The 56872-nt window shown below is 64.5% G+C and carries 55 protein-coding genes and 3 tRNA genes (2 of these 58 running past the window's edge); 27 read left to right on the top strand and 31 right to left on the bottom strand.

Annotated elements, in window-relative coordinates:
• On the top strand, positions 1 to 360 hold the 3' end of the coding sequence (locus FG91_RS01680) for a Xaa-Pro dipeptidase (protein ID WP_037510950.1). The gene continues 963 nt to the left of window position 1, outside the view; only the last 360 of its 1323 coding nucleotides appear in the window; the start codon falls outside the window, past its left edge; its stop codon occupies positions 358 to 360.
• A gap of 3 nt (positions 361 to 363) precedes the next feature.
• Here the strand turns inward: FG91_RS01680 and FG91_RS01675 are convergent, their stop codons facing one another.
• A complete protein-coding gene (locus tag FG91_RS01675) occupies positions 364 to 1146 on the bottom strand; it encodes a tyrosine-protein phosphatase (RefSeq protein ID WP_235211902.1) in 783 nt (260 codons plus the stop codon).
• Positions 1146 to 1949, bottom strand: coding sequence for a crotonase/enoyl-CoA hydratase family protein (locus FG91_RS01670; protein ID WP_037510948.1), 804 nt, complete (start codon positions 1947 to 1949; stop codon positions 1146 to 1148). The genes FG91_RS01675 and FG91_RS01670 overlap by 1 nt, the downstream gene beginning before the upstream one ends.
• A 51-nt stretch (positions 1950 to 2000) precedes the next feature.
• On the opposite strand from FG91_RS01670, the gene FG91_RS01665 reads away from it, so the two are divergent.
• A complete protein-coding gene (locus tag FG91_RS01665; RefSeq protein WP_037510946.1) occupies positions 2001 to 3140 on the top strand; it encodes an acyl-CoA dehydrogenase family protein in 1140 nt (379 codons plus the stop codon).
• Positions 3137 to 3838: an acyl-CoA dehydrogenase family protein gene (locus FG91_RS01660; RefSeq protein WP_052187198.1), complete on the top strand. Its 702-nt coding sequence runs from the start codon at positions 3137 to 3139 to the stop codon at positions 3836 to 3838. Before FG91_RS01665 ends, FG91_RS01660 begins: the two co-directional genes overlap by 4 nt.
• A 3-nt stretch (positions 3839 to 3841) precedes the next feature.
• Here the strand turns inward: FG91_RS01660 and FG91_RS01655 are convergent, their stop codons facing one another.
• The 6 genes from FG91_RS01655 to FG91_RS01630 all read right to left on the bottom strand — a co-directional run bounded on the left by FG91_RS01655 (position 3842) and on the right by FG91_RS01630 (position 10646).
• Positions 3842 to 4972, bottom strand: a complete 1131-nt coding sequence (locus FG91_RS01655; RefSeq protein WP_037510945.1) for a CaiB/BaiF CoA transferase family protein — start codon at positions 4970 to 4972, stop codon at positions 3842 to 3844.
• 13 nt (positions 4973 to 4985) lie between these two features.
• A complete protein-coding gene (locus FG91_RS01650) occupies positions 4986 to 6236 on the bottom strand; it encodes an acetyl-CoA C-acetyltransferase (protein ID WP_037510943.1) in 1251 nt (416 codons plus the stop codon).
• A gap of 26 nt (positions 6237 to 6262) precedes the next feature.
• Positions 6263 to 7045, bottom strand: a complete 783-nt coding sequence (locus FG91_RS01645) for an SDR family NAD(P)-dependent oxidoreductase (RefSeq protein ID WP_037510940.1) — start codon at positions 7043 to 7045, stop codon at positions 6263 to 6265.
• Between the two features lie 12 nt (positions 7046 to 7057).
• Positions 7058 to 8263 carry an acyl-CoA dehydrogenase family protein gene (locus FG91_RS01640; RefSeq protein ID WP_037510937.1) on the bottom strand — a complete coding sequence of 402 codons (1206 nt, stop codon included), beginning with the start codon at positions 8261 to 8263 and terminating at the stop codon, positions 7058 to 7060.
• Positions 8260 to 9354 carry an acyl-CoA dehydrogenase family protein gene (locus FG91_RS01635; protein ID WP_037510935.1) on the bottom strand — a complete coding sequence of 365 codons (1095 nt, stop codon included), beginning with the start codon at positions 9352 to 9354 and terminating at the stop codon, positions 8260 to 8262. Before FG91_RS01635 ends, FG91_RS01640 begins: the two co-directional genes overlap by 4 nt.
• Before the next feature lie 110 nt (positions 9355 to 9464).
• A complete protein-coding gene (locus FG91_RS01630) occupies positions 9465 to 10646 on the bottom strand; it encodes an acyl-CoA dehydrogenase family protein (RefSeq protein ID WP_037510933.1) in 1182 nt (393 codons plus the stop codon).
• 121 nt (positions 10647 to 10767) lie between these two features.
• Here FG91_RS01630 and FG91_RS01625 point away from each other — a divergent pair, with 121 nt between their 5' ends.
• Together FG91_RS01625 and FG91_RS01620 are read left to right on the top strand one after the other, a co-directional pair.
• Positions 10768 to 11748 (top strand): NAD(P)H-dependent flavin oxidoreductase, encoded by a 981-nt coding sequence (locus tag FG91_RS01625; protein ID WP_037510931.1) that lies wholly within the window; start codon positions 10768 to 10770, stop codon positions 11746 to 11748.
• 114 nt (positions 11749 to 11862) lie between these two features.
• Entirely contained in the window at positions 11863 to 12954 is a 1092-nt protein-coding gene (locus tag FG91_RS01620; RefSeq protein ID WP_037510928.1) for a flavin reductase, read from the top strand.
• Between the two features lie 4 nt (positions 12955 to 12958).
• On the opposite strand, the gene FG91_RS01615 is transcribed toward FG91_RS01620, so the two are convergent.
• Positions 12959 to 13048 (bottom strand) — tRNA-Ser (locus FG91_RS01615).
• A 212-nt stretch (positions 13049 to 13260) separates the two neighbouring features.
• Here FG91_RS01615 and FG91_RS01610 point away from each other — a divergent pair.
• The 11 genes from FG91_RS01610 (at position 13261) to mazG (ending at position 23133) form a co-directional block, all read left to right on the top strand.
• Positions 13261 to 14256 (top strand): lytic murein transglycosylase, encoded by a 996-nt coding sequence (locus FG91_RS01610; RefSeq protein ID WP_037510926.1) that lies wholly within the window; start codon positions 13261 to 13263, stop codon positions 14254 to 14256.
• Between the two features lie 13 nt (positions 14257 to 14269).
• Positions 14270 to 15232, top strand: coding sequence for a septal ring lytic transglycosylase RlpA family protein (locus FG91_RS01605; protein WP_235211901.1), 963 nt, complete (start codon positions 14270 to 14272; stop codon positions 15230 to 15232).
• 11 nt (positions 15233 to 15243) lie between these two features.
• Positions 15244 to 16482, top strand: a complete 1239-nt coding sequence (locus FG91_RS01600) for a D-alanyl-D-alanine carboxypeptidase family protein (protein ID WP_152567955.1) — start codon at positions 15244 to 15246, stop codon at positions 16480 to 16482.
• Positions 16479 to 17096, top strand: coding sequence for a dTMP kinase (tmk, locus tag FG91_RS01595; RefSeq protein ID WP_037510920.1), 618 nt, complete (start codon positions 16479 to 16481; stop codon positions 17094 to 17096). Before FG91_RS01600 ends, tmk begins: the two co-directional genes overlap by 4 nt.
• A complete protein-coding gene (locus FG91_RS01590) occupies positions 17087 to 18076 on the top strand; it encodes a DNA polymerase III subunit delta' (RefSeq protein ID WP_037510918.1) in 990 nt (329 codons plus the stop codon). The genes tmk and FG91_RS01590 overlap by 10 nt, the downstream gene beginning before the upstream one ends.
• 38 nt (positions 18077 to 18114) lie before the next feature.
• Positions 18115 to 19692 (top strand): methionine--tRNA ligase, encoded by a 1578-nt coding sequence (gene metG / locus FG91_RS01585; RefSeq protein WP_037510915.1) that lies wholly within the window; start codon positions 18115 to 18117, stop codon positions 19690 to 19692.
• Complete coding sequence (locus FG91_RS01580) at positions 19692 to 20468, top strand: TatD family hydrolase (protein ID WP_037510913.1); 777 nt, start codon at positions 19692 to 19694, stop codon at positions 20466 to 20468. Before metG ends, FG91_RS01580 begins: the two co-directional genes overlap by 1 nt.
• Positions 20469 to 20481: 13 nt before the next feature.
• On the top strand, positions 20482 to 21246 hold the full coding sequence (locus tag FG91_RS01575) for an MBL fold metallo-hydrolase (protein ID WP_037510910.1): 765 nt from the start codon (positions 20482 to 20484) through the stop codon (positions 21244 to 21246).
• Positions 21243 to 21419 (top strand): hypothetical protein, encoded by a 177-nt coding sequence (locus FG91_RS22155; RefSeq protein WP_162835106.1) that lies wholly within the window; start codon positions 21243 to 21245, stop codon positions 21417 to 21419. Before FG91_RS01575 ends, FG91_RS22155 begins: the two co-directional genes overlap by 4 nt.
• A 108-nt stretch (positions 21420 to 21527) precedes the next feature.
• Positions 21528 to 22202, top strand: a complete 675-nt coding sequence (locus FG91_RS01570) for a dihydrofolate reductase family protein (RefSeq protein ID WP_081940357.1) — start codon at positions 21528 to 21530, stop codon at positions 22200 to 22202.
• Between the two features lie 157 nt (positions 22203 to 22359).
• Positions 22360 to 23133 carry a nucleoside triphosphate pyrophosphohydrolase gene (gene mazG / locus FG91_RS01565; RefSeq protein WP_037510904.1) on the top strand — a complete coding sequence of 258 codons (774 nt, stop codon included), beginning with the start codon at positions 22360 to 22362 and terminating at the stop codon, positions 23131 to 23133.
• Here the strand turns inward: mazG and hflX are convergent.
• The 7 genes from hflX to dusB all read right to left on the bottom strand — a co-directional run bounded on the left by hflX (position 23111) and on the right by dusB (position 32324).
• A complete protein-coding gene (gene hflX, locus FG91_RS01560) occupies positions 23111 to 24400 on the bottom strand; it encodes an HflX GTPase family protein (RefSeq protein ID WP_443027725.1) in 1290 nt (429 codons plus the stop codon). The genes mazG and hflX overlap by 23 nt on opposite strands.
• Positions 24401 to 24459: 59 nt before the next feature.
• Positions 24460 to 24960 (bottom strand): RNA chaperone Hfq, encoded by a 501-nt coding sequence (hfq, locus tag FG91_RS01555; RefSeq protein ID WP_037510898.1) that lies wholly within the window; start codon positions 24958 to 24960, stop codon positions 24460 to 24462.
• 117 nt (positions 24961 to 25077) lie between these two features.
• Complete coding sequence (gene ntrX, locus FG91_RS01550) at positions 25078 to 26457, bottom strand: nitrogen assimilation response regulator NtrX (RefSeq protein ID WP_037510896.1); 1380 nt, start codon at positions 26455 to 26457, stop codon at positions 25078 to 25080.
• On the bottom strand, positions 26447 to 28708 hold the full coding sequence (locus tag FG91_RS01545) for a sensor histidine kinase (RefSeq protein WP_235211900.1): 2262 nt from the start codon (positions 28706 to 28708) through the stop codon (positions 26447 to 26449). The genes ntrX and FG91_RS01545 overlap by 11 nt, the downstream gene beginning before the upstream one ends.
• A 123-nt stretch (positions 28709 to 28831) precedes the next feature.
• Positions 28832 to 30241 carry a sigma-54-dependent transcriptional regulator gene (locus tag FG91_RS01540; protein WP_037510893.1) on the bottom strand — a complete coding sequence of 470 codons (1410 nt, stop codon included), beginning with the start codon at positions 30239 to 30241 and terminating at the stop codon, positions 28832 to 28834.
• Positions 30238 to 31329: a two-component system sensor histidine kinase NtrB gene (locus FG91_RS01535; RefSeq protein WP_052187195.1), complete on the bottom strand. Its 1092-nt coding sequence runs from the start codon at positions 31327 to 31329 to the stop codon at positions 30238 to 30240. Before FG91_RS01535 ends, FG91_RS01540 begins: the two co-directional genes overlap by 4 nt.
• Positions 31326 to 32324: a tRNA dihydrouridine synthase DusB gene (gene dusB, locus FG91_RS01530; RefSeq protein WP_037510891.1), complete on the bottom strand. Its 999-nt coding sequence runs from the start codon at positions 32322 to 32324 to the stop codon at positions 31326 to 31328. The genes FG91_RS01535 and dusB overlap by 4 nt, the downstream gene beginning before the upstream one ends.
• Before the next feature lie 98 nt (positions 32325 to 32422).
• On the opposite strand from dusB, the gene FG91_RS01525 reads away from it, so the two are divergent.
• On the top strand, positions 32423 to 33601 hold the full coding sequence (locus FG91_RS01525; protein WP_052187194.1) for a bifunctional 2-C-methyl-D-erythritol 4-phosphate cytidylyltransferase/2-C-methyl-D-erythritol 2,4-cyclodiphosphate synthase: 1179 nt from the start codon (positions 32423 to 32425) through the stop codon (positions 33599 to 33601).
• Between the two features lie 4 nt (positions 33602 to 33605).
• Positions 33606 to 34163 (top strand): CinA family protein, encoded by a 558-nt coding sequence (locus FG91_RS01520; protein WP_152567954.1) that lies wholly within the window; start codon positions 33606 to 33608, stop codon positions 34161 to 34163.
• Here the strand turns inward: FG91_RS01520 and FG91_RS01515 are convergent.
• Both FG91_RS01515 and lipA read right to left on the bottom strand, forming a co-directional pair.
• Complete coding sequence (locus FG91_RS01515; protein ID WP_037511113.1) at positions 34106 to 34585, bottom strand: type II toxin-antitoxin system RatA family toxin; 480 nt, start codon at positions 34583 to 34585, stop codon at positions 34106 to 34108. The genes FG91_RS01520 and FG91_RS01515 overlap by 58 nt on opposite strands.
• Before the next feature lie 7 nt (positions 34586 to 34592).
• Complete coding sequence (gene lipA / locus FG91_RS01510; RefSeq protein WP_037511111.1) at positions 34593 to 35528, bottom strand: lipoyl synthase; 936 nt, start codon at positions 35526 to 35528, stop codon at positions 34593 to 34595.
• 62 nt (positions 35529 to 35590) lie between these two features.
• Between lipA and FG91_RS01505 the strand changes: the two genes are divergently transcribed.
• Complete coding sequence (locus tag FG91_RS01505) at positions 35591 to 36229, top strand: carbonic anhydrase (protein ID WP_037510889.1); 639 nt, start codon at positions 35591 to 35593, stop codon at positions 36227 to 36229.
• 96 nt (positions 36230 to 36325) lie between these two features.
• Positions 36326 to 37027: a DUF899 family protein gene (locus FG91_RS01500; RefSeq protein WP_037510887.1), complete on the top strand. Its 702-nt coding sequence runs from the start codon at positions 36326 to 36328 to the stop codon at positions 37025 to 37027.
• Between the two features lie 113 nt (positions 37028 to 37140).
• Here FG91_RS01500 and FG91_RS01495 read toward each other — a convergent pair whose 3' ends face one another.
• Together FG91_RS01495 and ettA are read right to left on the bottom strand one after the other, a co-directional pair.
• Positions 37141 to 37590, bottom strand: a complete 450-nt coding sequence (locus FG91_RS01495; RefSeq protein ID WP_052187193.1) for a PaaI family thioesterase — start codon at positions 37588 to 37590, stop codon at positions 37141 to 37143.
• 5 nt (positions 37591 to 37595) lie between these two features.
• A complete protein-coding gene (gene ettA / locus FG91_RS01490; RefSeq protein ID WP_037510885.1) occupies positions 37596 to 39275 on the bottom strand; it encodes an energy-dependent translational throttle protein EttA in 1680 nt (559 codons plus the stop codon).
• A gap of 130 nt (positions 39276 to 39405) precedes the next feature.
• Between ettA and FG91_RS01485 the strand changes: the two genes are divergently transcribed.
• The 4 genes from FG91_RS01485 (at position 39406) to FG91_RS01470 (ending at position 41932) form a co-directional block, all read left to right on the top strand.
• Positions 39406 to 40797, top strand: a complete 1392-nt coding sequence (locus tag FG91_RS01485; RefSeq protein WP_052187217.1) for a M28 family peptidase — start codon at positions 39406 to 39408, stop codon at positions 40795 to 40797.
• 204 nt (positions 40798 to 41001) lie between these two features.
• A complete protein-coding gene (locus FG91_RS01480; RefSeq protein WP_161785606.1) occupies positions 41002 to 41325 on the top strand; it encodes a hypothetical protein in 324 nt (107 codons plus the stop codon).
• A gap of 59 nt (positions 41326 to 41384) precedes the next feature.
• Positions 41385 to 41816: a VOC family protein gene (locus tag FG91_RS01475; protein ID WP_037510880.1), complete on the top strand. Its 432-nt coding sequence runs from the start codon at positions 41385 to 41387 to the stop codon at positions 41814 to 41816.
• Positions 41817 to 41855: 39 nt separating this feature from the next.
• A tRNA-Pro gene (locus FG91_RS01470) sits at positions 41856 to 41932 on the top strand.
• A gap of 17 nt (positions 41933 to 41949) precedes the next feature.
• Here the strand turns inward: FG91_RS01470 and FG91_RS01465 are convergent.
• From FG91_RS01465 to FG91_RS01450, 4 genes are all read right to left on the bottom strand, one after another.
• On the bottom strand, positions 41950 to 43425 hold the full coding sequence (locus FG91_RS01465) for a M20 family peptidase (RefSeq protein ID WP_037510876.1): 1476 nt from the start codon (positions 43423 to 43425) through the stop codon (positions 41950 to 41952).
• A gap of 68 nt (positions 43426 to 43493) precedes the next feature.
• Positions 43494 to 43569 (bottom strand) — tRNA-Ile (locus FG91_RS01460).
• A 68-nt stretch (positions 43570 to 43637) separates the two neighbouring features.
• Positions 43638 to 44675 (bottom strand): polysaccharide deacetylase family protein, encoded by a 1038-nt coding sequence (locus FG91_RS01455; RefSeq protein WP_037510873.1) that lies wholly within the window; start codon positions 44673 to 44675, stop codon positions 43638 to 43640.
• Positions 44676 to 44707: 32 nt separating this feature from the next.
• Positions 44708 to 46318 (bottom strand): histidine kinase dimerization/phospho-acceptor domain-containing protein, encoded by a 1611-nt coding sequence (locus FG91_RS01450; protein WP_235211899.1) that lies wholly within the window; start codon positions 46316 to 46318, stop codon positions 44708 to 44710.
• 199 nt (positions 46319 to 46517) lie between these two features.
• On the opposite strand from FG91_RS01450, the gene FG91_RS01445 reads away from it, so the two are divergent.
• Positions 46518 to 46991 carry an Lrp/AsnC family transcriptional regulator gene (locus tag FG91_RS01445; protein ID WP_037510868.1) on the top strand — a complete coding sequence of 158 codons (474 nt, stop codon included), beginning with the start codon at positions 46518 to 46520 and terminating at the stop codon, positions 46989 to 46991.
• Between the two features lie 75 nt (positions 46992 to 47066).
• Here FG91_RS01445 and FG91_RS01440 read toward each other — a convergent pair whose 3' ends face one another.
• Entirely contained in the window at positions 47067 to 48392 is a 1326-nt protein-coding gene (locus FG91_RS01440; RefSeq protein ID WP_037510865.1) for a hypothetical protein, read from the bottom strand.
• 199 nt (positions 48393 to 48591) lie between these two features.
• Positions 48592 to 48888 (bottom strand): hypothetical protein, encoded by a 297-nt coding sequence (locus FG91_RS01435; protein ID WP_037510864.1) that lies wholly within the window; start codon positions 48886 to 48888, stop codon positions 48592 to 48594.
• 149 nt (positions 48889 to 49037) lie between these two features.
• Here FG91_RS01435 and FG91_RS01430 point away from each other — a divergent pair, with 149 nt between their 5' ends.
• Entirely contained in the window at positions 49038 to 51317 is a 2280-nt protein-coding gene (locus FG91_RS01430; protein WP_235211898.1) for a hypothetical protein, read from the top strand.
• Between the two features lie 79 nt (positions 51318 to 51396).
• Positions 51397 to 51972, top strand: coding sequence for a hypothetical protein (locus FG91_RS01425; RefSeq protein ID WP_037510858.1), 576 nt, complete (start codon positions 51397 to 51399; stop codon positions 51970 to 51972).
• A gap of 99 nt (positions 51973 to 52071) precedes the next feature.
• Here the strand turns inward: FG91_RS01425 and FG91_RS01420 are convergent, their stop codons facing one another.
• The 5 genes in view from FG91_RS01420 to nuoN are tightly spaced (at most 17 nt apart) and all read right to left on the bottom strand, a layout consistent with a single transcriptional unit that may run on beyond the window.
• On the bottom strand, positions 52072 to 52332 hold the full coding sequence (locus FG91_RS01420) for a DUF1467 family protein (RefSeq protein WP_037510855.1): 261 nt from the start codon (positions 52330 to 52332) through the stop codon (positions 52072 to 52074).
• 17 nt (positions 52333 to 52349) lie between these two features.
• Positions 52350 to 53984 (bottom strand): ribonuclease J, encoded by a 1635-nt coding sequence (locus FG91_RS01415; RefSeq protein WP_037510852.1) that lies wholly within the window; start codon positions 53982 to 53984, stop codon positions 52350 to 52352.
• Positions 53981 to 54766, bottom strand: coding sequence for a type III pantothenate kinase (locus FG91_RS01410; protein WP_037510850.1), 786 nt, complete (start codon positions 54764 to 54766; stop codon positions 53981 to 53983). The genes FG91_RS01415 and FG91_RS01410 overlap by 4 nt, the downstream gene beginning before the upstream one ends.
• 1 nt (position 54767) lies before the next feature.
• Positions 54768 to 55472: a biotin--[acetyl-CoA-carboxylase] ligase gene (locus tag FG91_RS01405; protein WP_327195774.1), complete on the bottom strand. Its 705-nt coding sequence runs from the start codon at positions 55470 to 55472 to the stop codon at positions 54768 to 54770.
• Between the two features lie 17 nt (positions 55473 to 55489).
• Positions 55490 to 56872: the 3' portion of an NADH-quinone oxidoreductase subunit NuoN gene (gene nuoN / locus FG91_RS01400; RefSeq protein WP_037510844.1), read on the bottom strand. Its footprint extends 51 nt past the window's final position; only the last 1383 of its 1434 coding nucleotides appear in the window; its start codon lies off the right edge, out of view; its stop codon occupies positions 55490 to 55492.

The raw sequence follows: 56872 nt of genomic DNA, 5'->3' as shown, positions 1-56872 counted from the left end.
CTCGAGGATAATCTGCGCAAGGACCGCGAAGTCGCCCAGATCCAGCGCGACAATTTCCGCAAAGCGGTGAAGGCCGGGGTGCGCATGGTGTTCGGCTCCGACGCGGGCGTGATGCCGCACGGGCAGGTCGGCGGCCAGTTCCGCGTCATGGTCGAATATGGGATGACCCCGCTGCAGGCGATCCAGGCCGCGACGAAAAACGCCGCCGAGGCGCTCGGCCGTGAGAAGGACGTCGGCGCGATCGCGGTCGGGCGCTACGCCGACATCGTTGCGGTCGACGGCAATCCGCTGACCGACGTGCGCCAGCTCGAAAGCGTCGACGCAGTGGTGAAGGGCGGGGTGCTCGTCAGGGGCAAATAGCCCCTACAGCACCAGCCGGTCGACCAATGCTTCGCGCATTTCGGGCGTGAAGTTCAGCACCGCCTCGGCATAGGTCGGGATATCGCCGTGATCGCGCCGCACGGTGGCGAGCGCGGCGTCGAGATAGGCGGGGTTGACCGACATCAGCGCGCGGATCGCATCGTCGTGGATTTCGGCGCCGTAACGCGAGCGGATATGCGCCGCGCCCTGAGCGATGCGTTCCTCGATCTTGCCCGCAGTGTTGGTGAGGAGATAGTCCTGCATCAGGTCGTCCTCATGCACCCCGAGCAACCGGTGGACGATCGCGACCGCGAACCCGGTGCGGTCCTTGCCCGCCACACAGTGGACCAGGCTGGGCGCATCATATTCGGAGAGCGCCGACAGATAGAGCCGCAGCGTCGCGACGAGCGCGGGGCGATAGGGCATGCCGGCATAGGTATCGATCATCCGCTCGCGCGCCGTCTCGACGTCGATCGTCCCGCCCGCCGCCTGCAAATGCGGCGCGAGCCCGGCGGTAATGCCCCCCGCAAACAGCACGCGCGCCGAAAAATTGTCCGAGCGCCGGCACGGATGCAGCTCGCGCTCGTCGTCACCGCGCAGGTCGATCACCGTCTCGAGCCCCAGCGTATCGAGTGCGTCCAGATCATCGTCGGTCGCCGCCTCATGGTGCGCCGAGCGCCAGAGCGTCCCGTCGCGCAGCCGCCCGCCACCCTCGACCGCGTAACCGCCATAGTCCCGGAAATTGTGGACGCCGGCCAGTGGCAGGACACGCTCGGCAATCATCATCATTCTCCTGTAAACACCGGCGGACGCTTTTCGACGAACGCGTTGATCGCCTCGCGGTTGTCCGCGGTTTCATGGACGATCGCCTGATAGGCTGCACTAAGTTCCAAAATATCGCTCATCCGGCTGTGCTGCGCCTCGCGCAGCAAACGCTTCGTCAGACGCAGCGCGCGCGGCGGGTTGCAGACGATCCGCTCGGCAATGGCGATTGCACGGTCGAGCAGTTCCGCATCGGGCACGACGTCCGTGACCAGACCATATTCCTTTGCCTGCACCGCGTCAAAGCGGTCCCCGGTCAGGAACAGTTCGGCGGCACGCGGATAGCCGAGCACCTTCTGGAGCAGCCACGCCCCGCCGTCGCCCGGGACGATGCCGACCTTAATAAAGCTGCACGCGAATTTCGCGCTCTCGGCGGCAATGCGGATATCGCACGTGCAGGCAAGGTCGCAGCCAAGCCCGATCGCATGGCCGTTGACCGCGGCGATCATCGGCACTTCGCAGTCCATCAGCGCGCGGATCACCGCCTGCACGCCCTTGCGATAATTGGCGCGGGTGGAATCGGGTTGGTCGAGCACGCCGATGCCTTGGCGATCCTGCATACCCTTGAGGTTACCGCCCGCGCTGAACGCCTTGCCGCTGCCGGTCAGGATGATCGCGCTAACGCTGCGGTCGTCGCCGAGGGTACGGAGCGTATCGATGATGTCCTGACAATCTTCGTGAGTGCCGATCGCATTCATGCTCTCGGGCTTGATCATCGTCAGGATCGCGATCTTGCCCCGCCGCTCGACACTCAGAAATTCGCCCATCTTCAATTATCCTTTGCTGACTAACCAAAGCTATTGCATGGCTGGTGCGACATGCAAGGCTTTGCGCTCTATCCTTTCGATCCGCCCGGCGACATTGCCGCACTGCGCGCCGATTTGCGGGCATGGCTTGCGTCGAACCAGCCGCAGGACGACGTGGTTTCTCGGGCGAACTGCTGGGCAAGTTTCGATCCCGATTTCAGCCGCGCATTGGGTGCGGCGGGGTACATCGGCATGACATTGCCGGCGCGATATGGCGGCCGCGACCGGCATCCGCTCGAACGCTATGTCGTGATCGAGGAACTGCTCGCGGCTGGCGCCCCGGTCGGCGCGCACTGGATCGCCGATCGCCAGACCGGCCCGCTGATCCTGCGTTACGGCAGCGAAGAACAGCGGCAGCGCTACTTGCCGGGCATCGCGAAGGGCGAGCTTTACGCCTGCATCGGCCTGTCCGAACCCAGCGCCGGCTCCGATCTCGCCGCTGTTCGCACGAGCGCGCGCGAAACGGCAGAGGGCTGGCGAGTCAATGGCCAGAAGATATGGACCACCGGCGCGCACCTGTCGCACGTCATGCTGACGCTGGTGCGGACCGAGGAAGGCAGCGAGCGCAACGCCGGGCTCAGCCAGTTGCTGATCGACCTCGATACCGCCGGCATCACGATCCGGCCGATCATCGATATGGCGGGCAACCATGACTTCAACGAAGTCTTTTTCGACGATGTGCTCGTACCGCACGGCGCGCTCGTCGGCGAACGGGGGCAGGGATGGAAGCAGGTCACCGCCGAACTCGGGCTCGAGCGCTCGGGTCCCGAACGCTATCTGTCGAGCCACGCGCTGCTCGTCGCGCTGATTGACGCAACGGGTCCCGATCCTGACCCGGCGCTCGCGACTTTGATCGGTGAACTCACCGCCGAGATGTGGACGCTGCGCCAACTCTCGATGTCGACCGCGGCGAAGCTTGCCGCCGGCGAGGATCCGATGGTCGAAGCGTCGGTCGTCAAGGAACTCGGCAATGCCTTTGAACAGGATATGCCGCGCCGGGTGCAGGCGATTGTGACAAGCGGCTGGGACGATGAAAATGATCTCGCGAAACTGCTCCGCGCCCTCCTCATCGCATCGCCCAGCTTCTCGCTGCGCGGCGGAACGCGCGAGGTGATCCGCGGGATCATCGCACGCGGGTTGGGCCTCCGATGAGCGCGGCACGCGACATGCTCTGCGATACGGCACGCGCGGTCTTCGCTGAAGCCGTGACGGCGGGGATTGCGCCGGTCGAGGAGGCGGGTTTCGGATTGTTGCTGGTTCCCGAGGAAGAAAATGGTTTCGGCGGCGACTGGGGCGACGTGAACGCGGTGCTGCAAATCGCCGGTGTGGTCGTTCCCGACCTCCCGGTCGCCGAGTTGATCGCAGGTGAAGCGTATCAGCCTGCGGCAACGGTGAGTCTGATGGCGGGCGCGATGGGGCAGGCGCTCACACTCTCGATCGACCATGTGAACACCCGCCAGCAATTCGGCCGGCCGCTCGGCAAGTTCCAGGCGGTACAGCAATCGCTGGCCGTGATGGCATGCGAAGTCCGCGCGGTCGAGGCGGCGGCTGCGGCGCTGGCGTTGCGGCTCGATGCAGTGGGGCTCGACGCGTCCGCCGCCGATTTCGAAATCGCCGCGGCGAAGCTCCGCGCCAATCGCGCCGTCGGCGTCGTGACCTCGATTGCGCATCAGGTGCACGGTGCGATCGGCTTTACCGAGGAATATCACCTCCACCGCGTGACCGTCCCGCTGATGCGCTGGCGCGGGGCGCACGGAAATGATGCCTTTTGGGCGGCGCGGCTGGGCCGTCAGGTTGCCGCGCTTGGCGGGCACGGTCTCTGGGAAGCGATGACCGCGCGCGGGGCTTAGGCGTTAGCGCAGCGCGCCGCCTTCGCGGAGGGCGATGATCTTTTCGGCATCATAACCCAGCCTCGCCAACACCGCGTCACCATCGGCGCCGACCGCCGGCGCCGGGCGCGGCGTGTCGTTGACCGTCGCCGAATAGCGCGGGGCAGGTGCGGGCTGCACCGCGCCGCCGACCGTCAGAAAGGTCTCGCGCTCGACATTGTGCGGATGCTGTGGCGCTTCCCTCAGCGACAGGATCGGCGCGAAGCAGACGTCGGTCATCTCCATGATCGCGCACCATTCGTCGCGCGTCTTCGTCTTGAACAGCGCGGTCAGCTTTTCCTTCAGCACACCCCATTTCGACGGGTCCAGCTGCGCATCGAAATCGGGATCGTCGACCAGCCCGGTCTTCTCACGCAGCAGCGCATAGAATTGCGGCTCGATCGACCCGATCGAGATATATTTGTCATCGGAACAGGCATAGCTGTCGTAAAAATGCGCCGCGCCGTCGAGCATGTTGACGCCGGCTTCGTCCTTGAGCCGGCCTGCGGCGTGGAAGCCCCACGTCATGCCCGCGAGCAGCGCCGAGCCGTCGGTCATCGCGCAATCGATCACCTGACCCTCGCCGGTCTTGGCGGCGTGGACAAGTGCGTTCGACATGCCGAAGGCGAGCATCATCCCGCCGCCGCCAAAATCGCCGACATAATTGACCGGCGGGACGGGCTTTTCACCCGCGCGCCCGATGCCGTGGAGGACGCCCGACAGCGAGATATAGTTGATGTCGTGTCCCGCCGCCTGCGCATAGGGGCCGAACTGGCCCCAGCCGGTCATCCGGCCGTAAACGAGCTTCGGATTGTCGACGAGCAGGACTTCCGGCCCGAGCCCGAGCCGTTCCATCACCCCCGGCCGATAGCCCTCGATGATCCCGTCGGCGCTTTTGCACAGCTCGCGCGCGATCTGCACGGCCGCGGGATTTTTCATATCGAGCGCAATCGACGTGCGGTTGCGGCTCAGCGGATCACGCGGGTCCATAAAGCCGCCGGGGCGGTCGATACGGATCACCTCGGCGCCATGGTCGGCGAGCATCATGCCGCAAAAGGGACCGGGACCGATCCCGGCAAATTCGACAATCCTTATGCCTTTGAGCGGTCCCGTCATGTCAGCCTCCCGCTCAGATACGTTCGATGATGATCGCGGGTGCCATGCCGCCCGCGGCGCACATGGTGACGAGGCCATAGCGGCCGCCCGAACGTTCGAGTTCGTCGAGCGCGGTGCCGATCAGGATCGACCCCGTCGCGCCGATCGGATGGCCGAGCGCCATCGCGCCGCCGTTGATGTTCACCTTCTCGCGGTCGAGGTCGAGATCGCGGATGAACTTCTCAGCAACGACCGAGAAGGCTTCGTTGATTTCCCAGACGTCGATGTCTTCCTTTTTGAGGCCGGCCTTTTCGAGCACCTTCTTCGCCGCCGGAACGGGGGCATTGAGCATCAGCGTCGGATCATCGCCAATATTGGCATAGGCGACGACGCGGGCACGCGGCTTCAGGCCATGCTTGTCGGCATATTCCTTCGACGTCAGGAGCAGCGCCGCGGCGCCGTCCACGACACCCGACGAGTTGCCGGCGTGGTGGAAATGCTGGATTTCGACATCGGGATAGCGGCGGTTGACCTGCTTGCGGAAGGTGAAGCCGCCGCCGAGGTCGAAATCGGCAAGGCCCGTGAAGGCGGGCTTCAGCGAGGCAAGCCCCTCGGCGGTGGTTTCAGGACGCGGGAACTCCTCATGGTCGAGCGCAACGCTGCCGTCGGGATTGAGAACCGGCACCACCGACTTCGCGAAACGGCCTTCCTTGATCGCGCGGTCGGCGCGTTGCTGGCTGACCAGCGCGAGCGCGTCGAGCGCTTCGCGGCTGATACCCTCGATCGTCGCGATCGCATCGCCGCAGACACCCTGATGCGATTGCGGGTGGAGTTCGTCGAGCGCTTCGTGGCCCGACCCCATCAACCGCGGCGGCAGGCCGGCGTTCGCCTGTTCGGCAGCGTAAGCCGTGGTATAGCTCATCATCTCGGTGCCGCCCGCGATCACGCAATCTTCCATGCCGCTCATCACGCTGGCGGCGGCGAAGTTCACCGAGCTGATCCCGCCGCCGCAAAAGCGGTCGAGCGTCGTCCCGCTCGCCTTGGTGTCATAGCCCGCCGACAGCGCCGCCATGCGGCCGAGGTCGCCGCCCTGCTTGCCATTTTGCGACGACGTCGACCAGACGATGTCATCAACCGTCGCGGTGTCGAGATTGTTGCGGTCGCGGATCGCGGCGAGCACCGTCGCGGCCAGATGCTGGGGGTGAAGATGCGACAAGGCACCCTTGCCGGGCTTGCCGACTCCGCGGGGGGTGCGAACGGCGTCGATGATATAGGCTTCGGCCATGATGAAATTCCTTTCGGTCGGGGAGATTAACGGGGGGCCATGCGGATCGCGCCGTCGAGGCGGACCGCCTGGCCGTTGAAATAATTGTTGCGCACCATTTCCATCGCGAGGCTCGCATATTCCTCAGCCTTGCCGAGGCGCTTGGGGAAGGGGACCGAGGCTTCGAGGCTCTCCTTCACCTTCGGATTCATATTGCCGAGCAGCGGGGTTCCGAACACACCGGGCATGATCGAATTGACCCGAATGCCAAGGTCCATCAGGTCGCGCGCCATCGGCAGCACGAGCCCGTTCACGCCCGCCTTGGCCGAGCCATAGATGACCTGCCCGATCTGCGCGTCCTGCGCCGCGACCGACGCAGTGAAGATGATCGCGCCACGTTCTCCATCCTCCAGCTCGGGCAGCGTCGCCATGCCTTCGGCGGCGATCGACCCGATGCGATAGCTCGCGGTCAATATGCCCGCGACGCCATAGGCATAATCTTCGGTCGGGGTTCGGCGGAATTGGCCCGTTTCCTTGTCATAGGCGAGCGTCTTGCCGCGGCGCGAGGTCATCGCGCAATGGACGCAGACGCGCTCCTGTCCCTGCGCGGCGCGCGCCCTGGCATAGCCATCGAGGACCGATTGCTCGTCGGTGATGTCGACATGGACGAACAGCCCGCCGATCGACGCCGCGACCTCTTCGCCGAGCGCGTCGTTGATGTCGAAGATCGTGACCTTCACGCCCAAAGCGGCAAGCGCTTCGGCGGTCGCACGGCCAAGACCCGATGCGCCGCCGGTGACAACTGCCGCAATACTGGAATCGATTTTCATGGGCGCGCCTCCTCAGGCTGGGATCTGGTTGAACGGGATGCCCTTGTCGGGGCGATGGTCCTGCGGCAGGCCAAGGACCTTCTCCGCAATCGTGTTGAGCAACGTCTCGTCCGATCCCCCCGCGATGCGGCCGGTGGGGGCGTTGATCCAGCTCGACGCCCAATCCTCCTTTTGCGAGGCATGTTCGTCGAAGAGGAAGCCGTCGCTGCCCTGCAGGTCGATGGCAAGCTCGGACAATTTCTGGCGCGAGCGCACCGCGACCAGCTTATTGAGCGAGCCTTCGGGTCCCGGTATCATCCCCGCCTGCATCATCAGCCGCGCGCGCACATTGATCGAATCGAGCCCCGAACGCATCGCATGGTTGCGCGCGATCTGTTGCCGGATTCGGCCATCCTCGATCGCTGGACGACCATTGAGCTGCACCTCTTTCGCCAGCTCGACGAACAGGTCGAGATGCGGACCGAAGCCCGCGCTGTCAGTCGCGACATAGCGTTCGATCATCAGCGTCGCGATCGCGACAGCAAAGCCCCCGCCGACCGGCGACATGCGGTGATCGTCGGTGATTTTCACATCGTCGAAGAACACCTCGTTGACGTGACTGTCACCGCCCGCAAGCTTGATCGGGCGCACGGTGACGCCCGGCGCCTTCATGTCGACCCAGAAATAGGTGAGGCCCTTATGCTTCGGCACATTGGGATCGGTGCGCACGACGATGACCCCATAGTCGCTATAATGCGCCCAGCTGGTCCACACTTTCTGCCCGTTGATCTTCCACCCGTTGCCATCGGGTTCAGCCTTGGTGCGCAGGCCCGCAAGGTCCGACCCGCCCGACGGTTCGGAAAAGAGCTGGCACCAGATTTCCTCGCCCTGTAACGCCTTCAGTACGCGTTCCTTGACGAACTCCTTGTCGCTGCCGAACTGCATCAGCACGGGCACGGGCATGCCGAGCGAGATGCCGAAGTAGAAGCTCGGGAAGCCGTGCTTCATTTCCTCGGCGTCGAAGGTCACCTTTTCGAGATGGCCGAGGCCCTGGCCGCCATATTCGACAGGCCAGTTGATCCCGGCATAGCCCGCGTCGAACTTCGCCTTCTGGTAACGGCGGCCGAGCGCAAGGTCATCGGCTTCGGACAGCCCCTTGCGCGCATCGCGGCCAAAGGTCGGCGCCATCGAGGCGAGCCAGGCCGCGGCCTTGGCCCGATAGGCTTCTAGATCGCTCATGCGGCTTCTCCTGCCAGCCGGTCGACGAGGACATCTTCCCAGAACAGGCTGCTGCCCTGCTCGATCGCGAGGCTGCGCGCGCGGCGCATATGGAGGTGCAGGCCGATTTCCCACGTCACGCCAATGCCGCCATGAATCTGGATGCAATCGCGTGCCGCCGTGTCATAGGCCTCGGTCGCTGACAGACGCGCCGCGGCCGCGGCGGTGATGAAATCGGCCGCGCCTTCGCACGCCGCAGCATGGACGCAGTTCGCGCGCGCCAGTTCGACGAGCCCGTAAAGCTCGGCGATACGATGCTTCACCGACTGGAAAGCGCCGATCGGCTGGCCGAAGGCGCGGCGGGTGAGGGCATAATCGCGCGCGATTTCCATCAGCACCTCGGCGCCGCCGGTCTGCTCGTGCGCGGTCACCACGGCCTGCAACGCCAGGATATGGAGCGCGGCGTCGCGGGCTGCGTCGCCGACCGCCAGCGTTTCCGCCGGCGCTCCGGAAAGGTCGAGGTCGGCAATCAGGCGACTGTTATCGAAGCTTGCAACAGCGGAACGCTGTACCCCGGCAAGCTCGACGAGCGCGAGCACCGGCGCGTCCGGACCGTTCGCAAGCACGATCGCAACATCGGCGGCGAGCCCGCCCGACACGCCGCGCGCCGTTCCATCGAGCCGGTCGCTGGCAAAAGTCACATCGGGCCGGCCAGGCAGCACGTCGGGGCCAGCCGAAAAAGCGATCGCGCCGATAAGTTCGCCGCTCGCCAACCCCGGCAACCAGCGAGCCTTTTGCACGTCGGAGCCGAAGAGTTCGATAGCCTTCGCCGCGCCGAAACTCGACGTCAGGAACGGCGCGCCGCTGATGCTGCGACCCGCCTGATGCGCGATCAGACCGAGCTCGACCAGCCCGAGACCGAGGCCACCTTCGGATTCGGGAAGCGCGAGCGCGGTCCAGCCCTGTTCCTTCGCGGTGTCCCAGAACGGCCGATGATATTCGCCGGTGGCTTCGAGCAACGGCAACAGCGCATCCTTGCTGACCCGCGCTTCGAGAACGCGCCGCGACTCGGTCGCGATCGCCTGCTGGCCTTCGTCGTAGAGGATCGTCATGCGCGCACCCGTCCTTCTCCCATCATCTTGTTCCGGCCAGTGAACCGGACGTTGACGTAAACGTCAAGCCCTTTGACGCTACGCTTTTCGCCGCGCAACTGGCGGTCGTGTCAGGCGAGCCCGGCTTTCCAGTCGCGGCGGATCTTCTTGGCGAGGCTCCATTTGTGAACCTCGGTCGGGCCGTCATAAATGCGGAAGGCGCGGACCTCGCGGAACACCTGTTCGACGATCGTCTTGTCGGTCACCCCGGTGCCGCCCATCACCTGGACGCAGCGATCGGCGATACGCATCAGCGCCTCCGACACAGCGACCTTCGCCATCGAGCTTTCGACGGTGCCGAGCGATCCGGTGTCTAGGACGCCCGCGCACCAGTCGATCATCAGTTCGGCCTGTTTAAGGTCGATCATATTTTCGGCGAGCATGAAGCCGACACCTTCATGGTCGATCAGCGGCTTGCCGAACGCTTCGCGGCGGTTCGCATAGTCGGTCGCGATCTCGTGCGCGCGGATGCACGCGCCAAGCCAGCGCATGCAATGCGACAGGCGGGCAGGGGACAGGCGGACCTGCGCATAGCGAAAGCCTTCGCCGGCCTCGCCCAGCATCTGGTCGGCGGGGACACGGAGGTTGTCGATCGTCAGCGTCGCGTGACCGCCGGGCATCGAACTGTCGATCGTGTTGGGGACATGATCGATACGGATCGCGGGGTCGGGCAGGTCGACGAGGAACATGCACGCGCCCTGTTCGGACTTCGCCATCACGATCCCGACGCGCGCGCCTTGGGCTCCGGTGATGAAGGTCTTGCGGCCGTTGATGACCCAGTGGTTGCCGTCGGGATGGCACGTCGTCTTCATCATCGACGGGTCGGACCCGGCGCCGCCGTCCTCGGCGGGCTCGGTCATGAAGAAGGCCGAGCGGACGCGCCCCTCGACCATCGGCTTCAGGAAACGCTCCTTGAGTTCGGGGCTGCCTTCCTTGCCGAGCAGATACATATTGCCCTCGTCGGGCGCCATCGTGTTGCACGCGAGCGGGCCGAGCGGGGACAGGCCGCTCTTGATGAGGACGACTGCGGTCTCGCGCTGGTTGAGGTGGCTGCCGTCGTCGAAGATATGCGGCGTGAGCACACCCGCGGCGCGCGCATGTTCGCGCATTTCCATCACCAACTCGTCGGTCGGCGCGCCGTGATGGTCGCGGCGCGGATCGGCTTCGTACGGGACCACAATTTCACGCACAAAGGTTTCGACCTTTTCGGCGATCGCCTGCGCCCGATCCGATATGCCTTCGCCCGCCGTCATTCCGATTCCCTTCGCTATCTAACTTTCTTGCCAGTCAACCCGACGTTGACGTAAGCGTCAAGTTATTTCATGGACGACCGCGAAGATGCCGTAAGGGCAGTATCGCGCAGGAGAGATCGAAATGGCTTTCAAGACACGCATTACCGAAATGCTGGGTATCGAACATCCGATCGTCCAGGGCGGGATGCAGAGCGTGGGCTACGCCGGACTGGCGAGCGCGGTATCGAACGCCGGCGGCCTTGGGATCATCACGGCGTTGACACAGCCGAGCCCCGAAGCGCTGCGTGAGGAAATCGAAAAGTGCCGGTCGATGACCGACAAGCCCTTCGGCGTAAACATGACGGTGTTCCCGACGATCAACGCCCCCGATTACAAGGCCTATGCGCAGGCGATCATCGATGGCGGGGTCAAGATTGTCGAGACCGCGGGGACGCAGGCGGTGCGCGAAATCTGGGAAATGCTCAAACCCCATGGCGTCACGATCCTCCATAAATGCACTGCGGTGCGTCACGCGCTGTCGGCCGAACGCGCGGGCTGCGACATCATTTCGATCGACGGTTTCGAATGCGCGGGCCACCCCGGCGAGGACGATATTCCGGGTCTGATCCTGATCCCCGCCGCCGCCGACAAGGTGAAGATCCCGATGCTCGCGTCGGGCGGATTCGGCGATGGCCGCGGGCTGGTCGCGGCGCTGTCGCTTGGCGCCGAGGGCATCAACATGGGCACGCGCTTCTGCGCGACGGTCGAAGCGCCGATCCACGACAATGTGAAGCAAGCCTATGTCGACAATGACGAACGCGGCAGCTTCCTGATCTTTCGCAGCCTCAAGAACACCGCGCGCGTCGGCAAGAGCGACGTGAGCGAAGAAGTGGTGCGCCGCCTCGCGGTGCCCGACGCGACCTTCGCCGACGTCGCCGAACTGGTAAACGGCAAGGCGGGCCGCGAATTGCTGGAGACCGGCGACCTGACGAAAGGCGTGTTCTGGGCCGGCATGGTGCAGGGATTGATCCACGACATTCCGACGTGCCAGCAACTCATCGACCGCATCATCGCCGAGGCCGACGCGATCGTCGATCAGCGGCTCGCGTCGATGCGCGCGTAATTTGCCTGGCGTGCTGGCGCGGCGCGGCTGCTTTCGATATGATCCGATTCTTCGCAGCTTGATCACATCGAATGCCGCTGGCGCCCGCGCCCGCCGGCGCGGCAAGGGGGATGTTTGAGTCTCATCGAATATAAGGGTTTCGGCGGCGTCCCTCTGCCGGCCGACATGCTGGGCGACGAAAACGATCCCGCCGTGCTGCTCATTCCCGACGTCGGACAAGGCCGCACCGCGTGGCGTGACGTCGCCGACGCGCTGGTGCTTTCGGGGCGCCGCGTCGTCAATCTCGACCTGCGCGAAGCCGGCGAAGCGGACGGACTGGCGCCGCATGTCGAGGATCTGCGCGCGGTGCTCGCGCAAATGGGTTCGCGCCCCGTCGTCGTGACCGCCGGGCGCGGCGGATGGATCGCGACGCGCGCGCTGGCGCTCGATGGCGCCCTCCTAGCAGCCGGGTTGGTGCTAGTGGACATGCCGGTCGACGAGGATGCGATCGCAAACGACGTGCCCGCGCGGCTGGCGGTCCCGGCGCTCGTCGTCCGCGGCGGTTTTTCTCCCGCGCAGTGCAGCGCGGTCAGCGACACGTTCAACGCCGCGCTGCCCATGGGCGAGAGCGTCGACATCAACGAATGCGACCTCGAACTTGCGTCCGACCGCAAGGAAGCCTTGCTCGGCCAGCTGCTCGAATTCCTCGAACGGCGCCAGCCGCGCGAAGCGATGGAGTTCCAGGCCGGATCGGACCCGCGCACCCTGCGCGACGCGATGGGCTGCTTCGCTACCGGCATCACGATCGTCACCGCGCTCGACGCAGCGGGCACGCCGGTCGGCCTCACCGCGAACAGCTTCACCTCGGTCTCGCTCGACCCGCCGCTCCTGCTCGTGTGCATCGCCAACACGGCGGGAACCGCGCCCGCGCTCCGCGAAGCCGCACATTTCGGCGTGAACGTGCTGCAGATCGGCCAACAGCCAACCTCGAACCGCTTCGCCGCGAAGGGTGAGGACCGCTTCGCCAACCAGCCGTGGGCGCCCGGCCAGACGGGCGTGCCGCTGCTCGGCAGCTCGCTCGTCTCGTTCGAATGCCAGCACGAATCACTGCACGAGGCCGGCGATCATTTCATTCTCGTCGGCCGGGTCGTGCGCGCGCAGTTCGAACCGCACCGCGATCCACTGCTCTATTTCCGCGGGAAGTACCGGCGGCTGCATTTCGCCTGATGGTTGGCGGACAGGGTGGGATTCGAACCCACGGTGAGCTTGCACCCACGGCGGTTTTCAAGACCGCTGCCTTAAACCACTCGGCCACCTGTCCGCACGGCGTCGCCATAGCGCGTGATGCCCTTGCGGCAAGCGAAACCTTGCCCGTTCGGCCCGCCCCGCGAATGACTCGCTTTGTCTCGCGGCAACCTAGTCAAGCCGCTCGCATCTGTGCGACACACGTCTTATGGTGGGGACATGATGCACGCTATAGGTTTCAGAATCGGACGCCTTTTCAAATTTGTCACGGCGTTTCTGTCGGCATGGATGCTCACCGCGTCGGCGCCGCTCCATGCACAGAGTAGCGAGTCGGGATTCGACACCTATGTCCAGTCGCTTTGGCCGAAGGCGCAGGCGCGCGGCGTGTCGCGCACGACCTTCGACCGGGTGACCGCAGGGCTGACCTATAATCCGCGCGTCGTCGCGCTCGATCGTGACAACCTTGGCAGCCCGCCGAGTCCCAACACACCGATCCCGTCGTTCGCGCCTTACAAAGCAAAACATGTCGACGCGGCGCGCATCGGCGGCGGCCGCCGCGTCCATGACCGGCTGCTCCCCCTCCTGTCGCGGATCGAGCAGCGCACGGGCGTTCCGACCAGCATCATGATCGCGATTTACGGCCATGAAACCGCCTATGGCCAGGTCACCGGCAATTTCGACCTGCCCGAAGCGCTCGCGACGCTCGCCTATGAAGGGCGCCGCCGCAGCCTGTTCGAACCCGAACTGATCGCGACGATGGTGATGGTCGAACGCGGCGTGCCGCGCAGCGCACTCAAGGGCAGCTGGGCCGGGGCGTTCGGTTATCCGCAATTCCTGCCGTCGGTCTATCTGCAGGTTGCAGAAGACGGCGACGGCGACGGCGTCGCGCGCATCTGGTCGAGCGAGGCCGATGCGATCGAATCGATCGGCTCCTACCTCCGCCGCGCCGGGTGGCGGGCAGGACAGCCATGGGGTGTCGCGGTCACCGTTCCCGCGGGCTTCAATCGCAGCGCCGTGGCCAATCGCCTGAGCCCGACACGCTGCCCGCGCGTTTTCGATCGCCACAGCCGCTGGCGCTCGATGGCCGAATGGCGCGCCGACGGCATCGCGCCGCTCGGCGGGCGCTGGCCCGACGGCAATGTGCAGGCGACGCTTCTCGAACCCGATGGCCCCGGGCGAACGGCGTATTTGCTGACCGGTAACTATCGTGCGATATTGGACTATAATTGTTCCAACTTTTACGCACTGTCTGTGGGGTTGCTGGCGGATGAAATCGATCGTTAGGGGCGGGGGCCTGATGGCCGGAGCGATGCTGATGCTCGCCGGTTGTGGTAGTGTGGATGGAAAGCGCCAAGGCGGGCCGACGGCAAGCCCGACGCCGGCATCTTCGGTCGCGGGCGTGGCCGATGTGCCGGTCAAGGTCGGCGATCCCTATTCGATTGGTGGCATCACCTATACGCCCGCCGATATCCCCGACTATGACGATGTCGGCTATGCCAGCTGGTATGGCGAGGAACTCGCCGGGCAACCCACCGCGAATGGCGAGACTTTCGACCCCGCGGGCATTTCGGCGGCGCACAAGACGTTGCCGCTACCCAGCTATGTCGAGGTCACCGCGCTCGATACCGGGCGGACGATCCTCGTGCGCGTTAACGACCGCGGCCCGATGGCCGGCGACCGCCTGATCGACCTGTCGCGCGGTGCCGCCGAACAATTGGGCCTGACCGACGGCGTCGCCGCGGTCCGCGTCCGCCGCACCAATCCGCCCGCAGCCGAACGTGCGCAGCTTCGTTCGGGCAAGCCCGTTCCGGAACGGATTGCAACACCAGAATCGCTGCTGTCAATCCTGCGCAGCAAGGCAAAGGCACTGCCGGTGCCCAAGAATGCGGTGGCGGCCGCAACGCCCGTCGTCGCTCAGCCGGCGGCGCCGATAGCATCGGGCAAGGCCAAACCCGGTGACGACCGCTTCGTCGTCGAAGGTCCGGGGGCGGCGAAACCTGCACCCAAGCCCGCCCCGGCAGCAACGGCGACCAAGCCCGCGGCGCCCGTCGCGGGGAAATATGCTATTCAGGTCGCAGCGTTCAGCAGCGAGACCCGCGCCAATGCAGCCGCTAAGTCGGTCAGCGGCCATGTCACCAAGGCAGGCACTCTGTGGCGCGTTCGCGTCGGCCCCTTTGCAAGCGACGCCGAAGCGCGAGGCGCCCTCGGCAAAGTCAAAGCCAAAGGCTTCCGCGACGCGGTGGTCCAGCGCGACCGCTGACGAGCCTGCGCGTGGGGAGGCCAGGTATTATCGTGAAGGGCGCGGCGGCGGGTCTGACCGCTCTCGCGCTGACGCTGGCTTTTCCGGCAGCATCGGCAGGCGATACCCGCCCCAAGAGCGCGCCGGCCAAAAATACTCCCGTGAGCCGCCCGCTCTATGTCACGCAAGCGCCGATCATCATGCTCAAGGATCTCGATTCGGGCGCGATCCTTTTCTCGCGCGGCGCCGACAAGCGCTTTGCCCCGGCGTCGATGGCGAAGGTGATGACCGCCTATGTCGTGCTCGACCTGATCAAAAAGGGCGAACTCGCGCGCGACAAGCAATTCACCGTCAGCGAGGCGACGTGGAAGAAATGGAACGGCAGCACCGGCGGATCGACGATGTTCCTGCGCCCGAACGAAAAAGTCTCGGTCGACGAATTGCTCAAGGGATTGATCACCGTTTCGGGCAATGACGCCGCCGCAGTCCTTGCGGTCGGCATCGACGGAAGCGAGGACGCATTCGTCAAAAGAATGAACGTCGTAGCGGCTAAAATTGGGATGGCATCGAGCCGCTTTGGAACTCCGAGCGGCTGGCCCGACGGCGGTATAACCAAAGTCAGCGCCGCCGATCTCATCACGCTTGCCGACCGACTGATCCGCGACCATCCGGATGGCTATGGTCGCTATTTCTCGCTGCCGAAGCTTCAACACGGCAAGTCGCCCGAGGGCAAGCCGATCATCCAGCCCAACCGCAACCCCATTCTCGGGCGTTTCGAGGGGGCCGACGGCCTGAAAACCGGCCACACCGCCGAAGCCGGCTATTGCTTCCTCGGTTCGGCGAAGCGGAACGGCCGCCGCCTGATCATGGTGGTCGCCGGCATGAGCAGCGAAAAAGCGCGGCGCGACGAGGCCGAGCGGCTGATGAAATGGGGCTTCGACGAATGGGAGGGAAGGGAACTCGTCCCCGCGGGCGCCAGCCTCGGCCGAATCGACGTCCGAAAGGGCGCCATTCCAACGGTCGCCACCCAGGCCGGTATCGCGGTGCGGATGACGGTTCCCAAGGGCTATGAGGGCGGCTATCGCGCGGTGATGCGCACCCGAGCCCCCATTGCCGCGCCGCTCACTCGCGGGACGCCGGTCGCCGACCTTGTCGTCACGCCCGATGGCCTGCCGCCGCAAACGACCCCGCTGATCGCCGCCGCCGATGTGGCCGAGGGCGGCTGGTGGGCGCGTGCCCGAACGGGATTCTACCGGCTGACCGGGCTGTGACCGGTCGGTTCATCACGCTCGAGGGCGGCGAAGGGGTCGGTAAATCCACCCAGATTCGCGCGCTCGCGGCCGCGATCGAGGCGCGCGGTATCGAAACCGTCGCGACCCGCGAACCCGGCGGCAGTGCGGGCGCGGAGGCGATCCGCGCACTGCTGATGGAGGGAAGCGACGACCGCTGGGATGCGCGCAGCGAAGCCCTGCTCTTCGCCGCTGCGCGCGCCGATCATGTCGCGCGGACGATTCGTCCCGCACTCGAACGCGGCGCGTGGGTGCTCTGCGACCGTTTCGTCGATTCGAGCCGCGCCTATCAGGGCGGTGGTGGCGGCGTCACCGACGCCGACCTCCTGACGCTGCACGGTTTCGGCTCGAACGGATTATTGCCGGACCGCACCTTCCTGCTCACCGTCAGCGCGGATGAGGCCGCACGGCGCCTGACCGAACGCGGCGGTAGCGACCGAATGGGCAACAAGCCCGCCGACTATCAGGCGCGGCTCGCGGCGCGCTTCGTCGAAATGGCAAAGGGCGAACCCGCGCGGTGGCGAATCGTCGATGCCGACGCAGCGGCATCGGATGTCACCGCGAGAATTCTCGCCGAACTCGCCGAATGGCTATGATGATCGGTCATCACGACGCCGAAAAGGCTTTTCTCGAAGCGTGGCAGGGTGGTCGCCTGCATCATGCATGGCTCCTCGCCGGGCCGCAGGGGATGGGGAAGGGCGTCTTCGCCGAACGCGTCGCGCGATTTCTCCTGACCCATGGCCGCGGCGGCGACGGCCAGGCAGTGAGTCTCGACGATCCGGGCGACGGCGCGGCAGCACGCCTTGTTGACGCCGGAAACCATCCCGAGATCCTCCGCCTCGCGCGCCAGCCGAAAGACAAGACCAAGGAGCTCGCCCGCAACATCACGATCGAGCAGGTCCGGCAGATGATCCGCCGCCTGCACCTATCGCTGTCGCTCGGCGAGTGGCGCGTGATCATTGTCGATGCGGTGGACGATCTGGAGACCGATGGCGCCAACGCGCTGCTCAAGACGCTCGAAGAGCCGCCGGCAAAAACGCTGTTCCTGCTCGTCAGCCATTCACCGGGGCGCTTGCTCCCGACAATCAGGTCACGGTGCAGAACTTTGCGTTTTCAACCGGTTGACCGTGACGTCATGACACCGTGGCTGCACGAACTGCGGCCGATGCTGGAGATGACCGAGGTGCGCGCGATCGTCGCCGCATCGGGTGGCGTACCGGGCAAGGCGCTCGCACTGATCGACAGCGATGTCGCGGTGATGGAGAAGAAATTGCTCGCCATTGCCACGTCGGGAGATCCCGAGAACCGGCTGCGCGAGGCGCTCGCGCGCGAGGTCGGCGGGACCAGCAATCGCGCGCGGCTTGAACTGGTGATCGACATTGTTCCGGGGCTGCTCGCTCGCCTGGCACGCGAACGGCCGGTGGCCGAGATCGCACCGATCCTTGCTCAGTGGGACCGGGTCCAGCGCACCGTCCGCGACGCGATCCGCGGTTCCTATGACGGATCGATGGTCGGGTTCGAAATCGGCAATTGCCTCGCCGAATTGGCGCCGAGGACGGGCCAGACGGCACGCTGACGCTTTCCCTCGCGCGCGCCAGCGGCTAAGGCGCGCGCATGTCCGAAAACACCGAACCTTTCTATATCACCACGGCGATCAGCTACCCCAATGGCCGTCCGCATATCGGCCACGCTTACGAAGCGATCGCGACCGACGTCATGGCGCGTTTTCAGCGCGCGCGTGGCCGCGACGTCCGGCTGATCACCGGCACCGACGAACATGGGCTGAAAATGTTCCAGACCGCGCGCGATCAGGGCCGCGCGACGATCGATCTCGCCGATGAAATGTCGGGATATTTCCGTGAGATGTATGCCAGGCTGAATATCAGCTATGATAATTTCATGCGCACGTCGGATGCCGCGCACCACGCGGCGTCGCAGGCGATCTGGAAGGCGATGGAGGCCAATGGCGACCTCTATCTCGACCGCTACGAAGGATGGTATTCGGTCCGCGACGAGGCTTTTTACGACGAAAGCGAACTGACCGAGGGGGAAGGGGGCGTTCGCCTCTCGCCGCAGGGAACGCCCGTCGAATGGACCGTTGAGGAAAGCTGGTTCTTCAAGCTGTCGGAGTATCAGGACAAACTGCTCGCGCTCTACAACGACCAGCCCGATTTCATCCGCCCCGAAAGCCGTCGCAACGAGGTGCTGCGCTTCGTCGAGGGCGGCCTCAAGGATCTCAGCGTTTCGCGCACCAGCTTCGACTGGGGTGTGCCGGTCCCAGGCTCGCCAGGCCATGTGATGTATGTGTGGGTCGATGCCCTCACCACCTATCTCTCGGGCCTCGGCTATCCCGGCCCGGACAGCGATTTCGGCAAATATTGGCCTGCGAATATCCACATGATCGGCAAGGATATTGTGCGTTTTCATGCAGTTTACTGGCCGGCCTTCCTGATGAGCGCGAACCTGCCGCTGCCACGCCAAGTGTTCGGCCACGGCTTCCTGCTCAACCGCGGCGAGAAGATGTCGAAGTCGCTCGGCAATGTCGTCGATCCGATGACGCTCGCCGAGCAGTTCGGGGTCGATCCGCTGCGTTATTATCTCCTCCGCGAAGTCAGCTTCGGGCAGGACGGCACCTATTCGGCCGATGCGATCGTGCGCACCGCGAACGCCGATCTCGCGAACAGCTTCGGCAATTTGGCGCAACGCAGCTTGTCGATGATTTTCAAGAATTTGGACGGCAAGCTTTCGGCCGACTATGTGTCCGCGCAGGATGATATCGACCTGCTTGCCGACCTCACGGACATGGCGGCGATGCGCCTGCCGCGCGAGTTCGAACAGCTCGCTTTCTCGATCGGCATCGAAGACTGGATCCGCGCGGTCTTCGCCTGCAACCAATATGTTGATACACAGGCTCCCTGGGCGCTGCGCAAAACCGATCCTGAACGTATGCGCGCGGTGCTGATGACCTTGTTCCAGGCGGTGCGCACGCTCGCGATCGCGATCCGGCCCGTCGTGCCCGCGGCCGCCGACAAATTGCTCGACCAGATGGGGATCGCCGCCGACGCGCGCGACTTTGCCGCGCTGGATGACAAGGACTGGCTGACGAAACTCGCCGCAAGCGGTTTTACCGTCGGTCAGCCCGTGCCGATCTTCCCCCGCCTCGAACTGCCTGAAGGGGAAGGGGAGGCCTGATGCTCGTCGATTCGCACTGCCACCTCAACTACAAGGGCCTCGCCGAGCAGCAGGGCGAGGTGCTGGAGCGCGCCCGCGCGAACGGCGTCACCGCGATGCTCAATATCGCGACGCGCGAAAGCGAATGGGACGATGTGCTCGCGGCGGCCGAAGCGAACAAGGATGTGTGGGCGAGCGTCGGCATCCATCCTCACGACGCCGACCACCATCCTGATGTCGATACCGCAAAGCTGGTCGAACGCGCGGCGCATCCGCGTGTGATCGGGATCGGCGAGACCGGGCTCGACTATTATTACGACAAAAGCGACCGCGCGCGGCAGCAGGACAGCTTTCGCCGTCATATTCACGCGTCGCAGCAAACCGGCCTGCCGATCATCGTTCACACGCGCGACGCCGAAGCCGATACGCTGGCGCTGCTCGGCGAAGAGATGGGCAGGGCGACTTTCCCCGGCGTGATCCACTGCTTCACCGCGAGCGACGATTTTGCCCACAAGGCGCTCGACCTCGGGCTCTTCATCTCGATCTCGGGGATCGTCACCTTCAAGAACGCCGCCAATCTCCAGGCCACGGCAAAATGGTTGCCGCAGGACCGGCTGCTGATCGAGACCGATTCCCCTTTCCTCGCCCCGGTCCCGCATCGCGGCAAGACCGGCGAGCCCGCCTTCGTTGCCGATACGCTCACTTTCCTCGCCAAGCTGCGCGGCGAGGACGAAGATGCGCTCGCCGCCGTCACAAGCGCCAATTTTTACGCGCTTTTCAACAAGGCGCGGCCATGATGTTCCACGCATTATGAGGTTGCGAATTCTCGGCTGCGGAACATCCTCGGGGGTTCCGCGGATCGGCAACGACTGGGGCCAGTGCGACCCCGACAATCCCCGCAACCTGCGCAGCCGGGCGTCGATCATGGTGTCGCTCGGGGGGTTTCGTATCCTCGTCGACACCAGCCCCGATATGCGGTTGCAGCTGCTTGATGCGGGCGTGGGCGAAATCGATGCGGTCATCTGGACCCACGAACATGCCGACCATACGCATGGCCTCGACGATCTGCGTCAGGTCATGCACCTGCGCCGGTCCGCCGTTCCCGTCTATGCGCGCGACCATGTGCTCGATATCCTCAAATGGCGCTTCACCTATGCCTTCGCGGGCAATGCCGGCTATCCGGCGTCGGTCGACCCGATCGATCTCCACGATCATCAGTCGATTGGCCCCATCGAGGTCTCGGCGATCGAAATGCCGCACGGGCCGATCAAGGCCAGCGGCCTGATCTTCAGCGATGGCGCGCATAAGATCGCCTATGCTACTGATTTTTCGAAATTTACTGACGAAATGGTCGACTTCTTCCAAGGCGTCGACCTGTTCGTCATCGACGCGCTGCGCCGCTATCCGCATCCGACGCATCCGCATCTGGCCATGACGCTCGAAGGTCTTGCCAAGGTCGGCAATCCGCGCGCGATCATCACGCATATGGACAACACGATGGATTATGACGACCTTGCGGCCGAATTGCCGCCGGGTGTCGAACCCGGATATGACGGGCTGGAGGTGCAACTATGAGTGGCGACACGACCGTTCAAATCCTGTGGTTCGCGGGCGCGTTCGCGTTGGTTCTGAGTTCATTGCTGGCGCGGCGCTTGCCGATGGCGGACTGGCTCAAAATGGCGCTGGCGTGGGTGGCGATCTTTGGGTTGGTATTCCTCGTCATCCGCACGTGGCAGATGATGACATAGCGGGGCCTTGCCTCTCGCGGGCCTCGGAATATTTAACATAATATATATTATCGGATAAACCTTCCAATTCTGTGAGGCCTCCCCCAACAAAAAAATAATTGCAGATCGATGTCGATTTCCGACAACTCCGTTCGTCGTCTCAATATCAAGCCGGTCTGGTCGGCTCGAATAAGGAGACAGTCCATGCGCAAACTCATCGTTTCAATCCACAGCACGCTCAACGGCGTGGTCACCGGGCCCGCGGATGACGAGACCAACTTCATGCTCTGGGCAGGTGCTGGCATCGAGGACAGCGCTTCGTCATTTCACGAGAATTTTGACACCGTCGACACGATCTTGATGGGGCATGGCACCTATGACGATTTGTCGAGGAAATGGCCCTATGTCCGAGACTGGCCGGGCGTCGACGACGTCGGCCTGCACCTCGGCGACATCATCAATAAAACGCCCAAGCTGATCGTTGCCGGACACGAAGTTCCCGATATCAAATGGGGCGATTTCGATCCGCCGAAGCAGCTTTTTGGCCATGATATCGAACGGCAGATCGGAGCGATCAAAGCCGAGGACGGAGGCGATATCATAACATTCGGCAGCCCTGCCCTCGTTCGGTCGCTCACCAACGCCAGGCTGGTCGACGAATATCGCATTCTGCTTCATCCCGTCGTCGTCGGCGAGGGTCGGCATCTGTTCACCGACATCGACGGGCGCACCGACCTGCGCCTCAAACATGTCCGGACGTTCGAGCGGGGCACGATTCTCCTTCATTACGAACGGGCGCGATGACGGCGGAAAAGCGGAAGGGCATTGCCCGAGTTCGTGGCCTCTCGATACGTCATACTTGAGCTGAGGCAGCGTTGCGCTATGTCGAGGCTAGACGCTGCCCCAGCTACTTCATTTCCAGCCGCGTAAATAATGTCCCTTTTCAAAACGAGTTTAAGATATGACCGAGGCTGTGGCGCCATCTCCCATCGATCGCCTGCTCGCTATCATGGCGCAGTTGCGCAATCCTGACGGCGGTTGCGAATGGGATCTGGCGCAAAGTTTTTCGACGATCGCGCCCTATACAATCGAAGAAGCCTATGAGGTTTCCGATGCGATTGCTGGCGGCGACCCCCATGCGATCTGCGACGAGCTTGGCGATCTGCTGCTCCAGGTCGTCTTTCACAGCCAGATTGCGACCGATGACGGGTTGTTCGGTTTCGACGATGTCGCCAACGCGATCAGCGACAAGATGGAACGGCGCCATCCGCATATATTCGGCGGCGGCAAGACCGACGATGTCCGCCAGCAATGGGAGCAGATCAAGGCGGCCGAGCGCACCGCCGACGGTCCCGCAAGCGCGCTTGCCGGCGTCGCGCTGTCATTGCCCGCATTGCTCCGCGCGCAAAAGCTGCAAGGCCGTGCAGCGCGTGTCGGTTTCGATTGGCCCGACATCGATGGTCCGCGTGACAAGATAGCCGAAGAACTCGCCGAGGTCGCCGCCGCAACCACCGATGCCGAACGCCACGAAGAGGTCGGCGACTTGCTGCTCGCGGTAGTCAATTATGCACGCCACCTTGGCGTCGACGCCGAAGGCGCCTTGCGCGATGCCAACGCCAAATTCGCGCGGCGTTTTGCCGCCATGGAAGATCGCGCGGGCGGCAGCCTGTCGGGCCTGCCGCTCGACGCGCAGGAAAGCCACTGGCTGGCGGTTAAGGCGTCGGAGCGTCCGTAGCCGGCCAGAGCCGTTCGAACCGCGCGCTGTCGGCGGGATCGAGCCGCACCGTGAGCACATGGCCTTCGGCCTCGGGTTCGTCGGCCAGCACTTCGCCGCGGGCGTGAAGCCACGCCGCCGCTTCACCCTGGCTATAGCTCAGATAAATGCGATGCACCTTATGCAGCGCGGTCAATTGTGACGCCATAAGGGTACGCGCGGCTTCGACGCCCTCGCCTGTTACGGCCGATATCACGGCGACGTCGGGGCGCCGCGCTGCCATTTCTTCAATGTCCGCCCGGCGGTCGCTATCCGCGGTGTCGATCTTGTTCCAGATTTCAATCTGCTGGATCACCGGCGGCGCATCGCCCTCCTCCCCATCCTGCGGCCCGTTGACGCCGAGCGAGTTCAGAATGGCGCGCACGTCGTCATATTGCGCTTCGCTATCAGGATGAACGATGTCGCGGACATGGACGATGAGGTCGGCGGTGGTGACTTCCTCCAGCGTCGCGCGGAACGCCGCGACCAATTCGGTCGGCAGGTCGGACACAAAACCCACCGTGTCCGACAGGATCGCCTTGTCGATGCCGGGCAGCCGGATTTCGCGCATTGTTGGGTCGAGCGTCGCGAAAAGCATGTCTTCCGCCATGACGTCACTTCCGGTCAACCGATTGAAGAATGTCGATTTTCCGGCGTTGGTGTAGCCGACGAGCGCGACCACGGGCCAAGGCGCGCGCTGCCGTTTCGACCGTTGTAGCTGGCGCGTGCGGCGGGCATCCTCCAAGCTGCGCCGGATGCGCGCCATGCGGTTGCGGATCATCCGACGGTCGGCCTCGATCTGCGTTTCGCCAGGCCCGCCGAGGAAGCCGAAGCCGCCGCGCTGGCGTTCGAGGTGAGTCCAGCTGCGCACCAGCCGTCCCGCCTGATAATCGAGATGCGCGAGCTCGACCTGCAGCCGTCCCTCGGCGGTCGCGGCGCGCTCGCCGAAGATTTCGAGGATCAGCCCGGTGCGATCGATCACCTTAGTGCCGAATGCGGTTTCGAGGTTGCGCTGCTGGATCGGGCTGAGCGCCGCATCGACGACGACGAGCTGCACATTCTTTGCCGCGATATCGGGCGTGATTGCATCGATCTGCCCGACGCCGAGCAAAGTCGCGGCACGCGTCTGGCGCAGACGGAGCGTATGCACCGCGACAACGTCGAGCCCGATCGCAAGCGCAAGTCCCCGCGCCTCCTCGGCGCGCGCGTCAAGGTCGCGCGCGAGGCGCTGGCTATGCCATTCGGGCACGACGATAAGCGCGGCGGCACCGCGCGTTACCTCGTCTTCATTGTCGATTATCGGGTCGATCAGCCGTTGTCCGCTTCTGCGTCCGGTTCGCTGTCGGTCAGGTTGATCGGGCCGTTCGGCTGAACGGTCGAAATCGCATGCTTGTAGACGAGTTGAACCTGACGCTCGCGCTCGAGCAGCATGCAGAACAAGTCGAATGCGACGATGTCGCCCTGCAGCATCACGCCATTGACGAGGAACATCGTCACCGACTCGTCCGATTTGCGGACGGCATTGAGGAACACGTCCTGCAGCGCCTTGCCTTTGCTGGCTGGCGCATCGCGCAGATTGTCGCCGAGCAGCGACAGGTCGAAATCGTGCGAAGGCATCACCGTCGAGATCGCGTGCTTGTAGACAAGCTGCGACTGACCATCACGGCGGAGCAGCAGCGAGAAGTTGTCGAACCAGGTGATGATACCCTGCAGCTTGACGCCCTTAACCAGGAACATGGTCACCGGGGTTTTGCTTTTGCGGAGGGCGTTGAGGAAAATATCCTGGAGATTCTGGTTTTTATCGGACACATTTGCCTCCTGTTTTTGGCGGTAAAACCGCGGGTACGGTGCCGGTGTTCCGGCTATTGAGACCTTATTTCGCACGTAATATGCGGCAAAGGACGCGCAAGGTCTAGCGCAAAGCCGCTATCCCTCGCCGTCCGAACTCTCGGTAAGCCCCAAAAGTTTCAGTTTGCGGTGCAGCGCCGAGCGCTCCATGCCGATGAAGGTCGCGGTGCGCGAAATATTGCCCGAAAAACGGTTGATCTGGATGCGCAGATATTCGCGCTCGAAATTCTCGCGCGCTTCCTTCAGCGGAATCGCGGTGATCGATTCCGAATGAGGCAAGATGTCGGTTCCGCCGCGCACCAGTTCGGACGGCAGCATATCGGCGTCGATCCGTGCGAGGCGGTCGCTCGGCGCCAAGATCATCACGCGTTCGATCACATTGCGCAGTTCGCGAACATTGCCCGGCCACTCATGCGCCTGGAGCGCGGCCATCGCCTCCGAACTGATTTCGGGCGGCGCGACGCGGCGGTCGGCGGCATAACGACGGATATAATGATCGCAGAGGCTGGCGATATCGTCGCGCCGCTCGCGCAGCGGCGGGATGTGGACGGGCACGACGTTCAGCCGGTAGTAGAGGTCTTCGCGAAAGCGGCTTTCTGCAATTTCGGTCATCAGGTCGCGCGCCGACCCCGAAATGATGCGGACATCGACGCGGATCATCGTGCGACCGCCGACGCGGGCAAAGCTCTGGTCGGTCAGGACGCGCAAGATCTTGCCCTGCGTCGTCAGCGGCATGTCGGCGACCTCGTCGAGAAACAGGGTGCCGCCATGCGCCTGTTCGAGCAGCCCGACGCGGATCGAACCATCCTCGGCTTCGGACCCGAACAATTCGGTCTCGACCGTCTCGGGATCCATTCTTGCCGAGGAAATGACGCGAAATGGCGCGTTCTGCCTGCCGCTCCATCCGTGCAGCACGCGCGCGGCGACCTCCTTGCCGACGCCGGGCGCCCCTGTAATCAGCACCCGGCTTCCCGTCCCCGCCACGCGCTTCAGCGTCGCACGGACATTGTTGATCGCGGCGCTGGTGCCGGTCAGCTCGTCCGACGGGCCCGCCTTCTCGCGCAATTGCTCATATTCGAACTTCAGCCGCTCGCTCTCGGTCGCGCGCGCGACGAGGTGGAGCAGTCGCGACGCTTCGAACGGCTTTTCGATGAAATCGAACGCGCCCCGGCGGATCGCCGCAACCGCGGTGTCGAGGCCGCCATGGCCCGAAATGACGATGATCGGCAATGTCGGATCGAAAGCCTTGATCGCCTCGACCAGCCCCAGCCCATCGAGCCGCGACCCTTGCAGCCAGACGTCGATCAGCGCGAGCGACGGCCGCCGCTGGCGGATCGCCTCAAGCGCAGAGTCGCTGTCCGACGCGGTGCGCGCCTCATAACCTTCGTCTTCCATGACGCCGGCGACAAGGTCGCAAATGTCGCGTTCGTCGTCGACGATCAGAATATCAAGCGCCATGATCTTCTCTGTCCTGCCGGTTCCGGATGCGCCCGGGAACCGATTCACTATGCCCCATGCCTTGTTCCCCGCCCTTGCCGGCCAACGGCCGCAGCCGGTCGGGATGGAGCGTCAGGGTGACGCACGTCCCCTGCCCCGCCGGATTGTCCGAAAATTCCAGTTCGCCATAATGTTGTTCGACGATCTTCTTGACGATCGCGAGCCCGAGGCCCGTCCCGCCCTGGCGCGTCGTCATATAGGGCTCGGCAATGGCGTCGCGCGCTTCCGGTAGCCCGATGCCGTCGTCGGAGACACGAATGACGATCTCGCCTTCCGCACCGGAAAAAAGTTCGGCAGCCACATGTCCGGTGACGGTCGATTCTGAATTTCTATATTTTTCTTCAATCGCTTCTACGGCGTTTTTTACAATATTCGTCATGGCCTGCGACAACAGGCGGCGATCGCAGACAAGCGGTTCGATCTCGGCGGGCGTTTTGACTGCGAACGTGATGTCGGGCTTTGCGACTTCGAACAGGAACACCGTCTGGCGCAGGATATCGCGGACATCCTCGACCCCGAAGGTCGGTTTCGGCATCCGGGCAAAGCTGGAAAATTCGTCGACCATGCGCCGCATGTCGTGCACCTGCCGGATCACCGTGTCGGTTAGCTTGCGGAACGTGGCGGCATCGCCCTCGACCTTGTCGCCAAACCGCCGCTGGAGCCGTTCGGCCGCGAGCTGGATCGGAGTGAGCGGGTTCTTGATCTCGTGCGCGATGCGCCGCGCCACGTCGGACCAGGCGGCGCGGCGCTGATCGAGCAATTGCTGCGTGATGTCCTCGAAACTCAGAACAAAGCCGTCGCCCTGCGCCACGGCTTTCGCCGCGAGCGTCGCGGGCTCGGCATCCTTGCGCGAGAGCTGAACGATCGCCTCGCGCTCGTCGCTGATCAGCAGACGCGCCAGCTCGGGCGCGACATCGTCGAGCGGCTGCCCCGTCAGGCATTCGGCCGATTGGCAGATCAGGCGCTCGGCCGCCGCGTTGGCGAGCAGGATGCGGTGATCGGCATCGACCGAAACCACCGCCGACGACACGCCGCTGAGCACCGCCTCGATAAAGCTGCGCCGGGCCTCGAGCTGCTCGTTCACGCTGACGAGCGCGCCGGTCTGGCCCTGCAACTGCTCGGTCATCCGATTGAAGGCGCGCGTCAGCACCGCGATTTCGTCGTCGCGTGCCGGCGGGGGAACCCGGACCGACAGATCGCCGCCCGCCGCGGTTCGCGTCGCACCGATCAATGTGCCGAGCGGGCGGACGATACGGTCCGCAACCACGATCGCCGCAATGACGGCAAGCGCGAGAAGCAGCAACGAGCCAAGATAGAGCGCGCCGTTGAATTGCAGCTGGAGCTGCTGCGAGCGTTCGAACAGATTGTTATAGTCGGCCAGAACCGCGCTCGCGCGCGCAGACTGCTGGAAGCCCGGGACGTTGGTGTCGCGGGAGGCATAGACATAAGCGCGATCGGTGCCGGGCAGCCGTGCCGCGGCTTCGATTCGGGTGGGCTGGCGAACGACGACGACATCCTCGCCCGCGTCGAGGCGGCCGACCATCGCCGAACCAAGACGGGCTTCGGCCGCCCTGTCATCGGGGTTGATCGCCGTCGCGGTGCGCGCAACGCCGTCCCGGCCGATTTCGATAATCGCCGATTCATTGAGGCTGCGCACCACGACCTGCTGCAGATAATAATTGCTGAAGGCCGGGCTATCGATCGGAACCAGGCTCAGTTGCTTGCCGAGGTCGGTTGCCATCGCATAAGTGTTCGCGCCGACCTGCCGCTGGTTTTCCTGATAATAGCCCTCGGCAAGGTTGGCGGCATTTTCGAACATGCCGCGCGACCGGTCGGAAAACCAGAAATCGACGCCGAACTGGAACAGCAGCGAAGCGAAGATGACGACGAGCAACGTCGGCGCCGCGGCAATCAGTGAAAAGAGCGCAACGAGACGAACATGGAGGCGGCCGTTGCCGCCCGCCATCGATCGCACGGCCCGCGCACGCGCGACGCGGCTGCCGATGAGCACGATCAGCGCCATCGCCGGCACGAGATTGACGACCATGATCGCGGCCACGAGCGCGGGCGTCAGCAACCGCTCGCTCTGCGCATCGCCCGTCACGAAGATATAGGTCGCGATGGCGACGCTGATGATGATGGCGAGCGTATAATATTCCGGTGCGGCAAAGCGCCAGAAGCCCGAGCGCACTTCCTGGCCGTCCGAATCCATATCGAGAGCCAGAGAGGGGGATTGCGTCATTGTTGCCACGCTACGACAATCCTGTTGCATAGAAAACACACAATCTACGCGAGTGTCGCCCAATTGCCCCGATTCCGAGTTTGTCTTTGCCAATCAAGGCTGAGCGGGATCGATATCGAGCTGCCCGAGGCGCTTGCGTAGCGTGTTACGGTTGATGCCAAGGCGGCGCGCCGCCTCCAGTTGGTTACCGCGAACGTCGCGCAACACGCGGCGAAAAAGCGCCGCCTCGACGATCGCTTCAAGCTGTTCGTGAATATCGCCTTCGCTTGCCGTATCCGCCATCTGCTCGCGCGCCCAGTCGTCGACCGCACGGGCGATCAGCGCAGCAGGCTCGACCGCGCCGCCACCCTCGCCGCTTTCGTGCAGCACCGTCTCGACATCGCGCACGGTCACGACGACATCGCGCGACAGGACAGCGAGCCGCTGGACGACGTTGCCGAGTTCGCGAACATTGCCCGGCCAGTCATAGCGTTCGAGCCACTGCATCGCCGCAGGCGCGAACTGTCGGTCGGGCAACCCCGAACCGCGCCCTGCCTCGACAAAGTGGCGGACGAGCGCTGCGATGTCGCTGCGCCGGTCGCGGAGCGGTGGCAAGGTCACGGGAATGACGTTGAGACGGTAGAAGAGATCCTCGCGAAACCGGCCGTCGGCGACAAGCGTGCGCATGTCGCGGTGCGTCGCGGCGATGACGCGCACATCGGCGCGCAACGCCTGGTTGCCGCCGACGGTCGAATATTCGTTGCTTTGCAGGACGCGCAGCAGGCGGGTCTGCGCCTCGAGCGGCATGTCGCCGATCTCGTCGAGGAAGAGCGTGCCGCCCGCAGCCTGTTCGAACCGCCCGGCATTGCGGCTGTGCGCGCCGGTAAAGGCGCCCTTTTCGTGGCCGAACAGTTCGGCTTCGATCAATTCGCGCGGGATTGCGGCCATGTTGATCGCGACGAAAGGCCCGCTCCGGCGCAGGCCCGTCGCGTGGATCGCGCGCGCCACGACCTCCTTGCCCGTCCCGGATTCGCCGAGGATCAGCACCGCGAGGTCGTTCGAGGCGAGCCGCGCGATCGTGCGATACACCGCCTGCATCGCCGGGGCGCGGCCGACGAGGCCATGGCTGTCCGCCGGTGCCGCAGCGTCCCTTGCCGCGGGCTCCGCCTTTCGCTGCAACGCGGCGCGGACGCTCGCGGTCAGTTCGTCGAGATCGAATGGCTTGGGCAGATAATCGTAACTGCCGATTCCGGTCGCGCGCACCGCGGTGTCGAGCGTGTTCTGCGCCGACAGGACGATCACTGGCGTAAGGGCGTCGACCCGCAGCGAATCGATGCCGTCACCGTCGGGCAGGACGACATCGGTGATAACGAGGTCAGGCCGGTTGTCGGCGAGCCAGGCGTTGCGTTCGGCGATGCTGGCGACCGACGCGAACTGGCCGCATTCGCCGACAAGCGTTTCGCGAATGATCATCGCGATCGCCGGATCGTCTTCGACGAGCAGAATCGTCTTTGCCTTACTCATGCCGGCCGTCCCTTTTGCGCGACGGGCAGGTGGACGCGGAAGCGGGTCCAGTCGCCATCGCGGATATGCTGGACCGTGCCGCCCATGTCGCGCGCGAGCTTGGCGACGAGCGCGAGGCCAAGCCCCCGCCCCTCGCGCTTCGTCGTCACGAACGGATCGAACAGGTCGCCGCGAATATCGGCTGGAACGCCCGGGCCATTGTCGCTGACGCTGACCTCGATCGGCAGCGCAATGCGACCGCGTCCGTCGCCGTTGTCGATCGACAGGCCGTGACGATAGGCGGTCGTCAGCCGCACGACGCCATCGTCGCGCCCGCCCAATGCCTCGCAGCCATTGGTGAGCAGGTTGAGCAATATTTGCACCATGGCGTCGTGGTTCCCATGGACCAGCGGCAATGACGGATCGAAATCCTCTGCAAAACGGATTCCCGGAAACTGGCGCGCGCGAGCGGTTTCCATCGCCTGATGGATCGGCTGATAGAGGTTGATCGGGCCGCACGCGATCGGTTGCCCGCGCGAGAAATGCTCCATCTGGTCGATCAGCGTCGCGATCCGGTCGACCTCGGCGCAGATCAGCGTCGTGAAGCGCTCGCCCCCAGCGTCGGTTTTGCGCGCGAGGAGCTGCGCGGCACCCTTGATGCCCGCGAGCGGGTTCTTGATCTCGTGCGCCAGCATCGAAGCCGCCGCGCCCGCCGCGCGGCCCGAACGCCCGATCGCGCCGCCCATCAACTCGGCGTCGCTCTGCGACGGCACGAGCGCGAGGATACGGTGGCCGCTCTGGCCATAGGGCACCATCTGCATATCGACGAAGAAGGACCGGCGACCGGCCGCCGAAATCTCGGTGCGATGCGCGAAGAGCGCCGACGTCGAGGCGTCGCTCATCCGCTGGCGATAGCTGCGATCCATCTCGATGACGTCATAGATGACACGGCCAACCATCGCCGAGCGACTGACGTTGCAGAGCTGCTCGGCGGCAGCATTGACGAACAGCACCACCCCGCCGCCGTCGATCAACAGCGTCGGAACGGGGTGCGACTGGATCAGCTCGTCGTGGTCGAAATTCGGGATGCTCGACGTGAGCGCGCTCACGCCGCCGCCTTGCTTAGGAACGGTGTGTAGAATTGCTCGAGCGCGTCGAGCACGTCGCGGCTGTGGGGGATCTGATTGACCTTGTTGCGGAATTCTGCCGATCCATGCAGGCTCTTGACGTACCAGCCAAGATGCTTGCGCGCCATATTGACACCCGTCACTTCGCCATAATGGTCGATCATCGCGCGGTAATGCGATGTAATGACGTCATATTGTTCGTCGATGCCGGGATCGGGCCGCTCGGTCTCGCCGCGCAGCGCCGCCATCACCTGTCCGAGCAACCAAGGACGGCCATAGGCGCCGCGGCCGATCATAACGCCATCGGCACCGCTCTGCGCGAGTGCCGTGCGTGCATCATCAGCCGAGCAGATGTCGCCATTGACGATGACCGGGATCGACACGGCATCCTTGACGCTGCGGACAAAGCCCCAGTCGGCCTCGCCGCGATACATCTGGTTGCGCGTGCGGCCGTGGACCGTCACCAGCTTTGCGCCCAGATCCTCGGCGATATGCGCAAGTTCGGGTGCGTTCAGGCTGTCGTGACACCAGCCCATGCGCATTTTGACCGTTACCGGCACCGAGACAGCCTTCACGCAGGATTCGATCAACGCCGCGGCGAGCTTCAGGTCGCGCATCAACGCCGAGCCCGCATCGCCGTTGGTGACCTTGCGCACCGGGCAGCCCATGTTGATGTCGATGATCGACGCACCGCGATCTTCGTTGAGCTTGGCCGCTTCGCCCATTTCATAAGGCGTACAACCGACGAGCTGCATCGACACCGGCTCTTCGACCGGATCCCACGCCGCCTTCTGGATCGACTGGCGCGTCTCGCGGATCGCGGCCTGGCTGGCGATCATCTCAGTGACGTTGAGCCCCGAGCCATAATAGCGGACAAGCTTGCGGAACGGCAGGTCGGTGACGCCCGTCATCGGCGCGAGGATCACGGGATCCGCGACGGTGATGTTACCGATCTGGATGGGCCGCAGCGGCGCCATGACGGGGAGCTTTCGTTTGCATTGCCTAAAAAATAAGCAGCGCCCCTACACGTTAAGCGGCTTTCCCGCAAGCCGCGGCTACGCTAACGGCGCGCGAGATGACCGAGTCCGCCCCTTCCCTCTTGCCGCCCGTCGCGGTCGTGCTGCTCGCCGGCGGCCAAGGGACGCGCGCCGGCTTCGAGCTGCCGAAACAGCTAGCGATGCTTGGGCCCAAGCCGGTGCTGCGCTGGAGCCTCGACGCTTTTACCGCGCATCCGGCGATCAACGGCGGCGTATTGGTGGCCAACGATGACGTCACGGCAGCAATCTCCAGCTTGCCGCAGGGATGGATTTCCGCCGATCCGGGCGCCGAAAGGCAGCAATCGGTCGCTAATGCGATCGCGATGCTGGCCGATTGGGGCGATGATGCGTTCGTGCTCATCCATGACGCCGCGCGGCCCGGCGTGACCGCCGAGGTGATCGATCGCCTGCTCGCGGCGCTGCACGATGCCGAAGCGGCGATCCCAACGCTGCCCGTTCCCGATACGCTGGTCGAACAAGCCGCCCACCTTGCCGGCGAGGTCGTCGACCGCAGCGCACTGGCGCGCGTTCAGACACCGCAAGCGTTCCATCTTGGCACATTGCGCCGCGCCCACGCCGAGGCCGTCGAGGCGGCTGCCACCGACGATGCACAGTTGGCACGCCGGCTGGGCGTGGCGGTTGTGACCGTTCTGGGCGAAGCCCGCCTCCATAAACTGACATATGCCGAGGATATGGCGATCCTGAACGGCTTGCTGGGGATCGATCAAATGACGCGCACCGCCGTCGGCATGGGATATGACGTCCACCGCCTGGTGGCGGGCAAACCGCTCTGGATTGGGGGAATAGAAATCGCCCATAGTCATGGACTTGAAGGCCATAGCGATGCCGACGTCGCGCTTCATGCGCTGACCGACGCGATCCTCGGCGCGCTTGCCGACGGCGACATCGGCGACCATTTTCCGCCGAGCGATCCGCAATGGCGCGGCGCGGCCTCACACCGCTTCCTTGGCTTTGCCGCCGAACGGGTCGCGGCGCGTGGCGGCCGGATCGACCATGCCGACCTGACGATCATTGCCGAAGCGCCGAAAATCGGCCCGCACCGCGCCGCGATGCGGGCACGGATTGCCGAAATCCTTGCGATTCCGCTCGAGCGGGTTAGTGTCAAAGCGACTACGACAGAGCGGCTGGGCTTTACCGGCCGCCGCGAGGGGATCGCGGCCCAGGCCGTCGCGACCCTGCAACTTCCGGAGAATTGAACCCGTGCTGTCCGATGCTGAAACGCGCCTTACCGCGCGCGACGACCTTGCCACAACCGTCCTTGCGAACAACCGCGCCGCGGGGCGGAAAGTCGCTGTGGCCGAAAGCTGCACCGGCGGCATGGTGTCGGTTGCGCTGACCGATATTGCGGGGAGCTCGGACGTGTTCAGCGCCGGCTTCGTCACCTATTCGGGGCATGCGAAGCAGAGCCAGCTCGACGTCAGCAGCGAGATCCTGGAAACCTTCGGCGAAGTCTCGCTCGCGACCGCGTGGGCGATGGCGGCGGGGGCGCTGGAGAACAGCGACGCCGATGTCGCGGTCGCAATCACCGGAATCGCCGGACCCGGCGGTGGGTCGGAGAAGAAGCCCGTGGGCCAGGTGGTGTTCGCTCGCGCGCTGCGCGGGCAGGATCCCGACGATTATTTCACCCAGCGCGTCCAGTTCGAATCGACCGACCGCGCGGCGATCCGCCATCACGCGACGCTGTTCGCGCTCGATTTGCTTCAGCCCGAAAGGGACGAACTGCGGCCCTCGGAAGACATCGCCCTCCCCGCGCCGTAAAGTTCGTCGGCGCGCGTTTCGAACGCCGCGATCATCTTGCGCAGCGCCTTGTCGAACATCTGCCCGGCGAGCGCCTCGAACATCCGGCTGCGGAACGAGAAATCGACGAGGAAATCGACGCGGCATCCGCCTCCCTCGGCGGGCTGGAAATGCCATTCGTTGTTCAGATGCTTCATCGGGCCGTCGATATAGCTTACGCAAACCTCGCGCGGCCGTTCCTTGTGGACGCGGCACGAAAAGCTTTCGCGCAGCCCCTTGAAACCGACGATCATGTCGGCGACCGCCTCATGCTCGCTGTCGCTGCGGATGCGCAGCGCGATCACCCACGGCAAAAATTCGGGATAGCGCGCAATGTCGGTGACGAGCGCGAACATCTGCTCGTCGGTGTACGGCAGGACTCTAGTTTCGTGGTGCCGTGGCAAAGGTTCGTCAGTCCGCCTTGACGCGCGCCAGCTGCGCTTCGCGGGCCGCGCGCATGCGTTCGAAATCGTCGCCCGCATGATAGCTCGAGCGTGTCAGCGGCGACGAAGCGACCTGCAGGAAGCCCTTCGCGCGTGCGATCTGCGCATAGGCGTCGAACGCCTGCGGCGTCACGAAGTCGATCACCTTCGCATGCTTCGGCGTCGGCTGGAGATACTGGCCCATCGTCATGAAATCGATGTCGGCGCTGCGCATGTCGTCCATGACCTGGTGCACCTCCATCCGTTCCTCGCCGAGGCCGAGCATCACGCCCGACTTGGTGAAGATCGACGGATCGCGGCGCTTGACGCTTTCTAGCAGGCGGAGCGACGCATAATAGCGCGCGCCGGGGCGGATCGTCGGATAGAGCCTGGGCACGGTTTCGAGATTATGGTTATAGACGTCGGGGCGCGCATCGACGATCGCCGCGACCGCGCTTTCGGGCTTGTTGCGAAAATCGGGCGTCAGGATTTCGATCGTCGTCTGCGGCGTCTCGCGGCGCAGCGCGTTGATGACCTTCACAAACTGGCTCGCGCCGCCGTCGGGCAGATCGTCGCGGTCGACCGAGGTGATGACAATGTGGCTGAGCCCCATCTTCGCCGCGGCGATCGCGGTATGCTCGGGCTCGAGCAGGTCGACGGGGCGCGGCATGCCGGTCTTGACGTTGCAAAAGGCACAGGCGCGGGTGCAGGTGTCGCCGAGGATCATCACCGTCGCATGCTTTTTTGTCCAGCATTCGCCAATGTTCGGGCACGCGGCTTCTTCGCACACCGTGTTGAGGTTGAGCTCGCGCATCAGCTTGCGCGTTTCGGCGTAGCCCGGGCTGGTCGGGGCTTTGACGCGGATCCAGTCGGGCTTGCGCTGGCGCTGACTGGGTGTGGTGGCGGGCGATGCGGGAGCGTTCATTTCGCCCACATAGTCGCGCACGCGCCTCTTCTCAACCTCTCTACCTATGCTAAGGGCGACGCATGACTCACTTTGCAGATATGATCGATGGCTACCGCCGTTTCCGTAACGGCGGTTGGCAGCAACAGCGCGAACGCTGGAACGAACTTGCCGAGGGCCAATCGCCCAAGGTGATGGTGATCGCCTGTTCGGACAGCCGTTCCGAACCGTCGCAGATTTTCGACACCAATCCCGGCGAGATCTTTGTCGTTCGCAACGTCGCGGCGCTGGTGCCGCCCTTCGAAACGACGCCCGGACGTCACGGCGTCTCCGCCGCGCTCGAATTCGCGGTCCAGTTCCTGAAGGTCGAGGAAATCGTCGTGATGGGCCACGGCATGTGCGGTGGGTGTCACGCCGCGCTGCATCGTTCGATGGCGGGCGCCGAGCCAGGCCGCGGCGGCTTCATCGCCGACTGGATCGCGATGCTCGACGAGGCGAGCGAAGAGATTCGCGCGCAATATCCCGATTTCGATAATCGCGATGCGGGCCGCGCCATGGAGATGGAAGCTGTGCGCGTGAGCATAGCGAATCTCAGGACTTTCCCCTGTATCCAGGAAAAGGAAAATCGCGGCACGCTGAAGCTGCGCGGCGCCTTTTTCGCGATCAGCGACGGCGTGCTGCACGTGATGGACGAAACGTCGGGAGAATTTTCTCCCGCCTGACGCGCGCGCGACGAAGCGACGCAGGGCTGCGGGCAACCGTGAAACCCCGCTGCAACAATGGCGTTAATGACACGTTCTCCCAAAAAGGAGAACTTGATGGCCCTTCGCCAAACCCTGTCGGCTGCGCCGGCGCTTGCTTCGCGTAGACATGCCTTTCCCGGCGAAGATGAAGCCTATACCAAAGCCCGAAAATCGCTGCTCGCCGAGGAAATCGACCTGCGCCGCAAGATGACGCGGCTGGCCGAACAGCGCCGCGCGTTACCGCCTGGGCCGTTGATGAAGGATTACCGGTTCAAGGATGCAAATGGCGCCGAACTCGGGCTGGCCGAGCTGTTCGGCGAGCATGACACGCTGGTCGCCTATTTCTGGATGTACGGTCCCGAACGCGAACGCCCCTGCCCGATGTGCACCAACTGGCTCGGCGCGGTGAACGGCAATGGCAACGACATCAAGCAACGCGTCGCGCTCAAGATCATAGGGCGCAGCCCGGTCGAGCGGCAAAAGGCGTTCGCGCAGGAGCGCGGCTGGCAGGCGCTCGATTTCGTGCAGACGATCGGCGACGATTACGCGCGGGATTTTCGTCTGCTCAACGCCGATGGCAGCGAGAACCCGGCGCTCGCAGTGTTCAAGCGCAACGGCAGCGGCATCCGCCTGTTCTGGAAAAGCGAAATGACTGCAGCGATGGCCGACCCCGGGCAGGACCCGCGCGACGCACCCGACATAGCGAGCCTGTGGTCGATCCTCGACCTGACGCCCGGCGGGCGCGGGACCGACTGGTATCCGTCGCTGGAATATTGAGCTGAAGGGCGCAGAGCTGCCCCTTTTCGTCGTTCGCGCGAAAGCGGGAACCAAGTTGCATCGGTTGCTCGCTGGGTCCCCGCTTTCGCGGGAATGACGAAAAAAGCCGTGCTTTAGGGAATCGCGTAGGTCACGTTCGCCTGCCCGACAGGCTTATCGGCGTCGTCTGTCCAGATGCGCACATCCATCACCGCGAGCCGCTTGCCGAGGCGCAGCATATACGCGTCGGCGAACAGCGGGCCCGGCCGGCACGGGCGGAGGAACTGGTAATTGAGTGCGCTCGTCACAGCCATCGCGACGGGGCCGATATGCGCGAGGACGAGCGCATAGGCCACCATGTCGGCGAACCCCATCTGCGTCGGGCCCGAGATCAAGCCGCCGGGACGCAGTGCATTCTCGTTGGGATCGAGCCGCGCCCGGATATGTCCGGGCGCGGCCGAGACGACATGGCCACGCGAGCCCGGCGCCGAATGGGGGAAGGCTTCGGCCATGAAGGCGTTGAGCGCATCCGCATCCAAACGGATCGCGCCCGACGAAATCGGTGGCTGCCCCTCTCCCGTCATTAGGATCAGCGCGTCAGTTTCTTGTACGACGTCGCGTGCGGGCGCGTCGCATCGTCGCCGAGGCGGCGGATCTTGTCTTCCTCATATGATTCGAAATTGCCTTCGAACCATTCGACATGGCTGTCGCCCTCGAACGCGAGGATGTGCGTCGCGAGGCGATCGAGGAAGAAGCGGTCGTGGCTGATGACCACCGCGCAGCCCGCGAAATTTTCGAGCGCTTCCTCGAGCGCGGCGAGGGTTTCGGTGTCGAGGTCGTTGGTCGGTTCGTCGAGCAGCAGCACGTTGCCGCCCTGTTTCAGCATCTTGGCCATATGGACACGATTGCGCTCACCGCCCGAAAGCTGCCCGACCTTCTTCTGCTGGTCGACGCCCTTGAAGTTGAAAGCGCCGACATAAGCGCGCGTCTGCATCTCGTGCTTGCCGATGTTCATCATCTCGGAGCCGCCCGAGATTTCTTCCCAGACATTCTTGTTGGGATCGAGGGCGTCGCGGCTCTGGTCGACATAGCCGAGGCGCACGGTGTCGCCGATCGCGACGCTGCCGCTGTCGGGGGTTTCCTGTCCGGTGATCAGCTTGAACAGCGTCGACTTACCCGCGCCGTTCGGCCCGATGACACCGACGATGCCGCCGGGCGGGAGCGTGAAGGACAGGTCTTCGAACAGCAGCTTGTCGCCATAGGCCTTCGAAATGCCCTCGACCTCGATGACCTTGCCGCCGAGGCGTTCGGGAACCTGGATGACGATCTGCGCCTTGCCGGGGATGCGCTTTTCCTGCGCCTCGATGAGCTGGTCGAAGCTCTTGATACGCGCCTTCGATTTGGCCTGACGGGCTTTCGGCGATTGCCGGATCCACTCGAGTTCGTCCTTGATCGCCTTCTGGCGGCCGGCGTCCTCGCGCGCTTCCTGTTCGAGGCGCTTGCCCTTCTTCTCAAGATAGGTCGAATAATTGCCCTCGTAGACGAAATAGCGGCCGCGATCGAGTTCGAGAATCCAGTTCACGACATTGTCGAGGAAGTAGCGATCGTGGGTGACGAGGATGACGTTGCCCGGATAATCGACGAGATGCTTTTCGAGCCACGCGACGCTTTCGGCGTCCAAATGGTTGGTCGGTTCGTCGAGCAGCAGGATCGAGGGCTTTTCGAGCAGCAGGCGCGTCAGCGCGATGCGGCGGCGTTCACCGCCCGACAGATTCTCAACGCTCCAGTCGCCCGGCGGGCAGCGGAGCGCTTCCATCGCGATTTCGAGCTGGTTGTCGAGCGTCCAGCCGTCGACCGCATCGATCTTTTCCTGCAGCGTGCCCATTTCTTCCATCAGCGCGTCGAAATCGGCGTCTTCGGGCGGATCGGCCATCAGTGTGCTGATCTCGTTGAAACGCTCCATCATGTCGGCGACGCCGCGCACGCCGTCCATGACATTTTCCTTGACCGTCTTGGTCGGGTCGAGTTCGGGCTCCTGCGCCAGATAGCCGACGGTGATCCCCTCGCCCGGCCAGGCCTCACCGGTGAATTCGGTGTCCATGCCCGCCATGATCTTCATCAGCGTCGATTTACCCGTGCCGTTCGGGCCGACGATGCCGATCTTGGCATCGGGATAGAATTGCAGGCTGAGGTTATTGAGCGTCGGCTTTTGCGCGCCGGGATAGGTCTTGGTCAGACCCTTCATCACGAAACTATATTGGGCGGCCATGGATATGCTCCGGTATGGGCTGGGCCGCGGGCGCGGCCGGGGAGAGTTTGAGTTGCGCGCCGGTTAGCGAATGGGCGCGCGGTTGGCAATCGGCGCTTGCGCGCGCGAGGCGCGCCGTTACGAAAGCAGCATGAAAATCCCCCATAGCTCCACCCGCTTAGCCGGGATCGCCGCCCTTCTCCTCTCCTCCGCCGTTTCCGCCCAACCGGCTCAGAGCGCCGCTGAACTGGCGCAGCAAGGCGACGATCCCGCATGGGCGATCACCCGCGACCTGACGACCGACGTCGGTCCGCGCATGGCCGGGACCGACGCCGAAGCCGTCGCGCGCCGCTGGGCCGTACGGCGATTGCAGGCAATGGGCTTTGCCAATGTCCGCGAGGAAGCGTTCGACATGCCCGTGTGGGTACGCGGCGCCGAAGAAGCTTGGCTGACCAGCGGCCTCGTGCCGCAGAAGCTCGCGATCAGCGCGCTCGGGAACAGCGCCTCGACCGGCCCCAAGGGGATCGAAGGCGAAATTGCCTATTTCGAGAGTTTCGACGCGCTGGCCGCGGCGCCCGATGCGGCGGTGAGGGGCAAGATCGTCTTCATCGACCATGATATGAAGCCGACGCAGGATGGAAGCGGCTATGGTTATTATGGGCGCGGCCGGTTCACCGGGCCCAATGTCGCAGCGAAGAAGGGCGCGATCGCGATCGTGATCCGCTCGATCGGCACCGACAACCACCGGAACCCGCACACCGGCGTCACCAATTTCGAGGCGGGGGTGAAGCCGATCCCGGCGGGCGCGATCTCGAACCCCGACGCCGATCAGCTTGTCCGGCAGTGGCGGCGCCCGCAGCCGGTGCGCTCCGATGAAACGCCGTCACTCAAGATGAAGCTTACCCTGACCCCGCAGAGCCTGGGCACCCGTAAGTCGGGCAATGTTATTGCCGAAGTGCCGGGCAGCGACCCCAGTGCGAGTCCGATCATCATCGCCTGCCACCTCGACAGCTGGGACCTCGGCACAGGATCGATCGACGACGCCGCGGGCTGCGGGATCATCACCGCCGCCGCCAAGCATGTCATGGCGGCCGGCCAGCCGCGCCGCACGATCCGAATCTTGTGGGCGGGCGCCGAAGAGGTCGGCGTATTCGGCGGCAAGGCTTATTTCGACGCGCACGGCAAAGAGAAGCACGCCGTCGCGCTCGAATCCGATTTCGGCGCCGACCGCGTGTGGCGGGTCGACTTCAAGCTGCCCGACAGCGCCAAGGCGCTTTCGGACCGGATTGCCGCCGCAGTGATGCCGTTCGGCGTCGTCCGCGGCAAGCAGCCGGCGAACGGCGGGGCCGATATTGGCGCGCTCGTGCAGGCCGGGGTTCCGGCGATCGATCTGGCCCAGGATGGCACGCGTTATTTCGACCTCCACCACACGCAGGACGATACGCTCGACAAGATCGACCCCGTACAATTGCGGCAAAATGTGACAGTTTGGGCCGCGACTCTGGCGATTCTGGCGAACAGCTCGAACGACGAGCTTCCCTAGTGTGACGGAGAAATGACAGAATCCCGCCGCCCCCGACCATCTCAATTATTTTTGTTGACGATTCATGCGGAACGGCTAAATCCCGCGGCTCGCGGTACGGGAAGTTTTCCCGGACGCGTTAAGGCATTTTAGGGAGCCCACACATCATGAAGAAGTTTGCTGCTATCGCCGTTGCTGCCAGCATGTTCGCCCTCGCCGCTTGCGGTGAAAAGGCTGCTGAAGAAGCCACCACCGAAGCTCCGGCCGCTGAAGCGGTTGCTGAAGAAGGCGCCGACGCCGCTGCTGCTGGCGCTGAAGCCGCTGCCGCTGGTGCCGACGCTGCTGCTGCTGGTGCAGAAGCTGCTGCCGCTCCGGCTGACGCTGCTGCTGCCGCTGCTGCTCCGGCTGACGCCGCTGCTGCTCCGGCCGCTGCTGCTCCGGCTGAAGAAAAGAAGTAAGTCGCAGCCCTTCGGGGCGTTGACTGAAACGAAAAAGGACGGTCTTCCTTCGGGAAGGCCGTCTTTTTTTGTGTCCGCACGGCGGACATGAAACCCGTCAAGGGGATGGAGCGTCATTGTATCATCCCAACTTTTGCAAGGACAGCGCCGATGCCGATCGCCAACCCGCCCTTTTCGCTGAAGGGGCTCGATCATATCGTCTTGCGGGTCACGAACCTCGACCGCATGCGCGCCTTTTACCAGGATATCCTCGGCTGCAGTAACGAGCGCGAACAGGCGGAAATCGGATTATTCCAGCTTCGCGCCGGCCGTTCGCTGATCGACCTTGTGACGATCGACGGCCCACTCGGCGCGGCCGGCGGCACCGCACCGGGGATGGAGGGGCGCAACGTCGACCATTTCGCGCTCGCCATCGACCCGTTCGACGAAGCCGCGATCCGCGCCCACCTCGATCGCCACGGCGTCGCGATAGAGCAGTCGGGCCCCCGATACGGCGCGGAGGGCGAAGGCCCGTCGATCTATTTCCGCGACCCCGAGGAAAATCTGATCGAACTCAAGGGTCCCGCGGCAAGCAGCGTATAGACTTGCGGCGCAGCGCTGTCTAAGGCGCGGGGCAGTAGTCGGGGAGTAGCGCAGCCCGGTAGCGCGCCTGCTTTGGGAGCAGGATGTCGCAGGTTCGAATCCTGTCTCCCCGACCACTATCCTCCCAACAATTTTACCCCGCCGACGTCGCAATCAACCGCGCGTAAAAATCGATCATCCGCTTGAAGCTGTCGATCGTCATATGCTCGTTGGTGCCGTGGATCATCGCGGTTTCCTTGAGCGTGAAATGCATCGGCATGAAGCGGTACACATCCTCGGAAATCGGCCCCATGCTGCGGCTGTCGGTCGCGCCGACGACCAGGAATGGGGCGACGATGGCATCGGGCGCATCGGCGCGCGCAGCCGCGACGACATATTTCCAGCCCTGCGAGCTGGTCGACGACACGCGCGACGGCTCGTTGGGCGGCTTGACCCAGCTGAGTTCGACCGGCGCATCGCCGACCGCCGCCTTGGCGCGCGCCATCACGTCGGCCGAGCTGTTCCACGGGGCGATGCGATAGTTGATCAGCGCACTCGCAGATTGCGGCAGGACATTCTCCTTGGGGCTCCCCTGGAGCATCGTCGGCGCGATCGTCGTGTGGAAGGCAGCCGCCGACGAGGGCGATGCCGAAAGCTGCTTCTTCAGGACTGATCCGAGCAACCACTGGTTCGCGACCGCCAGCTTCGTCGTCCCGTCCTTGTGCGCCGCGAGCGCCTCGACCATCGCGGCGCCCGGGCCGCGCATCTCGATCGGGAACGGGCTTTCGGTGATCGCGAGCACGGCGCGCGCCAGCGTCGTTACACCCGTTTCGGCGGGCGGCATCGAGCTGTGCCCGCCGGGCGCGTTGGCGGTGACCTTGAGCGTCGCATAGCCCTTTTCGGCAACGCCGATCAGGATGGCGGGTCCGTCGATCACCGGCGTGTCGCGCAGCACGACGCTGCCCTCGTCGAGCGTATAGAGCGCACGCACGCCCTCGGCCTTCAGCTTGGCGGCGGCCGCAACGGCGCCCGATCCCCCCGCTTCCTCATCGTGCCCCGATACCAAATAGACGCCGCGCTTGGGCTGGAACCCCTGCGCCGCCAGCGCCTCGATCGCTTCGAACAGGCCGATGAGCGAGCCCTTGTCGTCGACCGTGCCGCGGCCCCACACCGCCTTTTCGGCGATCGTCCCCGCAAAGGGCGGATATTTCCAGTCGCCTTCGGTGCCCTCGGTGACCGGGACGACGTCCTGATGCGCCATGACGATGATCGGCGCGAGCGACGCGTCGCCGCCCGGCCAGTGATAGACGAGCGTCCGGTTCGGCAGGATCGTGCGCGCCATAACGCGGTGTGTCGCCGGGTAGGTTGCGGCGAGCCAGCTATGCAGCCGGTCCCATTCGGCAACATCATTCTCGGCCGGGTCCTGGTGCGAAATCGTCTTGATCTGCGCCGCGGCGCTCAGATGCCCGACGGCGGCATCGAGATCATAGGCCGGCACCGCGGCGAGCCGGATGGCGCTGCCGTCGGCAATATCCTTGGGCGCGAAGGTCGCGGTCCGGACCGCCACTGTCCCCACAACCACCGCAACGATCGCAAGACCGCCGAGCAAAATCGTCCGCCGCTTCCCCATGTCCCTCTCCTTCTGCCGGCGCAATGGAGGGGCATCGGTTTCGATTTGCAAGGGAAAGTTGGAGGAAATGGTGGGCCCGGCAGGACTCGAACCCGCAACCTAGCCGTTATGAGCGGCCAGCTCTAACCGTTGAGCTACAGGCCCCCTTTTGAAACCCGGTGGGGGTGTACGGGCGATAGCGGAGGCCGCGCCGCATTGGCAAGCGCCAACGATCAGGATGCGGGCTTTGTCAGCGCCTTCCGTTCGGCCATCGCCAATATTTCCGCGGCGGTCGTCGCCTCCACGCCGCGGCGCGCGAGATGGTCGAGCACGATGTCCCACCAGCGATAGAAGAGATCGAGGTCCGCAATGCTGCGAACATAGGGCGTGTTACCCGGCTGCAGCGAGGGCGAGTGGAACGAGAAATTGAGCACTGGCAGGCGCGCCGCGATCGCGATGTCGATCGCCTTGCACGCCCGTTCGGCGGGAATTCCCTCGGGCGTCAACGCGATCCGCTCGACGAGCCCCAGACGGGCAAGCGCGGCGCCGGCGTGCGTGCCGTTTCGCGCAAGGTGGTGATAGATGCTGCGCCCCGCTCCCCCAAGCAAGCCGCCAAAGACGGTGGTGACCGGCATCTCGAGGACCGCACCCTGCCCGGTACGCACCCACCACGGATGCAGCGGCGCGTCGCGATAGTCGGGGCCGTGCCCGGCGCGATAATCGAAGCCGCTGCGAACCGACGTATCGCAGCGGAAACCCAGCTCGGCGAGCATCGCAGCGCTATCGGGGCCCAGACCATATCGCCCGGCGCGATAAACGGCCGGCGCGATCCCGAAGCGGTCGCGGATCGCGTCGCGCAGTGCCGTCATTTTCGCGCGCTGCAACGCAGCAGGCAAATTTCCAGTGTAGCTGTTGCGCTCGCTCACCTCCTCGTCGTGCGGCGGGGTTACCCAGGGATGGAGCTGCGCACCGATTTCGCAGCGGCCGCCATCCTGCGCCGTACCGAGGATATCGACCGCGCGATCGTCGGCGACGATCGGCCAGTCGACCAGATAGATGGGCCGAACGGCGGCACGCTCAAAATAGCTTTGGCATTCGGCGAGCGCGGGAACCGACGCGAGGCGGTAGCCCGTGCGCGCGAAGGGCGCAGCCCAGTCGAAATCCTCTTCGGTATCGATCGTGACCCAGAATCGGGGACGCTCGCCGGCGTCCAGTTCGATCAGGTCCGATGCGGCCGGATACGCAAAGAAATTGCCCGCAGGCTGCACCATGCTCCCCTTTGCCCGAAGGCCGGCCGACAGACCTATTCGCCTTGCTGGGCTTCCAGCTCGACTTCGGCCTTTGAGTTGGCGGAGGGCAGGTGCAAGGTCAAGGCGTTATGCCCGATATCGAGGCGTCCGCCGCTGCCGCGCGCGAGGCTGTCGACGAGGCGGAGCGAGAAACCGAGGCTGAGCACCGCGGCGCCGGGCGCTTCGCCTTCGGGGCTGAAGCCCGGGTCGAGCAACTCTGCTGCCGTGGCGAAGCGGATCGCCGCGGGGCGGACGATGCGCAGCTGGAGCATGTCGTCGTGTCGCGACTCGGTCACCAATTGTCCGACCAAAACTGCCCCCGGTTCAGACACATCGACCAGCGCGGTCAGCAGGCGGCCGACCATCCGCCGGACATCGGCGTCGCTGGCAAGCCCGCGGAACGGTCCCCCGACCCGCGATATGCTGAGATCGACGCGCTGGTCGGCGAGCAGCGCCGCAAGTTCGCATTCGACCTGCATCACCACCGCGCCGATGTCGACAACCTCTTCCGACGGGGCGCCGGCGCGCGCCGAGCCACTTCGTGCCGCGGTCTCCAGATCGTCGATGATCGACTGTACCGACGCCGCATCGGCAACGATCGTTTCTGCCATCCCCCGATAGCCGTGGCTGACCGGCCCGAACATTTGTCCCGAGATAATCTGCGCGAAACCCGAAATGGCATTCAGCGGGCTGCGAAGCTCGTGGATGAGCTGACGGATCGAATCGCCCGAATCCTCCGCCGCCGGCCGTCCATAGGGCATTTCATTGCGGTGCGGGCGGCGCGCGCTAGCGCGGTAACCGCGGAACTGCCCCGTCGCGGGGTCGAACCAGGGCAGCGCCGAAAAACGCCACTCGCCCGCCTCCGCCGGCGCCCCCTCCAGCAGCATGCGCGCATTGATGATCTCGGCACGCTGGCGAAAGGCACCCGCGGCAACGCCGTCGGTGCCCGGCTCGCCGCCATAGGCCGCCTCGGCGATCGACAGGCCGATCACCGCGCCGCGCGTTACGCCCTCGACCCAGTGGACCACGCCGTCGGGGCCGGTTTCGAACAGGAATGCCGCGCGCGGCGCCCGCGATTGCGCCGGCTGGGTGCGCGTGGACTGATATTTGTCGATCCGGCGAACGAGTTCGCTGATCTGGCTCGGATGAGTTTCGGCCGCAGGTGCTGGCGCCGCTTCCGTTGCCGGAGCAGACTCCTCCTGCACTACGGCTTCGGGCTGCGGCAAGGCGACCGACGCGCTGCCAAGGCTGGCGAGCGCGCGATAAACACCGTGCGGCAAGTCGGAGCGCCCCGCCAGCACCGATCGCGCCATCGCGCTCGTTGCCGGCAGCAGCGCCAGCCAGTCAGCTTCGGCGAGCCGCGCATCGCGTAGCATGATCGCCGACACCGCCGGAACATCATTGGCGTAAAGCGCGACGAGCGGCGCAAAACGGCCATGGCGCGCGACGGCGCGCGCGCAGTCGCGGCGTACGGATTCGGGGACGCGCGGCCTGAGCACGGCAAGCGCGTGCAGGCTGCGGCGAATATCGTCATCGGACAGTTGATTGCCGCGCTGCGCCAGAATATCGGTAAGTTGTCGCCAGGCAGTGATGCTCGCGCGGCGATCCGCCGGCGCTTGACGCAAGATGGTCGCAATCATCGAGTCAGCAGTCACGCGAAATCAGCCCCACAGCCTTGGTCGTTGGTTAGCATATGCTTACCGGCTAGCGTGAATCATCCGGTCATGAAAGTGCCTTAACCGTCCACGTCGCATTGTGGGACAATTGCAATCGCCTGAAATATTATTATGGTCACCGCAGTTTTGGAAAGCGGATGTTTCAACGATGGCTAGTCAGAAATTCGATCAGATTGATTTGCAGATATTGGGCGAGCTGCAAAAAAACGGGCGGATGACGAATGTCGAACTGGCACAAATGGTGGGGCTGACGGCGCCGCCATGTCTCCGCCGCGTGCGCGCGCTCGAAGAATCGGGGGTCATCCGGTCCTATCACGCCGACCTCGACGCATCGAAGCTCGGCTATGGAATTACCGTTTTTGCGATGGTCAGCCTGCGCAGCCAGGCCGAGTCCGACCTGAAGGCGTTCGAGGATTATGTCGGCGGACTCGCCGAGGTGCGCGAATGCTATATGCTGAACGGCGAGATCGACTTTTTGCTGAAAGTCGTCGCGCGCGATCTGCAGAGCTTCCAGTCGTTCCTGACCGCGCACCTGACGTCGGCGCCCAACGTCACCAGCGTCAAAACATCGCTGACGATTCGCACCGCGAAACAGCTGGCGGGAATTCCCGTCGAACCCTGAGATTGCCGGTCGGCCATAAGAAAAGGGCGCCGTCCTGCCTGGACGGCGCCCTTTTCCTTTGTGCGAAGCGCGCGATCAGTTCGTCGCGGGAGCCGCCGGGGTCGCCGCCGCAGCGGGAGCCGCCGCGGGTGCATCCAGCTTGACCACCCAAAGGTCGGCCAACCGCTTGCGGGAGCCGGTCACCTGGCCGAAGCTGGCCTTGGCGGCCGCCTTGTCGCCCGACAGCGCCTGGGCGACGCCGAGGCGGTACGTCCACATGTCCTTGTCCGCCGCGCCCTTTGCCGCCGCCTGATAGAGCGGAATTGCATCGGCATAATGGCCATAGCCGACCAGCGCGTCGGCCGTGGCACCCGCCGTCTTGGGGTTGGTCAGCGTCGAAGGCTGCTTGGAATAGGCCACGATGGTCGATGCTTCGTTGCCGGCGCGCGCCTTCTGGTCATCGCGCCGGGCCGCCAGCTTCGCGTCGGTGCTCGGGAAAACCTTCTTCTGCTCGCCTTCCTGGATAACGGCGACGGCTTCGCCCGGCAGGCCGTCGCTGGCCGCAAGCGCGCTATACTCGTCATATTCGAGGCGTTCCGTCATCGCGCCCGCCGCGCGCATCAGGCGCATGACGTCGAGCGTAACGGATTCCTGTTCCTTCGGCGTGCCGGCAGCCGGCCCGGCCTGCAGCACCGAAAACAAGGTCTGACGCCAGACCTGCGGCAGACTATAATCGCGCAGGCGCAAGGTCATCAGGCCGAGCATCTCGTCGTTGCGCTTTGCAGCCTGCAGAGCCCTGATCGGCCGAACATAAAGCTCGTCCGACGGACGCTGGCCCGCAGCACGGCTTGCTTCGATCGCGGCCTTGGCGGTCGCGATGCCCTGATCGACCTGACCCGAGTTGAGATAGCTGTCCATCAACAGCACGGGCACATTGGCTTCGGTCGACCCTGCGGCGCGCGCGGCTTCGAGCCGCTTGATCGCCTTCGGATAATCCTTCGCCGCATAAGCGAAATTGCCCGAGAAGAAGCTGTAGACCGCGAGGTTTTCCGGCGGGGTCAGGCCCGAATCGAGCATCGCATCGAGCGCCTGTCCCTGAACCGCCTGGTCCTTGTTGAGGATGCCGAGCTGGAGCTGGTAGAAGCCGAGGAGATATTTATCGTCGGGCGCGGTGGCGGTCCCCTGCCCTTCGGTCAGCGCCGCCTGCAACGCCGCGGCGTCCTTTGCGGTGGTCGCGTCGGTCATTTTCTTGAGCGCGGGGCCGAACCCCTTGCTCGCGGACAGGCCCTTGCCCTTCGCCGCTTCTTCCTTCTTCGGCTTTTCTTTCTTCTGAGCGGCAGCCGGGGTCGCAGTCGCCATCAGCGCGCAGCCCAGCACAGCGGCCATCGCCGTTGCGGGCATCGAGCGGAAACGGTTGAACATCGAAATCTCTCCTTTAACTCGGCCGCCTTCGCCCCAGCGCCTTTGGCGCATACAGGTTCGGCCGCGCGTCGTTAACGCGGCTAAACCCGTCGCGTTGCCAAGGCAAGACAGGCGGTATCGATATTTCAATGGAGAAAAGCGGCTGAACCGAAATTGAACCCGGTCTGCCGGTCGAGGCTGTACCTCGTCCGCCCGGGATTCAGGCGACTGCGTCGATTGCCGAGTTGATCTGACGCAGCACGGCGGGGTCGCCCGGCGCGCCCTCGATCGCCGCTTCGGCGAGTTGGATCAGCGGGATGATGCCAAAGGTCGCGGCGAGCCCTTTCAGGCGGATTGCCGCCATTTCCCAGTTCGCATCGCAGCGCGATCGGCGCATCAGATCGGACAGGTCGCGCGCGCTGCCGGTGAAGGCGGTGCGCAAATCCATCGCCATCGCCGGATCGTCGCCGAACGCCGCGCTGAGATATCGGTCAAGGGGGCCGCTGTCGAAGGACATTCCACAGGATTGGCAGCTTGTAGTTAAGTTTCCGTTTCATGGCGCCCATTTGATGCTAAGATGGCAGGATGACGGGGGAAAAGAAAATCGTTGGTTTGTGGCGGAATTCCGCCACAAACCCGGAAACGGACAGCGCGGAGCCGGCAGAAGTGGCGGCGCCCGAAGCCGCGTCTGCGCCCGATACCGAGGCGCCCACCGAACGGAATTGGCTCGACATGTCCTCGCTCGATGACGCCGGGGAAATCGATGAAACGCCACGCGCTGCGCCGGCCTGGCGCGAACGCGGTGCCCCGGCACTGCTTATCCTTCTGGCGATCGGCTGGACGGGGTTCGCGCTTTCCGTCGCAACGGGCGGCTTTGCACGCAGTCCAGCCCTCTCCGCCTGGCCCACACTCGTCGCGACGATCGCGATGCCGCTGACGCTGCTAGCGGTGCTGTGGATGGCCTTGCTCCGGTCGGGCCGGTCTGAACAGGCGCGTTTCGCCCGGGTCGCGGCCGCGCTTCGCGAAGAGAATCTGGCGCTCAACCAGTCGATGCATTCGCTTGGCCTGCATCTGGCCGATGCGCAGAAGCAGCTCGGCGAGCAGGCGAAGATCGTCCAGCAGCTCGGCCTCGACACCGTATTGCGGCTGGGTGAAAGCAGCGACAAGCTTGCCAGCAACGCTTCGGTCATCGCCAATGCGCACGACCAGCTCGCGCGCTCGGGCGATGTCGCGCTGCAGCGGATGGACGGGCTGCTCGCGGGCTTGCCGCGGATCGACGACGTCGCGCAGCGGCTCGCGGTCAATTTTCGCGAGGCGGGACTCGTCGCGCACCAGCAGGGCGCCAACCTCGAAGCCCGGCTCGCGGCGCTCGGCGAGGAAGCGGCGAAGGCGGCGCAGACCGGAACCGAAACGACCGCGACCATGCTCGAGGCGATCGTCGCGCTGCAGGAGCAGACGAAGGAAACCGAATCGGATCTGCTCGCCGCGTCGGCCCGGGTCGCCGACGTGCAAGGTGCGGCGCTCACGCAAATGACGAATGTGGCCGCCTCGGCACGCGCTGAAATGGCCTCGACCGTCACGGCGATGACGGGACAGATGGATCAAAGCTGGCGGCAGTTCCGCGAAGGCGTCGACGACGCCGGCGCGCTCATGGATGCGAAGCTCGGCCTCGCCCGCGATGCCGGAAATGCGATGGGCGCGCAGCTCGCGGCGCACGCCGACGCGAGCGACCTGCTCGCCTCACGCATCACCGCCCATGTCGCCGAAGTCGGCAAGCAGCTCGAAATCCTCGATGTCAGCGTCAGCGCCAGCACCGGGGTCATCGGCCGTTCGATCGACGACACCAAGACGCAGCTCGCCGCCTTCATGCAGGAAGTGCAGAGCGGCAACGCCTCCGCGCACCAGCTTATCACCCACGCCGAATCGCTACTCCTCGCACTCGATGCCGTGACGCGCGAACTCGACGAAACGCTGCCGCATGCGCTCGACCGCATCACCTCGCACGGCAAGACCACGCAGACGGCGCTGTCGCAGCTCCGCCCGATCCTCGACGCGTCGGAACTCGTCGCGCAATCGACGGCGTCGCACGTCAACGCCGTGCAGGCGACGCTCAAAGCGAACGAGGAACAGATGGCGGGTCATGCGACCAGCCAGCAGGCGCTTGTCGATCGCATCAACGGCTCGCTCGCCGATGCCGAGACGGCGCTCGCCAAGCTGCGCGAAGGTGCCGACGAATTCGCCGAACAGGGCGGCGCGCGCATGATCGCGACGCTCGGCGAAGTTCGCGCCACCGCCGATTCGGCGGCCGACGAAGCGCGCCTGACGCTCGAAAAGCTGGTGACGAGCGCCCGCGAGACGATGCAGGCGACCGCGACCGATGCGATCGATGCCGCCTTCAAGAACGAGATCATGGCGCAGCTGAGCGCGATCGAGGATGCCTCGGCACGCGCGGTTGCCGCCGCCAACGGCGCCGCCGACCGCTTGATGCGCCAGCTGATCACGATCATGGACACCAGCGCCAGCGTCGAACAGCGCGTGAGCGAAGCCGAACAGGCGATCGCGGCGTCGGACCGCGACTCGCTCGCGAAACAGGTCGGTCTGCTGACCGAGTCGCTGAAATCGACCGCGATCGACGTCACCAAGATCCTGTCGAGCGAAGTCAGCGATATCGCATGGGACGCGTACCTCAAGGGCGACCGCGGCGTGTTCGCGCGGCGCGCGGTCAAGCTGATCGACAATAGCGAGGCCAAGGAAATCCTGCGCATCTACCAGGCCGACGATGGCTTCCACGCCGCGGTGAACCAGTTCATCCACGATTTCGAAGCGATGCTCCGCCTGCTCATCGGCGCGCGCGACGGCTCGGCGATCAGCGTCACCCTGCTCTCGTCGGATATCGGCAAGCTGTATGTCGCGCTGGCGCAGGCGATTGACCGCCTGCGTAATTAGGCGGCGTTGGAAAAAGGATCGGCGTGGCGCTTCTGCACGGAAGCAACCCAGCCATCCCGGATCAGATTGGGGATGACTGATGATTGACATGCCCCAAGTTCCGCCGCCTGCGTATGAGCAAGTGTTGACGCAGATGCTGTTGGAGTGCGGCCTACGGAACGGTGGTTTCACCGTCAAATACGAGGATGACCTGCAAAGCGTCGAAATTGTGATCGAGAAGGAAGCAGGGGCCTCTAAGGCGCATTTCGACTGCATCAAGCAGGCCGCCGATTACGAGATCGTCACCTTCAAAGATCCAGATTTGCAACAGGCGTATCAGGACAAGGTGTTCGAGGCGCTGAGGCCGCAGATGCTAGCGGATGCCCGAGCGGAACTTGAAAAGCGCGGCGTCCTCGACGGTTTTCCTGAGCGGTCGAAATTCGGTTCAGACAGACTATTTGCAGAAGCGCTAGAACAACAATGCGGCATGCTCCCCGGCTCATTCTTCGTTCAAAGTGAATGGGGCTTAGTTGGTCAGCCTAAGCTGGATAGCCAGAGTAAAGTCGACCAGGACAGGATCTCCTGCCTCATGGCGGCAATTATGTATGTGAGTGCCAAGGGCGAGAGCTTCGAGTTCGGCTTTATTGGGAACGAAGCATTTGCGCCAGGAAGGTAGGTTGCTTCCGTCACCCCGAGTGGAGGCTACTTCTTTCGTGAAGCACTAGATGCCGCCTTACAGGCGACCTCGCTAGATCGCCAATCGAGCCAGCGCCACTCAAGCCCGCCCGGTCAGCACGTCGGGATCCGCCCAGCCATTCACATAGGCCGTGTAATAGAGGCCAAAGGCAATCGTCGCGGCGATCGTCATCTGGAGCAGGATGCGTCCGGGACGGAAGTTCGCCGGTGCGCCCGGTTCCTGCCCGCGCACGAGCGGCGTCGCGTCATCGCTCGCGCGGCGGCCGTGGAAGGGCAGCACGAAGAAAGCGCTGAACGCCCAGAAGAGCAGGTAGATGGCGAGCGCCGAGGTCCATTTCATTGCCGTGTTTCCGTGCGTCAGATATTGACGAGCATCACGTCGACGACGGGCTTCTTCCCCGTCCAGTCGGTCGCGACGCGCCGCACGCCGAGGCGGATCGCCTCGCGGAGCTTTTCCTCGTCGCGCGCGGGGCCGGTCGCGGCCTGTTCGGCGGCTTCGCGCATCTCGTCGATAAAGGCTTCGCGCTCGTCCTCGACCGGGACGCCGCGATAGCTGATCGCGCTTTCGACGAAACGCTTTTCGGAGAAGATCGCCGCGACGGTGATGTGCCCGTTGAGCGAGAGTTTGCGCCGTTCGTTGATCGTCTCGCCGTCGGCAGGCAGAATGACGTCGCCGTCGAGGATTAGCCGCCCCGCGCGAACGCGCTCGACGATCTTCGCGGTGCCGGGCGCCAGCTTCACCAGATCGCCATTTTCCTGCACCAGCGCATCGGGCACGCCCTTTTCGAGCGCGAAACGCGCCTGTTCGTGCATGTGGCGGATCTCGCCATGCACCGGCAGCACCAGCTTCGGCCGCAGCCAGCCATAGAGCGCGGCGAGTTCGGGCTGGCCCGGGTGGCCGCTAACGTGAATATGCGCCTGTTTCTCGGTGACGGTCAGGATGTCCTTCGCCGCGAGCTGGTTCATGATCCGCCCGATCGCGACTTCGTTGCCGGGGATTTGCTTCGACGAGAAGACGACGGTGTCGCCCGCTTCGAGCTTGATCTGGTGGATGTCGGCGGCCATGCGCGCGAGCGCGGCGCGCGGCTCGCCCTGGCCTCCGGTGGCGATCACCATCACCTTGTCGCGCGGCAGGCGCATCGCCTCGTCGAAATCGACCGTCGGCGGGAAGTCCTTGAGGTAACCGACCGAGCGCGCGACGCCGAGGATGCGGTCGAGCGAGCGGCCAGCGACGCACAAGGTGCGCCCAGTTACTTTGGCGACCGCCCCCAGCGTCGCAAGCCGCGCCGCGTTCGATGCGAAGGTGGTGACGACCACCCTGCCCTTCGCCGCGCCGACCGCCTGCTCCAGCCCTTCACGCAGGCCGCCTTCGCTGCCCGATGCCTCGGCGTTGAAGGCATTGGTCGAATCGCAGACGAGGACGTCGACGCCCTCGTCGCCGACCGCGGTCAGCGCCGCCGCGGTCGCGGGTACGCCGAGGATCGGTTCCTCGTCGAGTTTCCAGTCGCCGGTGTGGAAGACGCGGCCATAAGGCGTGTCAATTACGACGGCGCTCATTTCGAGGATCGAATGCGCGAGCGGGATCAGCCGGATGCCGAACGGCCCGAGCTGGAAATTATCGTCGATATCGACGGTCTTGAGCGTGACCGCCTTCTCCAACCCCTCTTCGGCGAGCTTGTGCGCGATCAACCCCGCCGTGAAGCGGTTGGCATAGAGCGGCACGCCAAGGTCGGCGGCGAGATAGGGCAGCGCCCCGATATGATCCTCGTGCCCGTGCGTCAGCACGATGCCGAGCAGATCCTTCTTGCGATCCTCGATGAATTCGAGGTCGGGCATGACGATATCGATGCCCGGATAATCATGGCTGCCGAAGGTCACGCCCAGGTCGAGCATGATCCATTTGCCGTCGCAGCCATAGAGATTGGCGTTCATGCCGATCTCGCCCGATCCGCCCAATGCGAGAAAAAGAAGCTCCTTGCCCGGAGTCGTCATATTATTGGCTTCCGTTGATGATAGAGGTGCATCAGCCCGTTCAGCGTCAGGTCGGGCTCGATACGATCGAACAGGTGTCCCTGTTCCTGAAAAAGTGTCGCAAGGCCGCCCGTCGCGATAACGGTGAGCGGCTTGCCGATTTCGGCCTTCATGCGCGCGATCAGCCCTTCCATCATCGAGACATAGCCCCAATAGACGCCGATCAGCATCTGGCTTTCGGTGGTCCGCCCGATAACGCTGCTCGTTGCCGGCGCCTCGATCGCGATGCGCGGCAGTTTCGCCGCCGCCGCGACAAGCGCCTCGAGCGAGAGATTGACGCCCGGCGCGATGATGCCGCCCAGATAAGCGCCGTCGGGGCCGATATGGTCGAGCGTCGTCGCGGTGCCGAAGCTGATGACGAGCTTGTCCTTGCCGGGCTCGACCGCCTGCGCCGAGATCGCGTTGACCGCGCGGTCGGCGCCGACCGACTGCGGCTCGTCGACCTTGAGCGCGATCCCCCAGGTCACGGGCTCGCGGCCCGCGACGAGCGCGTCGACGCCGAAATATTTATGCGCGAGCAGCTGGAGATTATGGAGCGCGCGCGGCACGACGGTCGAGATGATGACGGCTTCGACGTCGGCGCGGTCGTGCCCCTCGATCCGCATCAGCTGGTCGAGCCACACCATATATTCGTCGGCAGTGCGCCGGTCGTCGGTCGCGATGCGCCAGCGCGCCAGCAGCTCGGGGCCGCGAAACAGCGCGAATTTGGCGTTGGTGTTGCCGACATCGATCGCGAGCAGCATCTTAATTCCCCTCGACCGGGCGCCGCAGTTCGACGTCTCCCGCGTGAATCAACATGGTCTCGCCGCCCTCGCGGCGCAAGCGCAGCGCGCCATCCTCGGCGAGACCGTCGAAGAAACCATCGATACCCTGTTCCGACACGCGGAGCGGCGTGCCGACCGGATGCGCCTGCGGTAGCCAGGCGCGAACGATGCTCGCCACACCTTCCTGTCGCCACGTCCACAGCGCGTCGATCATCGCGATGCCGAGCGCATTGGCGAAATGATCGCGGTCGAGCTCGACGCCCTTGGCAGCCAGCGTCGCGGTCGGGCGGTCGGACAGTTCGGGCGCGGCGACGAGGTTGACGCCGATACCGATCACCACCGAATTGCCCGTGCGTTCCATCAGGATGCCCGCGCATTTCGCGCCATCGATCAGCAGGTCGTTCGGCCATTTAAGCTGCGGGTCGACACCTGGCGCGAGCGCGGCAACTGTCTTGGCGAGCGCGACCCCGGCAACGAGCGCGAGCGTCGCCGCCGACGGATCGCCGATCGTCAGGTGGACGACGGTCGAGCCCATGAAATTGCCCTGCCCGTCATTCCAGCCGCGCCCGAGCCGCCCGCGCCCGGCGGTCTGGCGATCGGCGACGAGCCAATGACCCTCACCGACATGCTCGCCGCTGGCCAGCCGCGCCAGCAGGTCAGCGTTGGTCGAACCTGTCTGCGCGATACGCTCTATGGGCGGGATCAGAACAGCACCGCAGCGGCGCTGGCCGAAAGGACCGCCAGCACGGGAATGAAGAGATAGCCGATGACCGAGAGCCAGAGCGCGCTCGCGGTGATCACCGCATCCTCGACGATCGCACCGCCGCCCGCGGGGAATTCGGTGTCCGATTTGTCGTCGAAGTACATCGTCTTAATGATCGCGATATAATAGAAGGCGCCGATCACCGAGGCGACGATACCCGCAACCGCCAGCGGCACGAGGTTCGCGTTCACCGCGGCCTCGAACACCAGATACTTCGGCCAGAAGCCGAAGAGCGGCGGGATACCCGCGAGGCTGAACAGGAACACCGCCATCGCCGCGGCAAGGCCGGGCCGGCGCTGCGACAGGCCGGCGAGCGCAGGAATGCTCTCGACCTGGTTGCCGTCGGCGTCGCGCAGTTGGAGCACGACGAGGAAGGCGCCGAGCGTGGTCAGCATATAGACGAGCAGATAGGTCAGCACGCCCTCGACCCCCTGCTGCGTTCCGGCGGCAAGGCCGACGAGCATGAAGCCGACGTTGTTGATCGACGAATAGGCGAGCAGGCGCTTGATATTCTTCTGCCCGATCGCGCCGACCGCGCCGAGGATGATCGAGGCGAGCGACAGGAAGATGATGATCTGCTGCCACGCGCCGACCGCGGGGCCCATCGCATCGATCACGACGCGCGTCATCAATGCCATCGCCGCAACCTTGGGTGCGGTGGCGAAGAAGGTCGTCACCGGGGTCGGCGCGCCTTCATAGACGTCGGGGGTCCACATGTGGAACGGCACGGCGCTGATCTTGAAACCAAGACCCGCAAGCACGAACACGATACCGAAAATGAGGCCGATGTTGAGCTCGCCACCCAGCACCTTCGCGATTCCGGCGAAATCGGTGGTGCCGGTGAAGCCGTAGAGCAGCGAAATGCCATAGAGCAGCATGCCCGACGCGAGCGCGCCGAGGACGAAATATTTAAGGCCGGCTTCGGTCGACCGCTCGTCGGCGCGCATGAAGCTGGCGAGCACATAGGCCGCAAGGCTGTTGAGCTCGAGCCCGACGTACAGCGTCATCAGGTCGCGCGACGAGGCCATGATCCCCATGCCGAGCGCCGCGAACAGGATGAGCGTCGGATATTCGGCGCGCATTCCGCCATTGAAGAAGCGCGGCGCGATGACGATGCAGACGAAGCTCGCGGCATAGATCAAGAGCTTGGCGAAACCGCCGAAGCTGTCGACCGACAGCGTGCCGGAGAAGACGGTTGTTTCGACGCCGAACAGTGCGACGACGGCGGCCGCGGCGGCGGCAAGCGTCAGCAGCGAGCTGAGCTGGTAGAGGCCGACATTGCGGTCACCGAGGAAGGTGCCGAGCATCAGCGTGATGAGCCC

The sequence above is a fragment of the Sphingopyxis sp. LC81 genome (assembly GCF_000756375.1).
Taxonomy (GTDB): domain Bacteria; phylum Pseudomonadota; class Alphaproteobacteria; order Sphingomonadales; family Sphingomonadaceae; genus Sphingopyxis.
The sequence above is the reverse complement of the archived record's forward strand: the minus strand, read 5'-3'. Positions and strand labels throughout refer to the sequence as shown.

Excerpts from the sequence above, each read along its gene's own strand:
- FG91_RS01435 (WP_037510864.1), bottom strand. The coding sequence starts at position 48,888 with ATGTCCTTCGACAGCGGCCCCCTTGACCGATATCTCAGCGCGGCGTTC.
- FG91_RS01630 (WP_037510933.1), bottom strand. The coding sequence starts at position 10,646 with ATGACGGCGGGCGAAGGCATATCGGATCGGGCGCAGGCGATCGCCGAA.
- FG91_RS01505 (WP_037510889.1), top strand. The coding sequence starts at position 35,591 with ATGACTCACTTTGCAGATATGATCGATGGCTACCGCCGTTTCCGTAAC.
- FG91_RS01455 (WP_037510873.1), bottom strand. The coding sequence starts at position 44,675 with ATGGTGCAGCCTGCGGGCAATTTCTTTGCGTATCCGGCCGCATCGGAC.
- metG (WP_037510915.1), top strand. The coding sequence starts at position 18,115 with ATGTCCGAAAACACCGAACCTTTCTATATCACCACGGCGATCAGCTAC.
- FG91_RS01475 (WP_037510880.1), top strand. The coding sequence starts at position 41,385 with ATGCCGATCGCCAACCCGCCCTTTTCGCTGAAGGGGCTCGATCATATC.
- lipA (WP_037511111.1), bottom strand. The coding sequence starts at position 35,528 with ATGAACGCTCCCGCATCGCCCGCCACCACACCCAGTCAGCGCCAGCGC.
- FG91_RS01465 (WP_037510876.1), bottom strand. The coding sequence starts at position 43,425 with ATGGGGAAGCGGCGGACGATTTTGCTCGGCGGTCTTGCGATCGTTGCG.
- FG91_RS01655 (WP_037510945.1), bottom strand. The coding sequence starts at position 4,972 with ATGACGGGACCGCTCAAAGGCATAAGGATTGTCGAATTTGCCGGGATC.
- FG91_RS01545 (WP_235211900.1), bottom strand. The coding sequence starts at position 28,708 with ATGGATTCGGACGGCCAGGAAGTGCGCTCGGGCTTCTGGCGCTTTGCC.
- FG91_RS01575 (WP_037510910.1), top strand. The coding sequence starts at position 20,482 with ATGAGGTTGCGAATTCTCGGCTGCGGAACATCCTCGGGGGTTCCGCGG.
- mazG (WP_037510904.1), top strand. The coding sequence starts at position 22,360 with ATGACCGAGGCTGTGGCGCCATCTCCCATCGATCGCCTGCTCGCTATC.
- FG91_RS01500 (WP_037510887.1), top strand. The coding sequence starts at position 36,326 with ATGGCCCTTCGCCAAACCCTGTCGGCTGCGCCGGCGCTTGCTTCGCGT.
- FG91_RS01440 (WP_037510865.1), bottom strand. The coding sequence starts at position 48,392 with ATGTTCAACCGTTTCCGCTCGATGCCCGCAACGGCGATGGCCGCTGTG.
- ntrX (WP_037510896.1), bottom strand. The coding sequence starts at position 26,457 with ATGGCGCTTGATATTCTGATCGTCGACGACGAACGCGACATTTGCGAC.
- FG91_RS01635 (WP_037510935.1), bottom strand. The coding sequence starts at position 9,354 with ATGACGATCCTCTACGACGAAGGCCAGCAGGCGATCGCGACCGAGTCG.
- FG91_RS01670 (WP_037510948.1), bottom strand. The coding sequence starts at position 1,949 with ATGGGCGAATTTCTGAGTGTCGAGCGGCGGGGCAAGATCGCGATCCTG.
- ettA (WP_037510885.1), bottom strand. The coding sequence starts at position 39,275 with ATGGCCGCCCAATATAGTTTCGTGATGAAGGGTCTGACCAAGACCTAT.
- FG91_RS01525 (WP_052187194.1), top strand. The coding sequence starts at position 32,423 with ATGACCGAGTCCGCCCCTTCCCTCTTGCCGCCCGTCGCGGTCGTGCTG.
- FG91_RS01645 (WP_037510940.1), bottom strand. The coding sequence starts at position 7,045 with ATGAAAATCGATTCCAGTATTGCGGCAGTTGTCACCGGCGGCGCATCG.
- dusB (WP_037510891.1), bottom strand. The coding sequence starts at position 32,324 with ATGGCGCCGCTGCGGCCCATCCAGATCGGTAACATCACCGTCGCGGAT.
- FG91_RS01485 (WP_052187217.1), top strand. The coding sequence starts at position 39,406 with ATGAAAATCCCCCATAGCTCCACCCGCTTAGCCGGGATCGCCGCCCTT.
- FG91_RS01415 (WP_037510852.1), bottom strand. The coding sequence starts at position 53,984 with ATGACGACTCCGGGCAAGGAGCTTCTTTTTCTCGCATTGGGCGGATCG.
- FG91_RS22155 (WP_162835106.1), top strand. The coding sequence starts at position 21,243 with ATGAGTGGCGACACGACCGTTCAAATCCTGTGGTTCGCGGGCGCGTTC.
- FG91_RS01675 (WP_235211902.1), bottom strand. The coding sequence starts at position 1,146 with ATGATGATTGCCGAGCGTGTCCTGCCACTGGCCGGCGTCCACAATTTC.
- FG91_RS01425 (WP_037510858.1), top strand. The coding sequence starts at position 51,397 with ATGATTGACATGCCCCAAGTTCCGCCGCCTGCGTATGAGCAAGTGTTG.
- FG91_RS01640 (WP_037510937.1), bottom strand. The coding sequence starts at position 8,263 with ATGAGCGATCTAGAAGCCTATCGGGCCAAGGCCGCGGCCTGGCTCGCC.
- FG91_RS01410 (WP_037510850.1), bottom strand. The coding sequence starts at position 54,766 with ATGCTGCTCGCGATCGATGTCGGCAACACCAACGCCAAATTCGCGCTG.
- FG91_RS01580 (WP_037510913.1), top strand. The coding sequence starts at position 19,692 with ATGCTCGTCGATTCGCACTGCCACCTCAACTACAAGGGCCTCGCCGAG.
- FG91_RS01625 (WP_037510931.1), top strand. The coding sequence starts at position 10,768 with ATGGCTTTCAAGACACGCATTACCGAAATGCTGGGTATCGAACATCCG.
- FG91_RS01660 (WP_052187198.1), top strand. The coding sequence starts at position 3,137 with ATGAGCGCGGCACGCGACATGCTCTGCGATACGGCACGCGCGGTCTTC.
- FG91_RS01495 (WP_052187193.1), bottom strand. The coding sequence starts at position 37,590 with ATGACGGGAGAGGGGCAGCCACCGATTTCGTCGGGCGCGATCCGTTTG.
- FG91_RS01420 (WP_037510855.1), bottom strand. The coding sequence starts at position 52,332 with ATGAAATGGACCTCGGCGCTCGCCATCTACCTGCTCTTCTGGGCGTTC.
- FG91_RS01540 (WP_037510893.1), bottom strand. The coding sequence starts at position 30,241 with ATGAGTAAGGCAAAGACGATTCTGCTCGTCGAAGACGATCCGGCGATC.
- FG91_RS01570 (WP_081940357.1), top strand. The coding sequence starts at position 21,528 with ATGTCGATTTCCGACAACTCCGTTCGTCGTCTCAATATCAAGCCGGTC.
- FG91_RS01665 (WP_037510946.1), top strand. The coding sequence starts at position 2,001 with ATGCAAGGCTTTGCGCTCTATCCTTTCGATCCGCCCGGCGACATTGCC.
- FG91_RS01610 (WP_037510926.1), top strand. The coding sequence starts at position 13,261 with ATGCTCACCGCGTCGGCGCCGCTCCATGCACAGAGTAGCGAGTCGGGA.
- FG91_RS01650 (WP_037510943.1), bottom strand. The coding sequence starts at position 6,236 with ATGGCCGAAGCCTATATCATCGACGCCGTTCGCACCCCCCGCGGAGTC.
- FG91_RS01605 (WP_235211901.1), top strand. The coding sequence starts at position 14,270 with ATGGCCGGAGCGATGCTGATGCTCGCCGGTTGTGGTAGTGTGGATGGA.
- FG91_RS01590 (WP_037510918.1), top strand. The coding sequence starts at position 17,087 with ATGGCTATGATGATCGGTCATCACGACGCCGAAAAGGCTTTTCTCGAA.
- FG91_RS01445 (WP_037510868.1), top strand. The coding sequence starts at position 46,518 with ATGGCTAGTCAGAAATTCGATCAGATTGATTTGCAGATATTGGGCGAG.